The sequence below is a fragment of the Marinobacterium marisflavi genome (genome assembly GCF_982447095.1).
The window spans coordinates 2809687-2867357 of record NZ_OZ457898.1; the positions used below are offsets into that span (position 1 = coordinate 2809687).

The following is a 57671-nucleotide window of genomic DNA, read 5'->3' on the forward strand; positions in this document are numbered from 1 at the left end:
CCATTGACGATGCGCCCAGCTTTTTCTAAACGCACGGTCACTTCACCCTGAGAGTCTGTCCCTTCGGTAACGGCATTCACCGAGTAGATGAGTAGCGATGCACCCGATTTCGCTACCGCTTCAATCGCATTAAAGACGGCATCGACAGGACCACTTCCCTTCGCTTCAGTCTGCAACTCTTGCCCACCCATCTGCAGCACCAACTGCGCATTCGGAGTTTCACCTGTCTGTGACTGGACGCTCAAACTACTCAAATGAAACTGGTCACTCGACGCTTCGGCGCGGGTATTGCTCACGAGCGCCATCAAATCCTCATCGAATATCTCATGTTTTTTGTCGGCCAACTCTTTGAAACGACCGAAGGCGTTGTTGAGCTCCGCATCCGTACTGAAAGTGGTACCCAGCTCTTCTAGGCGCGCACGGAAAGCAGCACGGCCAGAGTGCTTACCCATCACCATCTTGTTGGTATTCCAACCAACAGACTCAGCAGTCATGATCTCGTAAGTTTCACGATGCTTGAGGACACCATCCTGATGGATACCGGACTCGTGCGCAAAGGCATTGGCTCCAACAATCGCTTTGTTGGGCTGCACCGGGAAACCAGTAACACTGGACACCAGCTTCGAGGCTGCGACTATTTGCGTCGTGTCGATATTGGTCTCCACGTTTAACAGATCTTTGCGCGTACGCATGGCCATTACGATCTCTTCGAGCGAAGCGTTACCGGCCCGTTCGCCCAGTCCGTTGACGGTACACTCAACTTGACGCGCTCCTGCGCCAACGGCAGCGAGCGAATTGGCCACCGCCAAGCCTAAGTCGTTGTGACAGTGTACCGAGAAGATCGCCTTGTCCGCATTAGGAATACGTGTGATCAACTCACCGATGTGCGCGCCAAACTCGTGCGGTACGGCGTAACCTACGGTATCAGGTATGTTAATTGTTCGGGCGCCAGCATCGATAGCAGCTTCAATAATACGGCACATAAAATCCATCTCGGAGCGGCTGGCATCCTCGAGTGAGAACTCAACGTCATCGATCAGGTTACGCGCGCGTTTGACCGCATGTACCGCCTGAGCAATAACCTGATCGGGCTCCATCTGCAGCTTGTACTTCATATGGATTGGAGAGGTCGCAATGAACGTGTGAATTCGCCCCTGGGCCGCATTAGCCAGGGCTTCACCGGCACGATCTATATCGGCATCCAGCGCGCGCGATAGAGAACAGACACGACTCTCTTTGATCTGATCGGCAATAGTTTTAACAGCCTCAAAGTCACCCGGACTCGCGATCGCAAAACCTGCCTCAATCACATCGACTCGCATGCGCTCAAGCTGACGCGCGATACGCAGCTTCTCTTCACCCGTCATCGAAGCGCCCGGGCTCTGTTCGCCGTCACGTAGAGTGGTATCGAAGATAATAACGCGATCGTTACTCATGAGGCTCTCCATTGGGATATCTAAGTCTGCAGTCACGCGACTCGCCGTAAACGCAGTGTAATCAGAAAAGTATCGAACTATGATAGCGCTTTGTGACCCAGCGAAGAAAGCTTAAAGGGGCGTTGGATGCCAGCATTTGATTTTGACCGACTGATTGATCGTACACAGAGCTCAAGTGAGAAGTGGCTGAAGTATGCGGGCACCGAGATTCTGCCGCTCTGGGTTGCCGATACCGACTTTCAGTCACCGCCCTGCGTTATTGAAGCCCTTCAGAATCGAATTGACCATGGCGTGTTTGGCTATACCGATACGCCCGCATCGCTGAACCAGGCATTCGTTGAGCGGATGCAACGACTCTACCAGTGGCAACTTCAGTCTGAACAACTAATCTGGCTACCCGGTTTAGTCTGCGGTCTAAATCTGGCTGTTCGCGCCTACTGTGACGCAAACGGGGCAGCAATGAGCGCTACTCCGATCTACCCCCCGTTTAAAAGCGCACCTCGTCTGTCAAATCGCGAAGTGATCAGCCTGCCGATGCGCCAAGCGGGCGAGCATCAAATTATCGATTTCGAGGCGCTGGAGAAAGCCATTGCTAAACAGACTCAGTTACTGCTCTTCTGTAATCCGCACAACCCCGGCGGCGCGGTCTACCGCAGAGCAGAACTTGAGCAACTTGCCGAGATTGTTATTCGTCACGACCTGACCATCTGCAGCGACGAGATTCATTGCGACCTAATCCTAGAACCCGATCTTTGTCACACGCCAATCGCGAGTCTAGGGCCAGAAATCGCCGCACGCACCATTACACTGATGGCGCCCAGCAAAACCTGGAATATCGCGGGCTTAGGCTGTTCAGTCGCTGTGATCGAAAACGACGAGCTACGCAAACGTTTCGCTCGCACCCGCAAAGGGATAGTACCTGGCGTTAATCTGCTAGGGTTCACCGCGGCAGAAGCTGCTTACCGAGACGGTGATGAGTGGAACCGACAGCAGCTTGGCTACCTGCGGGCGAATCGAGACTATCTATTTGACCAGATAAACAGTATTCCCGGGCTCAGCATGCCAGCTAACGAGGCGACCTACCTGGCGTGGATTGATGCGAGCAGCCTGAAACTATCATCGCCGCATAAGTTCTTTGAAGAGGCTGGAGTTGGCCTCTCAGACGGTGCCGATTTTGGTGATGCTCAGTCGGTACGACTCAATTTTGGTTGCCCCAGAAGCCGACTAGAAGAGGCTGTTCGCCGCATGCGTCATGCGGTTGAGACGCTTCAGCTGTAGCGATCAGGCACGTTCAAACGCGAAGGGAATCACCTCTTGGATACTCGAGAGCCCGAGCTTGATCATCAATAGTCGATCAAAGCCAAGTGCCACGCCGGAGCAGTTCGGGAAACCCGCTTCTAATGCCGCCACCAGACGCGTCTCCAGAGGACGTTGCGGCAGCCCTTTCTCGCCTCTGAATTGATCATCGGCCTGCAGCCGATCAGCCTGTTCCTTTGGATCACGTAACTCCTGGTAGCCGTTTGCTAACTCCATACCACCGGCGTAGAGCTCAAACCGTGTAGCTACCAAAGTTCCTTGCTCATCACTCTTCACCTCAGATAAGGCGGCTTGAGAGGCTGGAAAATCATACACCAATACCGGTTCGATCAGCTTCGGTTCAATCAGGTGTGACATCACCAGCTCAAGCCAGGTGTCTTTGCGATCATCGGTGAAGGGCGTATCGAAATGCGGTTCTAGCAGCGTTTTGAGCTCGCTTATACTCGCCGTATGTGGATCTAGACCCACATATCGCAGAAAGAGCTCACGATAACTCAAACGCTCCCAATGCTGTTCGCCGAGTACCTCCGTTACCAATGCTTGCACTTCATCCATCAACTCAGCACTGCTAAATCGGGGGCGATACCACTCCAGCATAGTGAACTCAGGGTTATGTAGGCGCCCTACTTCGCCATTTCGGAACGCCTTACCTAGCTGATAGATCGGACCTGAATCAGCCGCTAACAACCGTTTCATCGCATATTCGGGTGAACTCTGTAAAAAGAGGGATTGAGTTTCACCACCCGGATAGGGGTGATAACTCACCTGAAGTGAATCAATAAAGGGGTCGCTCACCGCCGCATGAGACATACACTGGGTATCCACCTCCATAACCCCACGTGCTGCGAAAAAAGCGCGCACCTGCGCCAGCAGCTTTGCACGTTCGCGTAGCGTTTGAATTTCAGCGGTGGGTTGCCAGTGGTGGTTCATATTATCTCCCGGAACTGAAAAGGGGTCAGACCCTAATTAATTCAAAGAATTAATTAGGGTCTGACCCCTCTTGTGGATCTATGCCTTAAGCGCGGCTTACGTACTCACCGGTACGAGTATCGATACGCAGGACCTCACCTTCGTTGATGAATAGAGGTACTTTGACAACAGCACCGGTGCTCATCTTCGCTGGCTTGGAACCGCCGTTCGCTGTATCGCCCTTCAGTCCCGGATCGGTCTCAACCACTTGCAGCTCTACAAAGTTAGGCGGAGTCACTGCGATCGGGTTATCGTTCCAAAGGGTGATCATCACTTTATCGCCCTCTTTCAGCCATTTGGCGCCCTCAGCAACTGCATTCTGGTCAGCAGCATACTGCTCGAAGCTCTGCGGCTCCATGAAGTGCCACATCTCACCGTCGCTGTAGAGGTACTCCATGTCACGATCCATAACGTCAGCAGTTTCAGCTGATTCGTTCGACTTGAAGGTACGCTCCCAGATACGACCGGTGAGCAGGTTGCGCAGACGCACGCGGGTAAAGGCTTGCCCTTTACCAGGCTTAACAAACTCGACTTCAACCATGTTACAAGGGTCGCCATCGACCATCACTTTCATACCAGTTTTAAACTGGCCGCTTGATACGTTGCCCATCAAATTTATCCACATTGACGTTTAGTTTGACGCGCATTCTACTTGAAAGGAGAATGCCGGCCAAACAGTTAAAGTGTGAATTCGATGCAAGCGCTTAATTTCCCACCCGCCGACTGGCAAATGAGCCTTAAGAACCTGGTAACTGATCCAGCTGAACTGCTTGCACTGCTCAACCTCTCCGCTGAGCATCTTCCAGCTGCTGAGCGCGCCGCCAAGCTTTTTGGACTGCGTGTACCTCGAGAATTCGTCGCACTAATGCAGCCCGGCGACATCCATGACCCACTACTCAAACAGGTACTGCCGATCGACGCTGAGTTCGTTGATAAAGCCGGTTTTATTACCGACCCGTTAGAGGAGTCGGAAGCGCGTCCAGTACCTGGCGTGGTGCATAAGTACAAAGACAGACTTTTGCTGATTCTCAGTGGTGCCTGTGCGATCAACTGCCGCTACTGCTTCCGGCGACATTTCCCCTATGAAGAGAACCGCATAAGTGGCCCTGCTAAAGAGCGAGCGCTGGACTACATTCGCACGCATACTGAACTACGGGAGGTGATTCTCTCAGGCGGCGATCCTTTGGTGAGTTCGGATAAGCGCTTGGAGGATCTAATTAGCGAACTCAGCGCCATTGAACATATCGAGCGGCTGCGAATTCACTCACGTCTGCCGGTTGTGATTCCTAGCCGTGTAACTGAGCGCTTGGTGAGGATATTAAGTAACTCAGGACTTCAAACGGCTCTGGTTCTGCACATTAACCACCCTCAGGAGATAAGCGCAGAGCTAACCGACGCCTGTCTGCGGCTGCGCAACGCCGGCATCACGCTACTGAATCAGGCGGTAATTTTGCGTGGAATTAACGACCAAACTGAGATTCAAGTTGAGCTCAGCCGGACCCTCTATCGAAGCGCGATACTGCCTTACTACCTATTCCTGTTTGATCCGGTCAAAGGCGCCAGCCATTTCGATCTACCAGAACCGCAAGCACAAGCACTCGCCGCTCAAATGCAAGCTCAGTTGCCCGGCTACCTCATGCCTAGGTTGGCAAAGGAGATTCCTGGACAGCCCTCTAAAACGCTGATCCAAGCAAAACCTACTGATTAATTATTAGGCAGCTTGAACTAATTCGGTGTATAACGGTCTTAACCTAAGATTAATAGGGAGTTGTCACCGAGAATGTCCAATAAAAGAACGGTACAGTTAATCTTTGTATCACTGGCAGCGCCACTGCTGCTGGCAGGATGTGTTACCACCAAGGATAAAGTCGCTGAAGCACCCGTACCGCCTCCGATGCCAGAGCAGCGGCTTGTTGTTCACGACCTCACCACAGAGACTGGTAAAAAACAGTTAGTTGCAGCGCAGGTCGACTTCACCAATAAAACCGGGCGTTCGCTCGAGTATGTAATGTTCAAAACCACCGCTTTTGACCGACAAGGGCAGGTTGTTCCGTCTTTCAAAAGCGGCCGCCCCAACGCTTGGTTGCGAATTGCTGGGCCACTACAGCCGGGAAGTCGTACCGGTGCTCAACGCTGGGAGAAAGTCTGGGCTAGCTCGGCGATCAACTGCTTCCGCATCGAAGGGGCCGAGGTTATCTATGAGGACTCCAGCGTCGAATTCTTTCAGCTTGACCAGATCGAATTGGACCTCGCAATGATCCCCCCTGCCCTCTGCCAGGAGGTGGACGGGAGCTTAGCTCTCACCGAGTAACATCAATCCCGACTCATCAGAGTCGGGAATGCCGTTACCGTACCTTTAGCGTCTGATACGCGTGGAGTCCCACGCTTCTCAACCTGATCGATTTGAATGATCGCCTGCAGCGGCACGAAAGAGCGCTCCACCCCCTCAAACTGCTGTTTCAGTTTCTCCTCGGAAGGATCAATCAGCACATCGGTTTTAGAACCAAACACAAACCCTTCAAGCGCGATAAAGCCCCACATATCCGCAGTGTAAACCTGCTCACAGTAGAGTTCGTACACCTTATCCCGATTTACATAGCTGACCCGGTAGAGACGTTTATCTTCGGCCATTTACTTAGCTCCAAAACACTATATTGCTGGGTAGATGGGGGTGCGCATGTAAAAAACAAGCGCTGATCAATTTCTGGTCAGTCTTATATGGCTCAGGTATAATCTCGCGCCCCGGTTTTATGGGGTTTTACCGTTTTAACATGCCCCGCCTCGGCATCCGGCTCAGTAACGATTTAACGAACAGGTGACACATGACTAAAAAGCTCTTTATCAAGACACACGGATGTCAGATGAACGAGTATGACTCTGCCCGTATGGCCGATCTCCTCGGTGATAGCCACCAGTTAGAGTTGACCGAAAACCCGGAAGAGGCAGATGTCTTGCTGCTAAACACCTGTTCAATCCGCGAGAAGGCGCAGGAGAAGGTTTTCCACCAGTTGGGTCGCTGGCGTCTGCTGAAAGAGCAGAAGCCCGGACTGATGATCGGTGTTGGTGGCTGTGTTGCTAGCCAAGAGGGCGAGGCCATACGTGACCGTGCACCCTTCGTTGATATGATCTTCGGCCCGCAGACACTGCACCGCCTTCCTGAGATGATTGAGGATACTAAGGGGGGCAAAGTGGGCATTGTCGATGTCAGCTTCCCGGAAATAGAGAAATTTGATCACCTGCCCGCCCCAAAAGTTGAGGGTGCAGAGGCGTTTGTCTCTGTTATGGAGGGGTGCAGCAAATACTGTACCTTCTGTGTTGTGCCATACACTCGCGGTGAAGAGGTGAGCCGCCCACTCGATGATGTAATCACTGAGTGTATCGAGCTGGCTGAGCAGGGTGTTCGTGAAGTGAATCTGCTGGGTCAAAACGTCAATGCCTACCGTGGTGAGACAGCCGATGGCGACCATGCAGACCTTGCTGAGCTTATTCGCGCCGTGGCACAGATCGATGGAATCGACCGCATACGCTTTACCACCTCACATCCAGTCGAGTTCAGTGACTCGCTGATCGAGGTCTATGACGAAGTGCCCGAACTAGTGAGCCATCTACACCTGCCGGTTCAGAGCGGTTCGGACCGCGTGCTGATGGCGATGAAGCGCGGCCACACCTGCCTAGAGTACAAATCTAAGCTGCGCCGCATCAAAGCGAAGCGTCCGGATATTAGCTTCTCGTCTGACTTCATTATCGGCTTCCCAGGCGAAACCGAAGCGGATTTTGCCGCCACAATGAAACTGATCGAGGATATAGGTTTCGACACCTCATTTAGCTTCATCTACAGTCGCCGCCCCGGCACACCGGCATCGGATCTACCGGATGATGTCACCGAAGAGACCAAGAAACAGCGTCTGCACATTTTGCAGAGCCGCATTACGCAGAACGCGCTGCAGATCAGCCGCCGCATGGTAGGCAGCACACAGCGCATCTTAGTCAACGGTTACTCTAAGAAGGACCCTGGTCAGCTCAGCGGTCGTACTGAAAACAACCGTGTGGTGAACTTCCGTTGTGACAATCCAGATCTAATCGGTCACTTCGCTGATGTGAAGATCGTTGAGGCGCTGCCAAACTCCCTCATCGGTGAGCTAATCAGCTCGGAGCTAGATTGAGTATGAGCGCAGATCGCGGCAACCACCTCATCCGTCTACAGCCCGAGGACGGCGCAGCACTGGCCAATTTTTGCGGCCAATTTGATGAGCACCTCAAACTGATCGAAGAACGCACTGGCGTGCGCGTCAGCAGCCGCGGTTTCACCCTCGAACTCGAAGGCGAGCTCGCGCAATTGCGCCCGGTAACAGAGCTGCTCGAGAAGCTCTACCAGGATGCCATTAATGGTCTACCGCTGTCGCCAGCCGAAGTGCATCTAGGTATTCAACAGACCGGTATTCAGGCCCGCAACGCCCAAGCAGAAGAGTCGGAAGTCAGCATCCGTACTCGCAAGGTGCTGATTCGACCGCGCGGCGAAAATCAACAGGGGTATGTGCGCTCGATCCGCTATCACGATATTAATTTCGGCATTGGACCGGCCGGCACCGGTAAGACGTACCTCGCCGTAGCTTGCGCTGTAGAAGCGCTAGAGCGCGAAGAGGTGAGCCGCATTCTATTGGTGCGTCCGGCAGTCGAAGCGGGAGAAAAGCTTGGTTTTCTGCCTGGCGACCTCAGCCAGAAAGTGGACCCTTACCTGCGCCCGCTCTATGACGCTCTCTACGATATGCTTGGATTTGAGAAGGTCAGCAAACTGATCGAGAAGAACGTCATTGAGATCGCGCCGCTGGCCTACATGCGCGGACGTACACTCAACAACGCCTATGTCATTCTTGATGAGAGTCAGAACACCACGCGTGAGCAGATGAAGATGTTTCTAACGCGTATCGGATTCGGCTCTACTGCTGTCATTACCGGCGACACGACTCAGGTGGATCTACCCAAGGGTATTCGCTCGGGCCTGCTGCATGCGCTTGAGGTGCTCGAGGGTGTAAAAGGTATCGGTTTCACCCATTTCACGGCACGCGACGTCGTGCGCCATCCGATTGTGCAGCACATTGTTCTGGCCTATGAACGCTACGAAGCCAAGCAGGACAAAGCATGAGCCTCTATCTGGAAGTGATTCGCGACGTCGACAATTCGGATCTGCCCGACGATAACGACTTCGAGCGCTGGGCTCAGTTGGCGATTAATGGGCGCAGAGACGGTGGCGAGCTCTGTATTCGTATCGTCACCCCCGAGGAGAGCCAGGAGCTAAACCGCGACTACCGTGGCAAGGATAAGCCTACTAACGTGCTCTCCTTCCCGTTCGAAGCGCCACCAATTGAACTTCCAGACGGTCTGCCGATAGATATTCTGGGCGATCTGGCGATCTGCGCTGAGGTTGTTGCGCGTGAAGCGCAGGAGCAAAACAAGCTATTGGCCCACCATTGGGCCCATATGGTCATACATGGAACCTTGCATCTGCTGGGTTTCGATCATATAAATGATGACGAAGCTGAGATCATGGAGTCTCTAGAGCGTGAACTACTCGCTCAACTCCAGATCCCAGATCCCTATGCTTAATATCTGAGGATTTATGAGCGAAGACCGATCGAGCGGCTCATCCAAGACATTCTTTGGCAAACTTGCCCAAGCATTCTCGGACGAGCCGAAAACCCGCGATGACCTCCTAGAGGTACTTTATGAAGCCGGCGATACCGGCATCCTGGATACCGATGCACTCTCCATTGTTGAGGGCGCGATTCAAGTAACCGATATGCAAGTGCGTGATGTTATGATTCCGCGCTCGCAGATGGTGGTGGTTCAGATGGATCAGCACCCCCGCGAATTTATGCCCACTATCATCTCCAGCGCGCACTCGCGCTTTCCGGTGGTTGGCGAGAACCAGGATGAGGTCGCTGGCATCCTGCTAGCGAAAGATCTGCTCCCCTACGCCCTTGAAGGCAACCTCGACGATTTCGATCTTGGCGCTCATCTGCGTAAACCTACCTTCATCCCAGAGAGCAAACGCCTGAATGTGTTGCTGCGCGAATTCCGTATAAACCGCCATCACATGGCCGTGGTCGTCGATGAGTACGGCGGTGTCGCAGGTTTGGTCACTATCGAGGATGTGCTGGAGCAGATCGTTGGTGAAATTGAGGATGAGCACGACGCTGAAGACGATGATGGCAACATCAAACCGTTCGATGATGACGGCTTTATTGTTAAAGCACTGACAGACATCGAAGACTTCAACGAGTACTTCGATGTCGGCCTACCGGACGATGATTTCGATACCATCGGCGGTCTGGTAACACGTCAATTCGGTCATCTTCCGGCTAAGGGTGAGACGATTGATTACGAAGGATTCAACTTCACTGTACTTGCGGCTGACAACCGCCGCCTTCGTCTGATCCAGGTTCGTCGTAACAAGGACTAGGCGTGCTGCGAGCATCTTCAATTAGCCAGATACTGTTGATGCTCTTGGCCGGTGCGAGTGCCACACTCAGCTTCGCCCCGTTCAACTGGCCCGCGTTCTCGCTGATTTCTGTTATCGCAGCCTATCTGCTACTGCAACGCAGTCGATCGGGCTGGCGCTCAGGCTGGCTCTACGGCTCTGGATTCTTTGGAGCTGGGGTTAGCTGGGTGTATGTGAGCATTCACTATCACGGCGGCATGAACGCTCCGGTGGCAGCGCTGATGACGGCACTCTTCTGTGTCGGTTTGGGTCTGCTTTTCGCTCTGCAGTTCTACCTCTACAAGCGGATATTCAAACACCCCAGCCCCATCGGTTTCGGCGCACTCTGGATCGGATTTGAGTGGCTGCGCAGCTGGCTGTTGACGGGTTTTCCCTGGCTCTACCTCGGATATGGCTGGATTGATACACCCCTGGCGAATCTAGCGCCGCTGGGCGGTATCTGGCTGGTGAGCTCTGCTGTCGTTGTATTGGCGTTACTGGTCGCCTTTGCGATCCAGCATCGCGAATCTAAGACCCTGATTACAGCACTACTGCTCTTTGCTGGCATCAATTTTGTGCCGCCGGCGTCTATCGACCAATCGGGACGCTCAATCAAACTCGCTCTGATACAACCCAATATCAGCCAATCACTTAAGTGGCAGCAGAGCCACTTCGACAGCCACATTAGGCAACTCGGCGAACTCAGCCTTGATGCACCAGACGCCCAGTGGATAATTTGGCCAGAGACTGCCATTCCGCGGCTTATCAACTCAAGCTTTGATGTTCTCAGTCCATGGATCAATGAGCTGGATCGCCGCAACCAAATACTCGTATCGGGTTTCCCTCGCAGAGAGTGGCGTGATGATGCTGAGCGCTGGGTCTACCTCAACTCCATCGGCACACTTACGGGCTTCCCAAGCGTCTACGACAAACAGCGGCTGGTCCCTTTTGGCGAGTACATACCAATGGAGAACTGGCTGCGCGGAGCGATCGAGTTTTTCGACCTGCCGATGTCGAGCTTCTCACTACCCAATAAACAGAGCACGCCTCTGCAGATTGGTGATACGCCGGTCGCTGCATCTGTCTGCTATGAGATCGCTTATCCCGAACTGGTTCGATCAGAGGTCAACGCAGGCACGAGTTTGATGCTAACCGTCTCCAACGATACCTGGTTTGAGGGCTCGCACGGTCCCGCGCAGCACCTGCAGATTGCGCGCATGCGTGCGCTGGAGAATCACCGCTGGTTGATTCGCGCAACGAATAACGGTCACACCGCAGTGATCGACCCCCTGGGCCGGATTGCGGCTCAAGCGCCGGATCGTTCCACTCAGGTGTTACAGACTGAGGTCTGGCCCAACACCGAGAGCACGGTTTATCAACGCTTTGGAAGCTACCCGACTCTGTTGGGCTGGCTAGTACTATTTGTTGTCGCGCTAATCTACTCGCGTCGGCAGCGGTCGTTCAAACACTAAACCGCCACAATCAGCGCAGGGCTCGATACGCCCAGTCTCCTGCAACTGCTGCTGCGCACTACAGTGCAGACAGCGCAGCGTACCCGGCACTGTTACCTCTCCGCTCAAGTACTGCTCCTCACCATGATCGAGCTGCTCTCGCAGTAACTCATAATCGATTCGACTGCGATCGGCGACGGCTAATAAACGCTCAACAACGCTCTGCTCCAGCAGTGCCAAATCGAACTTGAGCCACTGTGCTAGGGTTGCACCCACCTCATGTAGAGTGAATCCGAGCGACTTAAGGTCGCGCCGCAGGTAGGCCGCCAACAGCTGCGCCTCATCTTTGGTCAACTCCTCTGCGGCCTGATCTATCGCGACCGCCTCCTCAATCTGCTGCTCGATAAACTCCCAGGTTTTCACGCCCGAATCATCCAACTTGTGTATCAGATTATCGAGGATGCGGTCGTAGTTTTGCGGGTTAGCATTCGGTTGCTGCGGTGCTTGTTTAGGGTCGTGCTTCGATCCGTGCTCCATTTTCCTCTCTCCTCAGGCCAACTGGGGCCTTTGTGCGACCTGCCAGGCTGTTTGCTCAGTCACAATTATTGTATGCTTAGCAGTATTGACTAAGTTTATGAAACTAACCATTGAGCGGTGTCAGCCTAAGGCCTTTTCTTCAGGAAAACGCCCACGCCAGACACCGTTTTTCTATGCACTGATACAGGCCGATGAACGAAAACTACCAGCCCCAAACGATCGAATCTCAAATCCAGCAGAAATGGGACGATACCAACGCCTTCAAAGTTGAAGAGAATAGCGATAAAGAGAAGTTCTACTGTCTGTCGATGTTCCCTTACCCAAGTGGGCGGCTACACATGGGTCACGTTCGTAACTACACCATCGGCGATGTGATCTCGCGCTATCAGCGCATGCAGGGCAAGAACGTGCTTCAGCCTATGGGTTGGGATGCCTTCGGCCTACCCGCAGAGAACGCTGCACTGAAAAACAATGTGCCGCCAGCCAACTGGACCTACTCCAACATCGACTACATGCGTAATCAGCTCAAACAGATGGGCTTTGGTTACGACTGGTCACGTGAATTAGCGACCTGTCACCCTGAGTACTACCGTTGGGAGCAGTGGTTCTTCACTCGCCTGATGGAGAAGGGTGTCGTCTACAAAAAAGATGCAGAGGTGAACTGGGACCCGGTCGACCAAACTGTTCTAGCAAACGAGCAGGTTATCGATGGTCGTGGATGGCGCTCGGGCGCTTTGGTGGAGCGCAAGAAGATTCCACAGTGGTTCCTAAAGATTACCGACTACGCCGATCAGCTCCTGAATGACCTCGACCAGCTGCGCTGGCCTGAGCAGGTGCGCACTATGCAGCGCAACTGGATCGGTCGCTCCAAGGGTGTCGAGCTGAGCTTTGATGTTGCCGGTTACGGTCCACTAGAGGTCTACACGACTCGCCCGGATACCCTTATGGGTGTCACCTACGTTGCTGTGGCAAGTCAGCATCCTCTGGCGCTCGCTGCTGCTCAGAAAGATGCTGACATCGCGGCCTTCATTGAAGAGTGTCGTCACCAGAAAGTGGCTGAAGCTGAGATGGCGCAGATGGAGAAGAAAGGTATGCCGCTAGGCATCACCGCTATCCATCCGCTGACCGGCGAAGAGGTTCCTGTCTGGACCGCTAACTTCGTACTGATGGATTACGGCTCAGGCGCGGTCATGTCGGTACCGGCACACGACCAGCGCGACTACGAATTTGCAGTTAAGTACAACCTGCCAATCAAACAGGTGGTTAAGCCTCTGGATGAGAAGATCGAGATCGATCTGGGTAAAGAGGCGTTCACTGAGAAAGGCGTACTGGTTAACTCGGGTGATTTTGATGATCTCGAATTCGACCTCGCTTTCAAAGCGATCGCAACCGAGCTTGAGAGCAAAGGTCGAGGCAAGGTGACTATTCAGTTCCGTCTGCGTGACTGGGGCGTTTCGCGCCAGCGCTACTGGGGTGCACCCATCCCAGTTGTGAACTGTAATAGCTGTGGCGCCGTGCCGGTACCTGAAGATCAGTTGCCTGTACTGCTGCCTGAAGAGGTCACCTTTGATGGTGTCGGCTCACCGATCAAGAAGATGGAGAGCTTCATCAAGACCAGCTGCCCGAAGTGTGGCGCTGACGCCGAGCGCGAAACTGACACCTTCGACACCTTTATGGAGTCGAGCTGGTACTTCGCCCGCTACGCCAGCCGCTTCAGCGATAACAAGATGCTCGACCCTAAAGCCGCTAACTACTGGCTGCCAGTGGATCAGTACATCGGCGGTATCGAACATGCGATCCTGCACCTACTCTACTCGCGCTTCTACCACAAACTACTGCGTGACGAAGGTCTGGTTAACTCTGATGAGCCGTTCGCTGGCCTGCTGTGTCAGGGTATGGTTTTGGCAGATAGCTATTACTACGAAGATGCGCAGGGCGGTAAAGTATGGGTATCACCTGCTGAAGTACAGGTCGAAACTGATGACAAAGGCCGCATCACCGCAGCCAAGCATGCCGAGAGCGGGCAGCCATTGATTCACGACGGCATGTCGAAGATGTCGAAGTCGAAGAACAACGGCATCGACCCGCAGGTGATGATCGACAAATACGGTGCTGACACCGTGCGCCTGTTTATGATGTTCGCCGCTCCCCCAGAACAGTCTCTGGAGTGGTCTGACTCAGGTGTCGAGGGTGCTCACCGCTTCCTCAAACGTCTGTGGAAACAAGTGTCTGACCATCTGGCACAAGGCCCTGTGGTTGCGCTGGATAAGAATAGCCTAAGCGATGCCGCTAAGGAGCTGCGCCGCAAGACCCATGAAACAATTCAGAAGGTTAGCGACGACATCGAGCGCCGCCAAACCTTCAACACGGCTATCGCCGCGGTAATGGAGCTATCAAACAGCATTAGTCGCGCAGCCGACACCTCCGAGCAGGGTCGCGCCGTGATTCAGGAAGCACTGGTAGCCGGCGTGCAGCTGCTGTCACCGATCGTGCCTCACGTTGCTGATGTTCTGCTGACTGAACTGACGGGTTCAGCTCAAGCCGACAACTGGCCGAAATTCGACGAGTCTGCGCTAGAGCGCGACAGCGTTGATCTGGTTGTACAGGTAAACGGTAAGCTACGCGCGCGTATCAACGTGTCAGCCGATGCCGACAAAGCTGTGATCGTACAGATGGCGCTGGCTGAGCCGAACGTGCAGAAACATATGGAAGGCAAAGCGGTTCGCAAAGAGATCGTTGTGCCGGGTAAACTGGTTAACCTCGTCGTAGGTTAAGGTTGTAAGGGAATAAGATGAAGCGTCGCGCGACTCTTGTACTGCTCTGTTCGCTGGCACTGAGTGCCTGCGGATTTAAACTCAAAGGCCTCTATGAGGTCCCTGAGGCACTACAACAACTCGTAATGGTCGAGCAGAGCGCGCAGCCCACCGCTCTGGGTCGCGAGCTGGTCAAACAGCTTAGCGGCTCAGGGGTAGTGATTAGCGAATCCGCTCCCTACCGTCTTGAACTTGGCACCGCACGCTACAACAAACGTGCTCTGACGCTTAGCGCTCGCGCTGAAGCCTTGGAGTATGAGTTGAGCGGACGCGTAAGCTTTGCCCTCTATCAGGGTGACAACGAAACCCCTGTGCTCGAGCGTGAAGTTCGCGCTGACCGAAGTTACAGTGAGAACTCCAACACGCTGGCTCTTGAGTCGTTGGAGAGCAGCTATCAAGCAGAGCTGAACCGCGCGCTGGCAGACCAAATCGTACGCCAGTACCTGAGCTACGCGCCGGCTAACTAACGTTAGATGAAGGTCAAAGCGGAGCAACTCGCCAAAACGCTGGAGCGCAGCAATGAGCCGTTGCCGATCTATCTGGTAACCGGTGATGAGGCGCTACTGCACGGCGAAGCCGCTGACCTGATCCGCGCTAAGCTACGCGAGCTCGATTTCTCAGAGCGTGAGCTGATGCATGTCGATGCACAGTTCAACTGGGATCAGGTATTCGAGTCAGCCAATAGCCTCTCGCTGTTTGCCGAACGTAAAATCATTGAGCTGCGCCTCGGCTCGCAAAAAATCCTGAAGGCGACCAGTGATCTGCTGCAACGCTACCTCGACAATCCAGCCCCAGATACAGTCCTGCTAATCCTTGCAGACCGCTTCGATGGCAGCGCTAAAAAGAGCGCCTGGTTTAAAACCATTGAGACCAAGGGGATGATCGTTGAGATCTGGCCGGTTGAAGTAGAGGCACTGCCCGGCTGGTTGACACAGCGCGCAGCCACTATGGGGCTGAGCTTCGAACCGGAAGCACTTCAGAGCCTTGCTGATCGGGTAGAGGGAAACCTACTCGCCGCACAACAAGAGTTACAAAAGCTCACTCTGGTCTACCCCAATCAGCAGCTCACACTCGATCAGGTCGATGCTGCGGTGAGTGACAGTTCACGCTTTGATATTTTCGCTCTCACGGACGCTGCACTGCAGTGCCAGGCTGCACGTTGCCAACATATCGTTCACGCGCTGCGCCAAGAGGGTCTTGAGGCTCCGGTAGTGCTTTGGGCACTCACCCGCGAATTGCGCAGTCTGCATCGGGTTATTGAGGGCATCGCTCAAGGCAAAAATTACGATCAGCTGGCGCAGCGTGAGCGCATCTGGGGTAAGCGCAAAACTCTGGTACGCACAGCCAGTCGCCGTGTGCGTCTGTCCGAACTTGAAGCGATGCTGCGAACAGCGGGTGAGGCGGACGCGGCGATCAAGGGCCAAAACCGAGCAGACCCTTGGCTGCTGATTGCTCAGATCAGCCTGAGATTGGCTGGCGTTAAGCTACCGCTGCTCGCCTCCTGATATCCACTCCTAGGTCTAGGAGCTGGCAAAACCGAGCTGACGCCAGGCCTCATACACCACGATCGCACAGGCATTGGAAAGATTTAGGCTACGAGAGTTCTCTAGCATCGGCAGGGTGATCGGCGTGGTTGAGTCGAGCACCTCCTGCGGAAGGCCTCGCGTTTCTGGACCTAAAAGAATCATATCCCCAACGGCAAACTGGTGATCTGAATAACGCGCATCTGTTTTGGTTGTCATCGACAGAATGCGTTGAGGTTGGAGCGCATCTACACAGGCCTCTAAGCTAGGGTAGACCTTGAGCTCAGCAAATTCATGATAGTCCAGTCCCGCCCGACGCAGACGCTTATCATCCAACTCAAAACCGAGCGGTTCAATTAAGTGCAAACGAAAACCAGTATTGGCGCAGAGACGGATTATATTCCCGGTGTTCGGTGGGATTTCAGGCTGATAAAGGACCACATCTAGCACAGGAGGTTCTACTCTCTATCTATTGGCTAAACAGAGCTTCAACGCGAGCTCAATGATGTTGTCCAGTATACCCTGTTAACTCGCCTCTGAGGCACTATCCTCGGCATCCATACCGAGCTCTTTGATCTTGCGCGTCAGAGTATTTCGACCCCAGCCAAGTAGCTCAGCAGCATCTCGGCGACGCCCACCTGTGTGCTTCAGCGCAGTCTCAATCAGCACCTGCTCGAACTGCGGTACCGCCTCTTTGAGAATACCGCTATTACCGGTAAACAGCTGCTGATCGGCCCAGCCTCTCAGCGCCTGCTCCCAGCTCCCCGTGACAGCCGGTGCCTGAGCATTGGACTCAAGCAGCTCCGGCGGCAAGTCCGACACCAGCACTTCGCGGCCGGAGGCCATGACTGTCAGCCAGCGACAGGTATTCTCCAACTGGCGCACGTTACCCGGCCAGGGCAACTTGGTTAGAAAAGCCTCTGCTTCTGGGCGCAGCGTCTTAGTTTCAACATCCAGCTCACGTGCAGAAGCGGCTAAGAAGTGGCGGGCCAAGCGTGGGATATCCTCACGGCGCTGCGCTAGTGAAGGTATGTGCACACGAATAACATTGAGACGGTGGAACAGATCCTCGCGGAACTTACCCTGCTTTACCAGCTCCTCAAGGTTTTGGTGAGTCGCAGCGATAATTCGTACATCCACCTTCACTGGCGTATGACCACCGACGCGGTAGAACTCACCGTCTGCCAATACGCGCAGCAAGCGCGTCTGAGTCTCGGCCGGCATATCACCGATTTCATCAAGAAAGAGCGTGCCGCCGTCCGCCTGCTCGAAGCGGCCACGACGAGCTGCCTGTGCGCCGGTAAAGGCACCTTTCTCATGTCCAAATAGCTCGGACTCAATCAGGTCACGCGGTATTGCCGCCATATTGAGCGGAATAAACTCATTAGCAGCGCGCGGACTGTGCGTATGCAGAGCATGAGCAACCAGCTCTTTACCCGTACCCGACTCACCATTGATCAAAACGGTAATATTTGAGTGTGACAAACGCCCTATCGCGCGGAAAACCTCCTGCATCGCCGGCGCTTCCCCGATGATTTCGGTGCTGGCTTCCTCCACCGCTACAGGCTGTTTGCCGCGCTGCTCTTCAGCGTGCTCTACAGCCCGTTGCACTAGTGCGACGGCCTCATCTACATCGAAGGGTTTGGGAAGATACTCGAAGGCACCACCCTGATAAGAGGCAACCGCACTATCCAAATCTGAATGGGCGGTCATAATGATGGTCGGTATCTGCGGGAAGAGTTCCTGCAACTGAGATAGCATCTCTAGTCCATCGATACCTGGCATACGGATATCGCTAATGATGACATCAGGCTGCTCCTGCTTTATTCGACGCAGCAGTTCATCACCATTATCAAAGGTGCGAGTATCCATACCTGCGCCAGACAGCGCTCTCTCTAGCACCCAACGAATCGAGCGATCGTCATCCACGATCCAGACACATGCAGCGGCTGACATTTAACTCTCCAACGGAATATAAATTTGAAAACTGGTTCGGCCGGGCTTGGATTTACACTCAATCAGACCCGAGTGCTGGTTAATAATTGATTGGGCGATGGACAGCCCAAGCCCTGTACCCTCAGCACGACCAGTAACCATAGGGAAAAAGACAGTGTCGACGAGCTCAGCAGGAATCCCGGGGCCGTTATCGACAATCTCAACGCAGGCCACCAGACGGTGTTGTTCTGTACCTAGCGTGATGCGACGCAGCGCACGTGTACGCAGCGTAATTCTTGGGTTCTCAATATTGGCAGACTGCAGGGCCTGCAATGCGTTTTTACAGATATTCAGAATTGCCTGAATCAGCTGCTCATAGTCACCATCAAACTCGGGCAGACTGGGGTCGTAGTCACGCACCAGCTCAATTCGGCCTTCAGATTCGACATCAATCAGCGAGCGCACATGCTCGAGTACCGCGTGAATATTAACCTCTGAGATCTGTGGTTTGCGGTACGGGCCCATCATACGATCGACCAGATTGCGAAGACGGTCCGCCTCGTCAATGATGATGCGGGTAAACTCTTTGAGGTCGTCACTGGGTAGTTCGCGCTCTAGAAGTTGCGCTGCGCCACGAATACCGCCCAGAGGATTTTTAATCTCATGCGCCAAACCGCGTATTAATCCGCTGGCGGAAGCGTGGCGATTAAGTAACTCCTCCTCGCGCTCAATTCTGAGCAGGCGATCCCGTGGATGTGCCTCAATTAAGATCAAGCCATCGGGTAGCGGCGAAACACTGTAATCGGTTATCAGCGCCTGCCCTGTGACGGTTAACATTTTTGCTTCGCGCTTGCTGAAGCGGTGACCAGTCTTGGAGACCAGATGCAGTAACTCTAACTCTTCGCGCTCGCCACCGAAAAAGATCTCTGCGCTAAGACCCTGCATACGCTTACGACTAGCATCAAACAGCACCTCGGCAGAGGGGTTAGCAAAGATCACCTGACGCGCGCGATCTAGCACCAAAACGGCGCTTGTAAGATTCTCTACCAGCTGTGAATACTGATTTGGAGTTGTCATAGGGGTTCCATTTTTAACTGAATATCATGGAGCAAAAACTCTGCCAATACGCCACAAACCGCGTAATACTTGGGCTACAGACTTTTCGTCTCTGCTGATCAAAAAATATCATCGCGTGCATGCACCATTATAGTGCACAGCGAAAATAAGGCGAGTGAGGTCGCACCAAAATAGCGCTTCGTTGATTGATACGGAGGTGGGATAGATACAAAAAAGCCCAGCATAAGCTGGGCTTTTCGATTCAGTATTGGTCTTATACTGAGTAGTACAGATCGTACTCTACTGGGTGAGTAGTAGTGCTAACTTTCAGACACTCTTCACGCTTGAGCTCGATGTAAGCGGCCAGCATGTCTTCAGTGAAAACACCACCGCGAGTCAGGAACTCGTGGTCAGCTTCCAGTGCGTCCAGAGCTTCTTCCAGTGAGCCACACACCTGTGGAATCTGAGCTGCTTCTTCAGCAGGCAGGTCGTACAGGTCTTTGTCAGCTGCATCGCCAGGGTGGATCTTGTTCTGGATACCGTCCAGACCAGCCATCATCAGCGCTGCGAAGCACAGGTATGGGTTAGCGATTGGATCAGGGAAGCGAGTCTCGATACGACGGCCTTTAGGACTAGTCACGTATGGAATACGGATAGACGCTGAACGGTTACGTGCAGAGTACGCCAGCATTACTGGAGCTTCGAAGCCTGGTACCAGACGCTTGTATGAGTTAGTACCTGGGTTACACAGAGCGTTCAGTGCTTTAGCGTGCTTAATAATACCACCGATGTAGTACAGAGCTTCTTCGCTCAGACCAGCATAAGCGTCGCCTGCAAAGATGTTCTTGCCATCTTTAGACAGAGACTGGTGTACGTGCATACCAGAACCGTTGTCGCCAACGATTGGCTTAGGCATGAAGGTAGCAGTTTTGCCGTAAGCGTGAGCAACGTTGTGGATTGCATACTTAAGAATCTGAACTTCGTCAGCTTTCTTAACCAGCGTGTTACCCGCAACACCGATCTCACACTGACCAGCAGTAGCAACTTCGTGGTGGTGTACCTCTACGTGCAGACCCATAGCGGTCATGGCATCACACATAGCCGCACGCATATCGTGCAGAGAATCGACTGGTGGTACTGGGAAGTAACCGCCTTTAACACGTGGACGGTGGCCAGTGTTGCCGCCTTCAAACTTGTGGTTAGAAGACCAAGCAGCTTCTTCAGACGATACAGAGTAACCACAGCCTGACATGTCAGCGTGGAAGTGAACTTCGTCGAATACAAAGAACTCTGGCTCAGGACCGAACATAGCGCTGTCAGCGATGCCAGTAGATTTCAGGTACTCTTCTGCGCGCTTAGCAACAGAACGTGGGTCACGCTCGTAGCCCAGGCCAGTAGCCGGCTCAACGATGTCACAACGAACGATAACAGTTGCATCTTCAGAAAACGGATCAACGATAGTCGCTGAGTCGTCTGGAAGAAGGATCATGTCAGAGTCATTAATGCCTTTCCAACCGTTGATGGAAGAGCCATCAAACATTTTACCTTCTTCGAAGAAGTTCTCGCCTACTTCGTGAGTAGGAATAGTTACGTGCTGCTCTTTACCGCGTGAATCAGTAAAACGTAGGTCAACCCACTTAGCACCAGTTTCTTTAATCAGATCCAGAGTCTTGGACATTGGCTCTCTCCATTCCAGGTATTGCCAGACTTATTAGCTTAGTTACGCTCTGCGTGAGCGTGCTGTTTAAAAACGCGCTGGGATATAAGCAAGCAGTATGCCAACCGCCTCAAACAGCTTTAAGATCAACAGTTGGAGCGATTTGCGCCCTCAGAGCGAGCAAAATATTGCACCAATATTGAACACGACAGCTACATTTGCACTATTATAGTGCGGCGCGTATGAGTCGCATTCAGATCTGGTGCAATATCATACTCTCAGTAGAATTTTTTGCACTATTTTCGTGAATCCATATACCTCAATTAACTGGGCATTTAGGTCGCGCCGCGAGGGTTAGGAGCGTATAATTTCGCGCACTTAATATTCAGGAATATCCTCGTGATCGAAAACTTACGCAACATCGCCATCATCGCACACGTCGACCATGGCAAAACCACGCTTGTCGACAAACTTCTGCAGCAGTCAGGCACCCTTGGCCGCCGCGACGAGGGCGCTGAACGTGTCATGGACTCTAACGACCAGGAGAGAGAGCGCGGCATCACCATTCTGGCGAAAAACACAGCCATCACATGGAACGATTACCGCATCAACATCGTTGACACTCCGGGACACGCCGACTTCGGTGGCGAAGTAGAGCGCGTACTGTCGATGGTCGACTCGGTTCTACTGCTTGTAGACGCGGTCGATGGCCCAATGCCGCAGACCCGTTTCGTAACGCAGAAGGCTTTCGCACGAGGCCTCAAGCCAATCGTGGTTATTAATAAAATCGACCGCCCAGGCGCTCGCCCAGACTGGGTTATGGATCAGGTTTTTGATCTGTTCGACAACCTCGGCGCGACTGATGAGCAGCTCGACTTCCCCGTTGTCTATGCCTCCGCAATCAACGGTATCGCTGGCGATGACCACGAAGCGATGGGCGAAGATATGGATGCGTTATTCCAGGCCATCGTAAAATATGTTGAAGCACCGCGTGTTGACGTCGACGGCCCCTTCCAGATGCAGATATCAGCTCTGGACTACAACTCGTTCCTCGGTGTAATCGGTGTCGGCCGTATTACTCGCGGCAAAGTTAAAACCAACACTCCGGTAAAAGTCATCGACAGCCACGCCAAGGTGCGTGCGGGTCGCGTACTGAAAATCATGGGCTACCACGGTCTAGAGCGTGTCGATGTCGACAACGCTCAGGCGGGCGACATCGTCTGTGTAACAGGTTTGGACGAGCTCAACATCTCCGACACCCTCTGTGATCCAGAACTGGTCGAAGCGCTGCCAGCTCTCTCAGTTGACGAGCCAACTGTATCAATGACCTTCCAGGTGAACGACTCGCCATTCGCAGGTCAGGAAGGCAAGTTCGTCACCAGCCGAAACATCAAAGAGCGTCTTGAACGCGAGCTGATACACAACGTTGCGCTGCGCGTTGAAGATGGCGACTCTCCCGAGAAATTCCGTGTTTCCGGTCGTGGCGAGCTGCACCTATCGGTTTTGATCGAGTCAATGCGTCGTGAAGGTTTCGAGCTTGGCGTATCACGTCCAGAGGTAATCCAGAAAGAGGTTGATGGTCAGATTCAGGAACCTTACGAAGTCGTTATGATCGACGTCGAAGAGGAGCACCAGGGCTCTATCATCGAAGAGCTCGGCAAACGTCGCGCTGATATGACCAATATGGAAGTGGATGGTAAAGGCCGTGTGCGCCTGACGTTCATGACTCCGTCACGTGGTCTGATCGGTTTCCGTAGCCAGTTCCTGACAATGACTTCGGGCACCGGCATCATGACTTCAGTCTTTGACCACTACGGTCCGGTTAAAGAGGGTGAAACAGTTACCCGTAACAACGGTGTACTGGTCTCTATGGTTAAGGGCAAGGTGCTCGGCTTTGCACTCTTCAATCTACAGGAGCGTGGCCGCTTGATGATCGGTCCTAACATCGACGTGTACGAAGGCATGATCATCGGTATCCACAGCCGCAATAACGACCTGGTCGTTAACCCAACTAAGGGTAAGCAGCTTACCAACGTTCGCGCATCAGGTACCGATGAGAATATCGTTCTGACACCGCCGATCCGCTTCTCACTGGAGCAGGCGCTGGACTTCATCGAAGATGACGAACTGGTGGAAGTAACACCAGAGAGCATTCGCATCCGCAAGAAACTACTGAAAGAGAACGAGCGCAAGCGCGCCAAGAAGTAACTCTCTCAGAAGTGGAGAAAACGGCGAGCGGCCCTAGCGGCTACTCGCCGTTTTTTTATGCTGAAATGCACTAGCCTGAAGAGTAGACTCAAGTCTGATACTTGCACCAACTCTGTTCGCTAGGATTGCCAATGGCCAACTCTATTTTCTATCGCGTCAGCCCGATCTTCTTCTCGATTATCGGCATGGCGATGAGCCACAATCTCTTCTTCCTGATACTGCCGCTGCAGATGAAGCAGGCAGGGCTGGACTCTTCGCAAGTCGGTTTTGCGATGGGTATGTTCGCGGCAGGCTCAATTGCTGCAGGCCTATTCGGTTCCAAGGTCGTCAATCGAGTCGGCCATATACGAGCCTTTGCCAGCATGGCGGCAACACTCTCAATCGTCTCGATAGCCCACTCGTTCATGGACTCGTTCATACTGATCTCTGCACTGCGAGTGATTGCCGGTTTCTGTTTTATCACTAGCTTTATCACACTAGAGAGCTGGCTAAACGTAATGAGCGACAGCAGTAACCGAGGCAAGCTATTCAGCGTCTACCAGATCTTTTTTGCCCTTGGTTTTGGCTCGGCACCCTTCCTCATGGAGAAAACAGGACAAGGGGATATTCGCCTCTACGGCCTAGTGAGCGCCGTATTGGCAGTCGCGCTGATCATTATGGCTATGAGCCGTATGCCCCAACCTGAATTGCCGGGACGCGCACGGGCCATGGCACTGAAAAAACTATGGAACTACTCACCCTCGGGCACTTTCTCCTGTCTGATTGCAGGTTCAATCGGTTCAGCTAGCGTTTCATTGATAGCACTTTACGCCTATGAGCGCGGCTTCAGCGGCGTGCTTCTATCAGTGATTCTTGGCTCCTACCTGCTTGGTGGCCTACTAACACAGTACCCTACAGGCTGGTTCGCTGACCGCTTCGATAAGCGTACCGTTGGATCCGGCCTGATGCTCGTCGGCGTCTTATCAAATGCCGTGATTATCTTGGACTACTACTCCAACCTACCGACAAGTCTGGTCGTCATTTTCTTCCTGCTATCAGGCGGAGCGGGCGCTGCTATCTTCCCGCTGGCGGTCACGCAGGTGTTCGACCATATCGACACCAAAGAGGCGCTGCCTGCAACAAGCACAATGCAGATTCTACTTGGTGTTGGTGGTGTAGTAGGGCCGATCATTGCCGGTACATTGATGACTGCCTTTACTGAGATCTGGCTCTACTTCTACGTCATCGCCCTGCATATGCTGCTGATGGCATTCCTTCTAGTACGTAAACTCTTTATTCGAACAGAGCGTCTCAAGCCAGCCCAGCCCTACCAGGTCACTACCAACCCAGCCTCGGTTCCGCCGCTGGAAGAGTATGTTGCAGCGGAGATCGCTGAACCGGCACTCAAATTGCTGATTGAAGCCCTAAAACAGGACCCGAAGAATCCTCGAGCACTTATCAAGACGATGTTTGATTCAACCAATCTGCGTGCCAACGAAGTTGCATTGCAGATGGTCCTAAAACTACCTAAGCGCGCGGGCGAACTGATGGAGAGCTTTGTAGCGCTCTATCCGGAAAAACGTTTGGAAGTTGCACGAGCACTGACCGACTTTTTCGACCTGCACAAAACACGCATTAATTATGCGATCGTTGAGGGATTAAAAACCGATGCCAATGAAGATGAGTGTGCAGAGATCGATCGACTGATTGAGATTCGTAAGCAACGGCTCAAAGAGGCAGGACTACCGGTAGAATGAGACCACTATATCCAGAACTAAAACCCAACCAAACTGAGATGCTCAGCGTAGACTCTGAGCACAATTTGCATCTGGAAGAGTCTGGCAATCCAGACGGTATTCCCGTGCTCTTCGTGCATGGCGGTCCCGGTGGCGGCTGCTCGCCGGATCACAGGCGCTTTTTCAGTCCTGAGGCCTACCGCATTATTTTGTTCGATCAGCGCGGTTGCGGTCAATCTACGCCACACGGCTCGCTGAGCAACAACACCACCCAGGCACTCATTGCCGACATGGAGTTAATCCGCGAGCACCTTGGCATAGACACATGGCTACTATTTGGTGGCAGTTGGGGCTCAACGCTCAGTCTAGCCTATGCGCAGACTCATCCAGAGCGGGTGCAGGGGCTGGTGCTACGCGGCATCTTCCTTTGCCGTAAACGCGATATCGATTGGTTCTATCAGGATGGGGCTAGCCATATATTCCCAGACTACTGGCAGGAGTACATCGCTCCAATTGCAGAGGAGCAACGAGATTCCATCTTGCCGGCATACTACGAACTCCTAACCAGCGAAAATGAAATTGCGCGTATGGCCGCTGCCAAGGCTTGGTCTGTTTGGGAGGGTCGCTGTTCGACGCTCCACCCCAACCCTGATCTAGTCGACCATTTTGGTGATCCGCACGTTGCATTGGCAATGGCACGGATCGAGGCGCACTACTTCATTAACAACTCATTCCTTGAGGACAATGCTCTGCTTAAGAGTGCCGATAAATTAAAAGGCATTCCGACCTGGATCGTGCATGGTCGATATGACGTTGTCTGCCCTATCGAACAGGCATATCTCCTTCACCAAGCGATGCCTGAAGCAGAGCTCAACATCATACGTGATGCCGGTCACTCAGCCTTCGAGCCTGGCATCACTGACCGACTGATTCAGATTACTGACCAGTTCGCCAACCTGGAGCGGGATGCATGAAAGGACTGATTCAACGCGTATCCGCTGCAAAAGTTGAGGTAGATGGAGAGACTGTTGGAGAGATCGGAGGCGGTATTCTGCTACTTCTTGGCGTGGAGCGCGAAGATAACGAAGTCAAAGCGGAGAAGCTGCTACATAAAGTGCACAATTACCGCATCTTCGGCGACGATCATGGCAAGATGAACCTAAGTTTGCAGGATATCCAAGGTGAACTACTGGTTGTATCTCAGTTCACACTCGTTGCAGATACTGCAAAAGGGATGCGACCGGGTTTCTCAAAAGGAGCCACCCCAGCTGAGGGCCAACGGCTCTATCAATACTTTGTCAGTAAAGCCAAGGAGACAGGTCTAAACGTCCAGACCGGACGCTTTGGTGCCAACATGCAAGTCAGCCTCACTAACGATGGTCCTGTTACTTTTTGGGCTGAGACCTGATAGATGACCCGACAGCAATTCGGCTTATTGGTACTCCTATCCGTACTCTGGGGTGGATCGTTTCTATTTATCGGCATCGCGGTTGAACAGATAGCTCCGCTACACTTAGTTTTCATGCGTGTAGCGATCGCCGCTGCGGTCATGCTGGTTGTGCTTAGAGTGATGGGTGTTGCGTTGCCCACAAACCTATCGGGCTGGAAGCCCTTTCTGGTTATGGGGGCGCTCAACAACGTTATTCCGTTCACCTTTATCTTCTATGCCCAGACGGAGATATCAGTGAGCCTAGCCTCAATCGTAAATTCCACAACACCGGTCTTTACCTTCCTGATTCTAGCCGCGGCAGGAGCAGAAAAGCTGGTACCGAACAAACTCTTGGGTGCTCTAGTGGGCATTTGCGGCGTAATCATCCTAGTAGATCCAACACACCTAGTTTTCGACTCAGCAACAAAAGGAATTCTCTTTAGTACCAGTGCGGCAATAAGCTACGGTTTCTCTGGGCTCTGGGCCAAACGACACCTTTCCAGCACCCCGCCACTACAGTCTGCAGGTTGCCAGCTCATCTCCTCAACTTTGATACTCGGCTTACTCTTACCCTTTATAGGACCCGCAATACCAGCAGAGCTACCCGATCTCAACGTCATCGCGTCAGTCTTAGCCCTATCCGTCCTCTCTACTGCATGGGCATATGTGATCTTCTTCCGGCTGATCACCGAGACAGGTGCAAGTAACGCTATGCTGGTAACTTTGCTTGTACCTGTATCGGGATCTTTCCTCGGCTGGCTAGTAATGAACGACCAACTGAGCTTGCATCAAATTACCGGTGCGCTGGTGATTGCAGCAGCGTTGGTTGTCATCGATGGTCGCGTTTGGCGGCGAATCAGAGGCTATCAATAGGGTCTATTTAGAGTTTGCTTAGTTCAGGGAGACCCGCTTAAAACCTGGACGGTTTTACATCGCCGAGTGCATGGATGCACGGAAGGCGATGCCGTAGGGAACGCATACGATAGTGGTAGACCTAGAAACGAACTGAACTAGCTTAGCTCTGGGTAACCCAACCGGCAGGCATCCTGAGACCCGCTTAAAGCATCCCTGTATCGCTTCGTGATTTACATCCATGTAAATCAAGAGTCTCAGGACACCTACCGGTTGGGTTTTATAGCTCGGAGCGTAACTTCTGAAGACGAGGAGTATCGGGATAAGGGATCGCGCAGCGATCGGCAATTAAAACCAGGATGGTTTTATGTCGCCGAGCGCATGGATGCGCGAAAGGCGACGCCCTAGCCGTAGAAGCACGTACGGGAAACACTTCTGTAGAAGCTCACTTTAGTGAGCGACAACCCAGCCGTTGGGCGACCAACTCGGTGGTAGTTGGATGTGGAGTTCCTGGGGTTGACCTACTTTAGGTTGCGAACGCTGTTCGCAATCACTTCGTGACGCCGCTGGCGCCTCCCCGCTGCACCTTCGGTGCATGCGTGGTCACATGGACCCGATTGTAGTGAAGAGAGAATCAATGCCCCAAACATTAAAAAACCCCAGCAGGCATGGCCTACTGGGGTTTCTTAATGTTAGGTGCCTGGCAATGACCTACTCTCACATGGGGAAACCCCACACTACCATCGGCGATGACGCGTTTCACTACTGAGTTCGAGATGGGATCAGGTGGTTCCACGGCTCTATTGTTGCCAGGCAAAACTGGTTGCTAGTTTTGCGCTTTCTATGTGCTTCGCTGCTGCTCTGCACTGCTACTAGCGAATTCGGATCTTGTCTGTCTGACCCTATTAAGTCAGATCAGTGAAAAAGTCTGTTTGTCTTTCTGTTGTATTGGTTTGCTACAAGCTACAACCGTAATCAATCTTAAACCACTCAGTTGTTCATCTTGATGCGCCTCTAATCAGCACACCTCAGACAACTTTGGCGTTATATGGTCAAGCCTCACGAGCAATTAGTACTGGTTAGCTCAACGCCTCACAACGCTTACACACCCAGCCTATCAACGTCCTAGTCTTGAACGGCTCTTTAGGGACCTTAAAGGTCCAGTGAGATCTCATCTTGAAGGGGGCTTCCCGCTTAGATGCTTTCAGCGGTTATCCCGTCCGAACGTAGCTACCCGGCAATGCCACTGGCGTGACAACCGGAACACCAGAGGTTCGTTCACTCCGGTCCTCTCGTACTAGGAGCAACTCTTCTCAAATCTCAAACGCCCACGGCAGATAGGGACCGAACTGTCTCACGACGTTCTAAACCCAGCTCGCGTACCACTTTAAATGGCGAACAGCCATACCCTTGGGACCGGCTTCAGCCCCAGGATGTGATGAGCCGACATCGAGGTGCCAAACACCGCCGTCGATGTGAACTCTTGGGCGGTATCAGCCTGTTATCCCCGGAGTACCTTTTATCCGTTGAGCGATGGCCCTTCCATACAGAACCACCGGATCACTAGAACCTACTTTCGTACCTGCTCCACGTGTCTGTGTCGCAGTCAAGCACCCTTATACTCTTGCGCTCATTGGCTGATTTCCGACCAGCCTGAGGGTACCTTCGTGCTCCTCCGTTACTCTTTGGGAGGAGACCGCCCCAGTCAAACTACCCACCACACACTGTCCTCGATCCCGTTCCGGGACCTGAGTTAGAACCTCAACGTTACCAGGCTGGTATTTCAAGATTGGCTCCATGAAGACTGGCGTCTCCACTTCAAAGCCTCCCAGCTATCCTACACAAGTAAGGTCAAAGTTCAGTGTGAAGCTATAGTAAAGGTTCACGGGGTCTTTCCGTCTAGCCGCGGGTACGCTGCATCTTCACAGCGAGTTCAATTTCACTGAGTCTCGGGTGGAGACAGTGTGGCCATCGTTACGCCATTCGTGCAGGTCGGAACTTACCCGACAAGGAATTTCGCTACCTTAGGACCGTTATAGTTACGGCCGCCGTTTACTTGGGCTTCGATCAAGAGCTTCGCCTAAGCTAACCCCATCAATTAACCTTCAAGCACCGGGCAGGCGTCACACCCTATACGTCCACTTTCGTGTTTGCAGAGTGCTGTGTTTTTAATAAACAGTCGCAGCCACCTGGTATCTTCGACCGGCCTCAGCTTAGGGAGCAAGTCCCATCACCAAAACCGGCGCACCTTCTCCCGAAGTTACGGTGCCATTTTGCCTAGTTCCTTCACCCGAGTTCTCTCAAGCGCCTTGGTATTCTCAACCTGACCACCTGTGTCGGTTTGGGGTACGATCCCACATAACCTGAAGCTTAGAAGATTTTCCTGGAAGCCGGGCATCAACTACTTCACTTCATATAGAAGCTCGTCATCAGATCTCAGCCTTAAGAGGAACCGGATTTACCTAGCTCCTCAGCCTACATCCTTAAACGCGGACAACCAACGCCGCGCTAGCCTAGCCTTCTCCGTCTCTCCATCGCAGTTATGCGAGGTGCAGGAATATTAACCTGCTTCCCATCGACTACGCTTTTCAGCCTCGCCTTAGGGGTCGACTCACCCTACCCCGATTAACGTTGGATAGGAACCCTTGGTCTTCCGGCGAGGGAGTTTTTCACTCCCTTTATCGTTACTTATGTCAACATTCGCACTTCTGATACCTCCACGGTGCCTTACAGCTTCCGCTTCAACGGCTTACAGAACGCTCCTCTACCATGCCCTAAGGCATCCGCAGCTTCGGTGTCTAGTTTGAGCCCCGTTATATCTTCCGCGCAGGCCGACTCGACTAGTGAGCTATTACGCTTTCTTTAAAGGGTGGCTGCTTCTAAGCCAACCTCCTAGCTGTCTGAGCCTTCCCACATCGTTTCCCACTTAACTAGAACTTTGGGACCTTAGCTGGCGGTCTGGGTTGTTTCCCTTTTCACGACGGACGTTAGCACCCGCCGTGTGTCTCCCATGATTGCACTCTTGGGTATTCGGAGTTTGCATCGGGTTGGTAAGTCGGGATGACCCCCTAGCCGAAACAGTGCTCTACCCCCCAAGGTGAGACATGAGGCGCTACCTAAATAGCTTTCGAGGAGAACCAGCTATCTCCGGGCTTGATTAGCCTTTCACTCCGATCCACAGGTCATCCGCTAACTTTTCAACGGTAGTCGGTTCGGTCCTCCAGTTGATGTTACTCAACCTTCAACCTGCCCATGGATAGATCGCCCGGTTTCGGGTCTACTCCCAGCAACTATGCGCCCTATTAAGACTCGGTTTCCCTACGCCTCCCCTACTGGTTAAGCTTGCTACTGAAAGTAAGTCGTTGACCCATTATACAAAAGGTACGCAGTCACCGAACTAAGTCGGCTCCCACTGCTTGTACGTACACGGTTTCAGGGTCTATTTCACTCCCCTCACAGGGGTTCTTTTCGCCTTTCCCTCACGGTACTGGTTCACTATCGGTCAGTCAGGAGTATTTAGCCTTGGAGGATGGTCCCCCCATATTCAGACAGGATAACACGTGTCCCGTCCTACTCGATTTCACTGTAAAAGACTTTTCATATACGGGGCTATCACCCACTATGGCCACACTTTCCAGAGTGTTCTATTAAGACTTAAACAGCTTAAGGGCTGGTCCCCGTTCGCTCGCCGCTACTAAGGGAATCTCGGTTGATTTCTTTTCCTCTGGGTACTTAGATGTTTCAGTTCCCCAGGTTCGCCTCTCTAAACCTATATATTCAGTAAAGAGATACCCGCAAGCGGGTGGGTTTCCCCATTCGGACATGTCCGGATCAAAGCTTGTTTACCAGCTCCCCGAACCTTTTCGCAGGTTACAACGTCCTTCATCGCCTCTGACTGCCAAGGCATCCACCGTGCACGCTTATTCACTTGACCATATAACCCGAAGGTGTCTGTTCAACTGAATGGTTCGTAACGATTGATTACGCCGGTTGGCGCTTGTATCAAAACAATACAAGACAATCTTGTGCTAACACCCTACCCGGCTAGAGTAGGTCAATTAGCACGACTTTTTCAGATCCAAATTTTTAAAGAGCGTTTAGCTTGTCTTTTTAGGCTTACTTTTCGTTGCACTTCGCACTCAATCGGTCACGTACTTGGTGTACGCTCCCTCTTTCGTTTGTCGTGCGCCTCAATTAATCCTAAAAATACAGCGCTAAAACCTTGAGAGCATTCGTTAAAAAACTCTAAAAGATAAACATCTTAGGATGCGTATTCTTTAGAGTTCGTTCAGTCACCATTTTGCGCAGATCAAGGCGAAGGGTGAGGAAGCATAGTTAGCTATGCGACGAATCCTTCAACGCAGAGATGCGTGAAATGGTGGAGCTATGCGGGATCGAACCGCAGACCTCCTGCGTGCAAAGCAGGCGCTCTCCCAGCTGAGCTATAGCCCCTCGATAACTGGTCTTTTTGTGCCTCTACTGCGTTGCACTTGTCGCTCTCTCAGTCGTGTACCTGATGTACACTCCTTCGATCGCTCTGGCGTGCGCCTTGTAGAGCCTCAAAAATCCTGCGTTCTCGACCTTTAATTTAAGGTTTCGAACTACGGCGTTATAACCGTATCGCTGTTCGCATAATTTTTCGATTATCGAGGCGGTTTGTGAGGAAGCATAGCCTGCTATGCGACGATCAAACCAACGAAGAGAATCGGAAAATTGGTAGGCCTAAGTGGACTTGAACCACCGACCTCACCCTTATCAGGGGTGCGCTCTAACCAGCTGAGCTATAGGCCTATTATCTCGGCATACACTCGAGCTAATCTTGCTAAAGCTTGCTCGGCTCGAGTTGCTGCGAACAACATTTTGCTCTCTTTACATTCGATCAAGTAATGCGTGTGAACGCTTGCCAGGACTCGGCTATCGTTTAAGGAGGTGATCCAGCCGCTGGTTCCCCAACGGCTACCTTGTTACGACTTCACCCCAGTCATGAACCCCACCGTGGTAACCGCCCTCCCGAAGGTTAAGCTAGCTACTTCTGGTGAAGTCCACTCCCATGGTGTGACGGGCGGTGTGTACAAGGCCCGGGAACGTATTCACCGCGACATGCTGATTCGCGATTACTAGCGATTCCGACTTCATGCAGTCGAGTTGCAGACTGCAATCCGGACTACGACCGGTTTTCTGGGATTAGCTTACTCTCGCAAGTTCGCAGCCCTCTGTACCGGCCATTGTAGCACGTGTGTAGCCCTACTCGTAAGGGCCATGATGACTTGACGTCGTCCCCACCTTCCTCCGGTTTGTCACCGGCAGTCTCCTTAGAGTTCCCACCCGAAGTGCTGGCAAATAAGGACAAGGGTTGCGCTCGTTACGGGACTTAACCCAACATTTCACAACACGAGCTGACGACAGCCATGCAGCACCTGTCTCAGAGTTCCCGAAGGCACCAATCCATCTCTGGAAAGTTCTCTGGATGTCAAGAGTAGGTAAGGTTCTTCGCGTTGCTTCGAATTAAACCACATGCTCCACCGCTTGTGCGGGCCCCCGTCAATTCATTTGAGTTTTAATCTTGCGACCGTACTCCCCAGGCGGTCAACTTATCGCGTTAGCTGCGCCACTAAGTAATCAAGTTACCCAACGGCTAGTTGACATCGTTTACGGCGTGGACTACCAGGGTATCTAATCCTGTTTGCTCCCCACGCTTTCGCACCTCAGTGTCAGTATCAATCCAGGGAGTCGCCTTCGCCACTGGTGTTCCTTCCGATCTCTACGCATTTCACCGCTACACCGGAAATTCCACTCCCCTCTATCGTACTCTAGTTCCGCAGTATCAGGTGCAGTTCCAAGGTTGAGCCCTGGGCTTTCACATCTGACTGACGAAACCACCTACGCGCGCTTTACGCCCAGTAATTCCGATTAACGCTCGGACCCTCCGTATTACCGCGGCTGCTGGCACGGAGTTAGCCGGTCCTTCTTCTGATGTTAACGTCACAGTAAGCAGGTATTAACTACTCACCTTTCCTCACATCTGAAAGTGCTTTACAACCCGAAGGCCTTCTTCACACACGCGGCATGGCTGGATCAGGGTTGCCCCCATTGTCCAATATTCCCCACTGCTGCCTCCCGTAGGAGTCTGGGCCGTGTCTCAGTCCCAGTGTGGCTGATCATCCTCTCAGACCAGCTAAAGATCGTCGCCTTGGTGAGCTCTTACCTCACCAACTAGCTAATCTTACGCAGGCTCATCTAATAGCGAAAGGTCCGAAGATCCCCTCCTTTCTCCCTTAGGACGTATGCGGTATTAGACCAAATTTCTCTGGCTTATCCCCCACTACTAGGTAGATTCCTACGCGTTACTCACCCGTCCGCCGCTCGTCAGCAGATAGCAAGCTATCCCTGTTACCGCTCGACTTGCATGTGTTAGGCCTGCCGCCAGCGTTCAATCTGAGCCATGATCAAACTCTTCAGTTAAAAGTTTTCGATTTCAAACCCGAAGGCCTTCCATCTAAATCTGCTCAAGAAAAACATTACGCTAAATGAATTCACATATAGGTTGCTTGTCTTGATTAAGCTTTGTTGCCTAATCCTGACAAGCGCCCACACGCATTACTTGATCTATTTGTTAAAGAGCGTTGCTTGTGTCCGGTAGACCGCGTTGCCGCTGTCTCCCCAAGCGAGGCGCGTATATTACCGCGCCGGATTTTTAAGTCAAGCGGCGAAAACCACTTTTGTAAAAAAATTCCAAATAAGTTTAGCGGTAGAAGAGATGATGTTTCTTCTTACCCACTTTCACTAGGAAGTAACGATCGTAGCGACCCTGGTCAGCTGCGAAAACAGACGCCGCGTTCATGATGTCGTCATTACCACATGCGCGGTCATTAACTAGAACCGCATTGCGACCCAACGCATCTTTAATCTGCTTTCCTGACGGTGCTAACCCAGCGTCTGACAACAGCGTAGTCATTGGAATCTCAGCGAGGTTCGCCGGCAGCTCGCTTGAAGGTAGGCCATCAAGTTTAAGCTGATCGAAATCTGCCTCACTCAAGCCGCTTAGATCGCCCGAAAAGAGAGATTCAGTAATACGCTGCGCAGCGAGTAGCGCCTCTTCACCGTGAATCAATCGCGTCATCTCTTCAGCAAGAATACGCTGCGCCTGTGGACGACCGCCTGCAGCCTGATCTTCAGCTTCGATCTCTGCGATGTGAGCTACATCTAGGAAGGTGAAATAGCGCAGGAATTTGTAGACATCAGCATCTGCAGTTGCCAACCAGAACTGGTAGAAAGCGTAAGGTGATGTCTTGTTTGCATCTAGCCAAATCGTGCCCGACTCGGTTTTACCAAATTTCGTACCGTCGGCTTTCGTCACCAATGGCAGAGTAATACCAAACACCTGGTTACCATTCATACGACGAGAGAGGTCAATACCGCCGGTGATATTACCCCACTGGTCCGATCCGCCGATTTGGAGAGTACAGGCATGAGACTTATTCAGCTGTTGGAAATCGTATGACTGCAGAATCATGTAGGTAAATTCGGTAAACGAGATACCCGCGCCTTCCCGATCGATACGCTGTTTGACCGACTCTTTAGCAATCATCTGGTTAACCGAGAAGTGCTTACCGACATCCCGCAAAAACGACAGCACATCAACACCGCGTGTCCAATCTAGGTTGTTAACCACTTCTGCAGAGTTAGCGCCGCAGTTAAAGTCTATAAAGCGACTAACCTGTGCTTTGAGTTTTTCTACCCAACCGGCAACGGTATCGTCATCGTTAAGCTTACGCTCCTGCGCCTTAAAGCTTGGGTCGCCAATGAGACCCGTTGCGCCACCCACGAGCGCCAGCGGCTTGTGACCGAACTGCTGAAAACGTCGCAGAGTTAGCAACGGCACAAGGCTACCGATGTGCAGACTGTCCGCGGTCGGGTCAAAACCACAATAGAGGGTTACAGAGTTGTTCCTGAGGTGCTCCTGCAGCTCATCTTCACTACTCATCTGGGAGATCAGGCCGCGTGCCTGCAGCTCATCTATCAGGGAAACCGTATCTGTGGTCATTTTACCTACTCGGATTGTCACAAAAGTTTAGAGGGCGCAGATTTTACTCTTTGCGCTCATAGCTTACAAACCCACAACTTTGCCCTCTCAGATCAAAAAAGATAGGATCTAGCTGTGACAAAATACATATATGAGGGAACTTATATATAATGGGTGGTCTAAGCGATTAGATGCAGTTGACTAATCAGGTATTTACCTTGTCGAAACAGTTATTCAAGAAGGCCAAGAGCTTTCCCAAAGTTCATCTAGCACTGGCAGGTACGCTCACTGCGGTCAGTGTTTTTGTTGCAGCCATGCTCCCATCACAGGATGTCGAGGCCACTCGCAACCAGGTGCAGTTGATAAAACCCGCCGAAACCGCTGCCAGCGTGGCGCCAGCTGCACGCGTTGAATCGGCAGAGGCGATTGCAGAGTTGCCTGCCGTTGAGTTGGAGAAAGACGCGCCGACTACAGAGCTAGCGGCCATACCTGATGCGCCCGTTGAACAAGCGATAAACTGGCAGGAGTTCAAAGTTCGCTCAGGAGACAATCTCACCAAGATCTTTAAACGCGCAGGCCTTAGCGCACGCGACGTTTACCAAGTGAGCCAGAGCGATAAAGAGAAACTACTGACCCGCATCCGCCCCGGCCAAGTACTGGAACTAGCCCTTAAAGAGGGCGAATTAGACCGACTGCGTTTAGTGAAGAGCAAGCTCGAGTCGGTCGAATTTATACACAATGGCGAAGGCTACGATCTGAACACGATCGAGCGCACGCCCGAAATTCGTACTCACTTTGTTAGTGGTGATATCCAAAGTTCACTATATCTGGGTGCGCAGCGTGCAGGACTCAGCGACAGTAAGATCATGGAGTTGGCACAGATCTTTGGCTGGGATATCGACTTCGCGTTGGATATCCGCAAGGGTGATCAATTCCGTGTGCTTTATGAAGAGAAGTACCTCGACGGCAAAAAGATTGGCGAAGGCAACATTCTAGCAGCAGAGTTCACTAACAACGGCGATACCTTTGCTGCCGTTCGCTACACCGACTCTGCAGGTGACACCAATTTCTTTACACCAGACGGTCGCAGTATGCGCAAAGCTTTCCTACGTTCGCCGGTAGACTTCCGCCGCATCAGTTCAGGCTTTAAACCTCAACGTCATCATCCCGTACTCGGCATTAAGCGTCCACACCGTGGTACTGACTATGCAGCAAAAACCGGTACGCCCATCAAAGCCTCTGGTGACGGAAAAGTTATCTGGCGCGGTACAAAGGGCGGATATGGCCGTACTGTCATCTTGCAGCATGGGGGCAATATCACCACCCTCTATCCCCACATGAGCAAGTACCATCCCAAGGTTACATCAGGAACCAGAGTGAAGCAGGGGCAGACGATCGGTTATGTCGGTATGAGTGGAACTGCTACTGGCCCTCACCTCCACTACGAATTCCGCGTCAACGGAGTGCATAAAAACCCGATGACTGTGAAGCTTCCTGTGGCTCAGCCGATTCCCAAGAATGAGCTGGCTCGTTTCAAAGCACAAACATCACAGCTAGTAGCTGAGCTACAGATGAAGGCTATAGAGCAGTTGGCTGAGATCAGCAGCGATAACAGCAACGGCTAATGACCGATCTCTTCATAGGATTAATGTCCGGCACTAGCGTCGATGCACTCGATATCGCGCTGTGCCGCTTTTCCCCTAAACTCGAAATTCTAGCGACAGCCGAGCACCCGTTCCCGCCCAACCTTCGCACACGTATCAATTCCGCTTGTACTGATACGCCGATGCTGCTTGATGATTTACTGCAACTAGATCAGGACTACAGCGGATTCTGTGCTCAAGCCACATGCCACTTTATAAAGACGCATTCCGCTGCTGACCAGATCCGTGCCATTGGCTTCCATGGCCAAACACTGCGTCACAGGCCGGATCTGGGCGCCACATTTCAAATGGCAAACCCAAGCCTACTAGCAGAAAGGACCGGTGTTGATGTCATCGGCGATTTCCGCCGGCGCGATATGGCTGCAGGTGGAGAGGGAGCTCCGCTGGTACCCGCGTTTCATCAATACCTTATCGGAGAGACTCAGCGTCCTGTTGGGCTGCTAAATCTGGGAGGCATAGCAAATCTGAGCCTGTTTGAGACCGATGGCTCGGTGAGCGGCTTCGACACAGGCCCGGCAAATACGCTGATGGACGCATGGGTTGAGAAGAGTTTGGGTACAAGTTTTGACGCGGGTGGTGAGTGGGCTGCATCGGGCTCTGTGAGCGATTCACTATTAACCCGTTTTCTTTCTGAGGGCTATTTCATGCGCTCAGCCCCCAAAAGTACTGGGCGTGAGTTGTTCAATTATGACTGGTTATCGAGGCATTTAAGCAACCACCCAGATCTGCACCCAGCCGATGTGCAACGCACCCTACTTGAGCTCACCGCTCTTACGATCTGTAACTGTTTGAGCTCGCAGCTAAAACGCCTGATTGTCTGCGGTGGGGGGGCGCAGAACACCCTGTTAGTGAAACGGATCTCAGAGCTACTGCCGAGCATAGAAGTGCAACTCAGTGATGAACTCGGCTGGCCATCAAGCCACCTCGAGGCAGTCGCGTTTGCCTGGCTAGCAAAACAGAATATTGAGCGTAAAGCAGGCAACTTACCTGAGGTAACTGGAGCAGCAGGCCCCAGGATACTTGGGGCCCACTATCCAAAGTAGATAATTCAGTTAATCGCTAAATCGCCTGAGCTATCGCCACACCCAACTCAACTGTTGATGCGGTTCCGCCCATATCAGGTGTTCGTGGCCCGGTCTCAAGCACCGTTTCGATCGTCTGCATAAGATGGTCCGCTGCAACCTTTTCACCCAAGTGCTCCAGCATCATGACGCCGCTCCAGATCATACCGACGGGGTTGGCGATCCCTTTACCGTAAATATCTGGTGCGGAGCCGTGAACCGGTTCAAACAGCGATGGGAACTTGCGCTCGGGATTGATGTTCGCAGACGGCGCGATGCCGATAGTGCCGGTACATGCGGGCCCCAGATCCGACAGAATATCGCCAAACAGGTTCGATGCCACCACCACATCAAAGCACTGTGGGTTCATCACGAACTGGGCCGTCAAAATATCGATATGATACTTGTCGGTGCTTACCTCAGGGTACTCCTTCGAAATCTCCTCAACACGCTTGTCCCACCAGGGCATAGAGATAGCGATGCCGTTCGACTTAGTTGCTGATGTAACGTGCTTGCGGTCGCGCTTCATCGCCAAATCAAAAGCGTATTTGAGAATACGATCCGTACCCTTGCGAGTGAATACCGACTCCTGCAGCACCGTCTCATTCTCCGTTCCCTCGGCAATGATACCCCCTACGGCAGAGTACTCTCCCTCTGAGTTTTCACGCACCACATAGAAATCGATATCGCCGACCTTACGATTGGCCAGTGGCGAGGGCACGCCCGGCATCAATTTAACCGGGCGTAAGCAGACATACTGATCATACTGGCGACGGAATTGAATCAGCGAGTCCCACAGAGAGATATGATCTGGCACTTTTTCTGGCCAGCCAACCGCGCCAAAGTAGATCGCATCGTAGTCACCGAGCAACTCTTTCCAGTTCTCGGGCATCATTCGTCCGTGCTCCAGGTAGTAGTCACAGGATGCGAAGTCGAAGTGATCCCACTCGAGCTGAAAACCAAACTTACCGGCAACTGCGTCTAAAGCACGGATACCCTCAGGCATAACTTCTCTGCCGATACCATCACCGGCCAACACCGCGATACGATATGTATTCATTTGTTCACTCTGTAAAGACAAAAATGCCGGCAGAGTGCCGGCATTTAGGAGTTAGATAGAGAAGGAGGATCCGCAGCCACAGGTGGTAGTTGCGTTGGGGTTCCTTACACTGAATTGAGAGCCCTGAAGACCCTCTTTGTAATCAACTTCTGCGCCCGCAAGGTACTGAAACGACATCGGGTCGACAACCAGCGTGACACCCGAATTCTCGACTACGGTGTCATCTTCGGCAACATCTTCGTCGAAGGTAAACCCGTATGAGAAGCCCGCACAACCGCCACCGGTGATGAACACACGCAGTTTCAGATTGTCGTTCTGCTCCTCTTCAAGCAGAGTACGCACTTTGTTTGCAGCAGAGTCGGTGAATGTAAGATCAACAGACACGTTTTATCGCCTCGTTAAATGCTATTGCTCAGAGTTTTACAAAACCTAGTAATTTAGTCAAGAATTACGGCATTAAGCCAACAATTCCCAATCCGGCACGTTCATCCAGACCAAACATAATATTCATTACCTGCACAGCCTGGCCGGACGCTCCCTTCACTAGGTTGTCGATTACCGACAGAACCACGACGGTGTCGTCATCCTGCGGGCGGTGAACCGAGATTCGGCACACATTTGAGCCTTTTACGCTGCGGGTTTCAGGATGGGTTCCTGCCGGCATCACATCAACGAACGGCTCGTTAGCGTAGCGCTCTTCGAACAGTTGCTGCAGTCCTGAATCTACTGGGTCTTTCAACACCGAGTAGAGAGTCGCGTGAATACCACGAATCATCGGCGTCAGATGCGGTACAAAGGTCAACCCAACTGGACGGCCCGCAGCCAGTGTCAGGCCCTGGCGAATCTCAGGCAGATGACGATGACCGGGCACACCGTACGCCTTCATGCTCTCGCTAGACTCACATAACAGAGAGCCAACGCTCGCACCGCGACCTGCACCGCTCACACCTGACTTACAATCTGCAATCAGTCTGCGTTGATCAATCAATCCACGCTCTAGCAGTGGCAGAAAACCTAGCTGCGTTGCGGTTGGATAGCAGCCCGCGCAAGCAACGAGCTGAGCATCTTTGATCTCATCGCGATTCACTTCCGGCAGCCCGTAAACAGCTTTTTCAACCAGATCGGGACAGCTGTGGTCGAGCTTGTACCATTTCTCCCACAGCGGCACATCTTTGATACGGAAATCCGCACCCAAGTCGATAATACGAACACCACGTTCGACCAACGCTGGTGCCATAGACATCGCAACACCGTGTGGAGTCGCAAAGAAGACCACATCACAAGCCGAGAGGGTCTCTACGTCCGGTACGCTAAAAGCAAGATCATAGTGACCACGCAGGTTAGGGAACATATCCGCGACCTTGATCCCCTCTTCGGAACGTGAGGTGATCACTTCGACACGTACTTCTGGATGATTCGCTAGAATTCTAAGCAGCTCTACACCGGTATAACCTGTGCCGCCTACGATACCAACTTTGATCACGTTAAGACTCTCCGGACTGTGAATATTACGGGGGCTGTATAATACGCCTGCTCAGTGTATAACTCCACTTGGACACAAGGTTTACTGAAGGAATTCGCGGCCAATGCAGCCAGCTGACAGTCAGATCCAGCGTTACCAAAAACTTCCAGTACTGAGCTTGATCGGCCTGGCAACCGGTCTGGTCACCGCTCTACTGATCAGCCTTTTCCGTTGGTTAATCGAGCTTCCAGAGCTGGGAGTAAGCATCTCAGGGCTCGCTGATGATCTGACACAACTCTCAGCGATCTGGCGCTTTTTGCTTCCGATGACTGGGGCACTGCTGCTGTGGAGTATTTGGCAGCGTCAGCCGACGGACTTTCGCCGAGTCGGTATTACACATCTACACGAACATCTCTCTTATAAGCACAGCGCTTTGCCGCTTCCCAACCTGATTAACCAATTACTTGGCGCGGCACTCACGCTTGGAACTGGGCATCCTGTCGGCCGAGAGGGCCCTGGCGTACACCTAGGTGCAGCTATTAGCTCACTACTTGGGGAGCGCTTTGAAGTCCCAGCTAGCCAGCAGCGCCTGTTAATCGGATGCGGTTCCGCTGCTGCAATCGCCGCGCTCTTTGGACTCCCCCTAGCCGGCATTCTATTCGCCATGGAAGTGGTGCTACTGGAGTACAGCATTACCGGATTTATCGCTGTCATTGTGGCTGCCGTAGTCGCAGACCAATTAACCGAAACCCTTTTCACGGAATCAGTACACCCGCATCTTTTCGCCGAAACGATCAACTTTTCCCAAGAGATCCCGCTGCTATTGTTACTAACGCTAGCAATTAGCCTGTGCTCGCTCTTCTTCCAAGAACTACAGATCCGCGTGGCGACACGTAGATCACCGCTGTTGGGCCGAATGATGATGGCCGGCGGTCTTGTCGGGGCAGTCGCACTGGTTTTGCCCGAGATACTGATTCCAGTGCACGTCAGCATGCTTGGAGCCATTAACGAGAGTTTTACCTTACAGCAGATGCTTGCACTGCTCGCCTGCTACCTAGTGATCACACCCATTATCCTAGGTCTAGGTGTGCCCGGCGGAGTTATTGGTCCAGCGATGGCGGCTGGAGGCCTTTTAGGCGCAGTTATCGCCAGCGTCTCAGATCAGATGCAGATCACCACCGAGGTGAGCAACTATGCGCTCATCGGTATGGCCGCGATGATGTCCGCAATTATCCATGCGCCGCTGGCCGCACTGGTTGCCGTTTTCGAGTGGAGCAGTAGCAGTCATATTCTGACTGCCGCAATGATGGTGATCGTCGGCAGTGAACTGATGATGCGCTCTGTTTTCAAACGCAAATCGATCTTCGAACGCATGCTGAGTCTGCAGGGAATGAGCCGCAACACCCTCGCGTACCGCCGCATACTGATGAGCATCGGTGTTGATGAGGTGATGAGCCGCAGCTATTCTCTCGTCGGCAGCGAACTGAGCGAATCTGATCAGCAAGAGCTGCTAGTGGAGAACCATTGGCTAATACAGCGCGTAGACGGCAAACTCCAACTCGCCCGCGGGATGAAGCCTCTGGAGCATGAGGGTGACGCGCAGATTGAGCAGGCAGAGATACCGCTGGAAACGCGAACTCATTGGCGATTAATGGCGAACATTCGGGACCGCTCAAATCTGTTGCAGGCATTGGATTTGATGAGCGAAAACGAATCCAGCGCCCTTATCGTCATACAACGGGGGATCCCAGTAGGTGTCCTCACCTATGCTGCGATTCAGGCTAAATTCGCCGCGCATGAGGAGTAGCGTTTGGCAGCCACCCCTTGGCTGTGGATAATTAGCGCAAGTTTCACTTATATATTTAAACGAAAGATTACAGGTATTGTTTAATGTCCAGATCTGAACAGCTTTTCGCTGCCGCTCAACAACATATCCCGGGTGGTGTTAACTCCCCTGTTCGCGCCTTCAAAGGTGTGGGCGGTACGCCTGTATTCGTTAAGCGAGCCGAAGGCGCTTACATTTACGACGAGGATGATAAGCAGTACATCGATTACATCGGCTCCTGGGGTCCGATGCTGTTTGGCCACAACTTTCCACCAGTGATTGAGGCCGTTCGCGAAGCGTTGAACTACGGTATCTCCTTTGGTGCTCCGACTGCGATTGAGACCGAAATGGCCGAGCTCATCTGCCAAACTGTGCCAGCGATGGATCTGGTTCGCATGGTGAGTTCCGGCACTGAAGCCACAATGAGTGCGATCCGCTTGGCGCGCGGTTACACCGGTCGCGACAAAATCGTAAAATTTGAGGGCTGTTACCATGGCCACTCAGACTCTCTGCTTGTTAAAGCGGGCTCCGGCGCACTTACTTTGGGTGAGCCAAACTCTCCGGGTGTACCTGCGGCCCTCGCAGAGCATACGATCACACTGAACTTCAACGATATCGATAGCGTTAAAGAGGCCTTTGCCGAAGTTGGCGAACAGGTTGCCTGTATTATTGTTGAACCAATAGCTGGCAACATGAACTGCATTCCTCCCGTACCCGGTTTCTTGGAGGGGCTGCGCGAAGTCTGCGATCAGTACGGCAGCGTGCTGATCTTTGACGAAGTGATGACCGGCTTCCGCGTAGCACGTGGCGGCGCACAGGAGCTTTACGGCGTCCATGCCGATCTCGTAACCCTCGGCAAGATCATCGGCGGCGGCATGCCGGTAGGAGCCTTTGGTGGTAAACGTGAGATTATGGAGAAAATTGCACCGCTGGGTCCGGTCTACCAAGCCGGAACACTCTCCGGTAACCCGCTAGCGATGCGTGCCGGAATCGCAATGCTTACTGCAATGCAGCGTGAAGGACTGTACGAAGAGCTGAGCGCTAAAACCGAGTACCTCACTGAGGGACTCAAAGCAGTTGCTGCAAAGAACGGCGTACCGGTTTGCACAGCTGCCGTGGGCGGTATGTTTGGCCTCTTCTTCACCGAAGCTGACTCAGTTAATAGCTTCGCTGAGGCGACTGCCTGTGACCTCGAAGCGTTCAAAACCTTCTTCCATCTGATGCTGGATGAAGGTGTTTATCTAGCGCCTTCAGCTTACGAGGCGGGCTTCCTGTCAGCAGCGCACACTGAGGCTGATTTGGATGCGACTATCGCTGCAGCTGATCGTGCCTTTGCTAAGCTCAAAGGCTAATCGTGCTGATTCTTAGCCAGGTGCTGTTTCTGCTGGCCGCTCTCGGTGTTGCTCTTGCCACCAAGGCAAAAGCAAACCGAGAGGATGACCACAACTCTGAGTACTTTGTCATCACGCTGAGCGCACTAGCCGCAGCACTGGCTGTACTAGGGCAGGTGACGCTTGATGCTGAGGGGTCAGACTCTGGCACGCTACTGCGCATACTCAACAACCTGGCGATCTATGCTGGCGCACCGATGCTGGTGACAGCTATTGGGGCAATTGCAAAGAACTATCCGATCAGCCGCCCCGCTTGGGGGCGCTGGCTGCTGGGCCTATTTGCGTTGTTCGAACTCTGCCGTCGAATGGGTTATGGCGAAAGTTACACACTCGTCTTGGGGCTCTGTTGCCTCGCGGGACTGCTAACTAGCCTGATTTGGTTTAGGGTTCGTGCAGTCGTTGCGCCGATGGTAAGTGGGCTAGCCTTTCTGGCAGCCGGATTCGGCGCGCATTATCTTGCAACAGCAGCTATCAGCCTACTGCTGGGTGCGGCAGGCCTTGCACTGCTGGCTCGCAGCCTTAAAAACGTTCCGCTTCAGCCTCGGCCTGAGTAGCGCCAGCAAAGTCTCCTGCCTGGGTGCGAATCAACGCAAGTTCTCGCCAGAGTCTGCGCTTGTAGTCCGGCAGACCCGCAGCGAGCGCGATACCTCGCAGTGCCACCTGCTCTGCTTGCAGATACTCACCCTGCTGACGCTTCACAGCAGCGAGTTGCAGATAAATCTGTGGATCACGCGGAGCAATCCTTAATGCACGCTCGACCTGCGACTCTGCGTTGGCATAATCACCGCGTCCGGCTGCCTGCTGTGCATCACCTAAGAGCGCGACAACTGCAGTGTTCGAACCCTGCTGTACTTGCGGCATCGGTTGTTCAGCCGGTAGTTGCTGCGCAGGTGCTGATTGGGCACTCGTAGTATCGGACGGCGCAAATGACGGTGCATCGTAAACGGGTGTGATTTTAATTCCCTCTACCGGCTCAGCCGGCAGCACTGTCCCCGCCGGTGGCGGTACGACTGGCGCAAGGCTGCGCTCCTCAACAGGAGCAACGTAGGGGTTGGGACCGGCACAACCGGCGAGTACGCTCACTGTAATCAACAGCGAAGAGATCTTGATATTCATGCGCGATATCCTGTCTGATTACGTCCAATTATTCAACGAAACCAGCCTTTAAACCAATCCAATAGATCATCACCGGACTTAGCGGGTCGCTCCGAACGCAACTGACCCGTACAGGTGAGTCGCTGCCGCGGTTCAGTCCCTCGTATAAAGGGTACAGAGCGAGCACCGGAGCACTCTGGATCAGTCAATACACCGCGCTCAGGGTCCACCCAAAAGTACTCAACATTGTCCGGTTTAAGAGTAATGTAGGGATCAGGACGCTCCTGACGCATCAGCTCTGTCCACACCTTCAATGCACCGCCAGAGCCGGTAAATGGCAGACTAGTGTTGTTATCACGCCCTACCCAAACTACCGCTAAGCGGTTGCCGGTAAAACCCGCAAACCAGCTATCACGCTGTTGGTCAGATGTGCCCGTTTTACCCGAAACATTCAGGTTTGCGGGCAAGGTTTGATAGAGCGAGCGCGCTGTTCCCTCACGGGCAACAGCCTGCAGTGCATAGTGCAACAGGTGCACAGAACCCGGATCGCTGATCTGCTCAAGGTTGAAGGGGTAACGTGACAGCTCAGTGTTCTGCGCGTCAGTCACGCGACGTATTGCCCTCAACGGCATTCGAAAACCATTAGCTGCAATCGTTTGGTAGATCTGCGCAACCTCAACAGGCGAAAGCGCAAGAGCTCCAAGGAAGAGCGAGGGATAGGGATCTATCGTCTTCTCAACACCAAGGCGCTGAAGGGTTTCGACCACCCGATCGACACCCAGATCCAACCCTAGATGAGCAGTTGATAAGTTGTACGAGCGGGACAAAGCTTCGAATAGCGGTACCTCACCTTTCGGCTTACCGTCGAAGTTTTGCGGCTCCCAGAACGAGCCGTCCTGCTGCTGTAGCTTCACCGAACGGTCGCTCAGCGGACTGATCAGCGTATAACCTGACTCCAAAGCGCTCAGGTAAAGCCCAGGTTTCACTAGCGAGCCAATTGGCCGATAGGCATCCAAAGCACGATTGAAACCATCGAAGCGCGCATTGCGATCGCCCACTAACGCCAAAACTTCACCCGTTTGTGGGTCGGTCACCACCACACTACCTTGTAGGTCCTGACCTTTTGCACCATGGCGCTTTGCAAGTTTATCCAGCTCACGCTCTAGCGCTGTTGCAGCGTGATGGTGCACTAGCGGATCCAGCGCGGTAAAGATGCGCACGCCCTCAGAGTTGAGGTCCTCTTCGCGATACTCTGTACGTAACTGGCGTTTGACGATATCCAGATAGGCGGGGTAAGCGCCCTTGTGCCGGCTGCCTTTACTAACTACCTCTAGCGGCTGCGCCTGCGCCCAGTTGTAGTCCTGATCAGAGATAAAATTTTGATCGCGAAGCAATTTGAGCACCAGATTACGACGATCTAGCGAACGCTCAGGGTGACGCCGCGGATCATAGTAGGATGGGCCCTTAATCAGTCCCGCCATCAGTGCAATCTGATGTATATCTAGCTCCGCCAACGGACGACCGAAGTAGAACTGTGCACCCTGGCCAAAGCCGTGGATCGCTCGCGCGCCATCCTGCCCCAGATAGACCTCGTTGAGGTAAGCCTCAAGTATCTCTTGTTTGGAGTAGTGCAACTCCAGCAGCATCGCCATCGGCAGCTCTAACAGCTTACGGGCTAAACTACGCTCTGACGTCAGGTAGAAATTCTTGATCAGCTGCTGAGTCAGTGTACTGCCACCCTGCACAAAACGGCCGGCACGAACATTCACCCACATTGCCCTGGCGATACCCTTGAGCGAGATACCGAAGTGATCATAGAAATCGCGGTCTTCTACCGCTACGAGCGCATCGGGCAACAAGGCAGGTACATCTTTGAGCTGAACAAGCTCGCGATCTTCGTTATCGCCGGGATAGATTCCACCGATAAGGATGGGCTCGAGTCTAGCCAAAGCCAGAGAGCCGCTAGCTCTGTCACTGATCGAATTCAGCGTTGAGCCATTGAAACTCAACGCCAGACGACGAGGCGGCTCAGAGCCCTCAGGAAAGTCAAAGCCGCGGGTGTACAGCTCAACTCTGCCACGCCCCCAGACAGCAGAACCAGGCCTGTCAGCCCGCTGCACCAATTTATATCCCAGCCCTTGCAGCTCTGCTTTGAATGCCTCTTGCGAAAGCGTTAGCCCCGGATAAAGCTCAAGTGGACGGGCGTAGACTTTAGCAGGGATAGCCCAGCGCTTGCCTTCAAACTTCTCTTTAAGTTGTGCGTCCAGATAGATCAACCCGGCGCCACCGAGGACTATACCCACAAGACCAAGTTTCAAGAAAAAGAGGAAAATTGCTCTGAACCAACGCGATTTTCGGCTATTTTTCGGCTTTGCAGGTTTTTTTCTCTTTTTCGTCATCTTCTCAGTATAATCTGCAGCCCAGTCACAAGGCGCTGCTGTTTGATGGAATCTACTCTGATTAACAATCTGCTCGATCCGGCCTGCTACCCACATGAGGTCAGCGAGCTGAAACTGATCGAGACACATATCGCCTGGCTGATCACCACCGGTGATTATGTTTACAAAATCAAGAAACCGGTTAACTTTGGCTTTCTCGATTTTACCACGCTAGAGCAGCGTAAGTTCTTCTGCGAGGAGGAACTCAGGCTCAACCAGCGCATGTCGTCGGACCTCTACCTCGAGGTTGTTAGCATCGGTGGCCCTGAAAACTCCCCGCACATAGGCCAAACAGATCACCCGATCGAATACGCCGTGAAGTTGCGACAGTTCGAGGGGGGACAACTGCTCTCAGAACTGCTCACAAAGGATCAGTTCGATCCTAGTTGGCTCGAACAACTGGCAGATAAGATAGCTGATTTTCACGCGCGCGCACCCATAGTTTCACCTGATTCGCGCTGGGGCGAGGCCGATAGCATCAGACAGCTCGCCGAGGATAACTACCAACAGATTAATCGGAGCTTGCTGTCGCCTGCGCAGCAGCAAGAACTTACCCGCCTCGAACAGATCAGTGCTGAGCGCTTCAGTGCGCTTAAGCATCTGCTCAAAGCACGCAAACGAGATGGATTCGTGCGCGAATGCCATGGCGACCTTCACCTGGGCAATATCACTCTGAGCGATGGCCATCTGATCGTTTTCGACTGCATAGAGTTTAATCTGGAATTCCGCTGGATCGATCGCATAGCCGATCTCGCGTTTCTCATGATGGATCTTGAAGCTCGGGGACATCAACGCTGGGCTAATCGCTGCCTCAACCGCTATATAGAGAAGAGCGGCGATTTCAGCGGCTTCCTACTGTTACCGCACTACAAGGCCTTTCGTTCGATGGTTAGAGCCAAGGTTGCCATGCTCGGTGAACAGCCAAACTGGGAGGAGTTCGACCGTTATATAGCTTTGACAACGCGCTACTCGCAGCCGCCTAAACCGCTGCTGATTTTAATGCACGGCTGTAGCGGTACAGGTAAGTCGTACCTAGCAGCGCAGTTGGCGGAGCGCATCAACGCCATAGAGGTGCGTAACGGCATCGAGCGTCAACGTATCTATCGAGAGCTAGCGCTGCGCGGTGATCATATTGAGCTTTACGGTGCCGATATGGATACGCGGACTTATATACGGGTGGAGGAGATTACCGAACTGCTCATGCGCGCTGGCCAAACTGTGATTCTGGACGCGACCTTCCTCAAACAACGCGTGCGCCAGCGCTTCGAAAAGTTGGCTGAGCGTTACGATTATCCATTACGGATCATTCACTGTGAGGCTCCGGAAGAGGTTATCCGTGAGCGACTGGCGAGACGGCTCACCGAGAGCAAACGCTCGAGCGACGCCGACATCTCGATTTATCAGCAGCAACAGGTCCGCAACGAGCCGCTCAGCGAAGCTGAGCAAGCACTGACACTCAACGCTGACACTACTAATCCGCAAGTCGTTGACCTGTTAGTTAGCGAACTCGAACGTCAATCGTTGGTCATTACTGCGTTGAACTGAAGCCGACCATCCGCCTCGACAGAGCGCTGAATCTCTATCTCAAACACCCGGCTCAGTAGGTCTGGTTGCAGCAGGTCGGTGCCGCCTAGCCCCAGCATTTCACCTCGTTCTAGCAAAGCAAACTGATCACCGAACTGCGCAGCGATATTGATATCGTGTAGCACTACCACAAAACAGTGCCCTTCGGTCTCTTTAATACGCAGGATCAGTTGCATCACATCCTGCTGATGGCGTAGGTCCAGCGCAGTCAGCGGTTCGTCCATCAGAATCAGACCGGGTTCCACAGAGCGCTGCATCAAAATCCGCGCGATCTGGGTACGCTGCGCTTCGCCCCGCGACAGGGTTGGGTAACGACGAGCCAGTAAGGCGCTCAAATCCAGTGCATCAACAATTTGGTCAAATCGCGCCTCTGCCTGCTCTGCATCGAGATTCAGTGGATGCAGCCCCATCCGAATAACCTCGTCGACAGTAAAATCGAAGTCGAGAGTTTGTCGTTGGGTTAGAAAGGCGAGGCGCTTTGCCCGCTCATCAACGGCCAAATCCAACAAATCGGTCCCGTTGAATTCAACCTGCAGCGCTGGCTGTTCCAGCAGGCCTGCAATGCAAGTCAGCAGCGTCGATTTGCCGGCACCATTGGAGCCAAGAACAACCGTTAGGCTACTCGGCTGAGCACTAAAACTGCCAAGGTTCAAACGATTGCCAAAATGTAGGTTACGAGCTTTAAGCATTTCCCGCCTCGCGATAACGCAGATGAATCAACAACAAGAAGAAGGGCCCTCCAGCCAGTGCTGTCAGGATACCAACCGGCAACTCCGAAGGTGAGATCAGTGCGCGCGAGAGCGCATCGGCTAACACCATCAACAAGGCACCGACTAGGGCCGACTGGGGCAGCAGTAATCGATTGTCAGGCCCGCTCCACAAGCGCACAAGGTGCGGCACCATAAGACCAACAAACCCGATCAGGCCAGCAAACGCGACCACTACACCCACGCCCACGCTCGCGCAGAGAATCAGTAGCCACCGCAGTGCTCGCACATCCACCCCCAACAACTGAGCCTCCTCGCGACCGAGCAACCACAGGTTCATGGCAGCTGCGCGACCCTGCAACAACCAGAGCGAGACGAGAAGAACAAGCATTAACAGAGCAACCTGCCACCAATTTGCTTCAGAGAAACGCCCCATCATCCAGAAGCTGGCATCTCGCAAAGCCTGAGCATCGGCAATATATTTGAGCGCGCCGATCATGGCCCCGGCAATGGCATTGACCGCTAAGCCGATCAACAACAGAGCGGTCATTGAGATTGCGCGGTACTGCGACGCCATTCGAGTCACTAACAGCGTTGCAAGGACACCACCTGCAAAGCTTATCAGCGGCAGACCCAAGATTGAGAGCAACGCACTCCCGGCTAGCAGGGAGCCACCGAGCACCACAACACTAACCGTTGCCAGTGCAGCTCCAGCTGAAACACCAATGAGCGAAGGGTCGGCTAAGGGGTTGCGAAAGAGTGTCTGTGTGGCGGCACCGGTCAATGCTAATAGCGCTCCGCAAAGCCCAGCTAGAAGAACTCGCGGAAGCCGCAACTGCCAGAGCACAGCGGCGTCAGTCGACCCCGACTCAAAGGCCGCACTGATATCCAATGACACTGGACCAACCCAGAGACCAAGCAGTACTGCCAACACAAGCGCCGGCATGCTGAATACCAGAGCCTTAGGATTAGACACAATAAATCCCTCGGGTTAGGCTTGCTGCAACGCAGTGAACAGCTTGGCGATGAGGCACAGCATGAATCAACCTATATGCGATGTTAGCGATCTGGAGGACCCGGGCGCTCGTGGATACGAATTGGGCGAGCAGGCTATTCTGATTGTTCGGCAAGGGGATCAGGTGCGCGCATTTATCAACGCCTGCCCGCATCGCGGTATCCGCCTTGAGTGGCAGCCTGATCAGTTCTTGGATTACGAAAAGCAGTACATTCAATGCTCTACCCATGGCGCGCTGTTTACCCTCGATGAGGGCAAGTGCATCGTCGGCCCGTGTAACGGCAAGAGCTTGCAAGCGTTCGATTGCCGTATTGAGGAGGGTAAGGTCTGGGTGTCTCACTCAGACTGATCCTCTATAAACTGACCAATACGATTCAGGGCCTCACGAATTCGATCTTGCGAGGTCGTGTAAGCAAAACGCACGTAACGTTCGGCTTGGTTTGTACCGAAATCTGCGCCAGGTGTTGCCACTACTTTTGCTTGTTCCAACAGCGCCCAACACCACGCAAAACTATCATCAGTCAGTTCACTCGCATCGGCGTATACATAGAAAGCGCCTTCAGGCACACGCGGTACCTTAAACCCGAGTTCCAGCAAGCCGGCCAATAGCAGATCGCGACGTGCTTGAAGCTCTAGCCTGCGCTCTTCGAAAAGGGCGAGAGCATCCTTTTCAAACGCAGCAAGCGCTGCGAACTGGGAGAGTGTCGGAGGTGAAATAAAGAGATTCTGCGCCATCTTCTCCATCTCAGCGATCGCCTCTTTCGAGCTGATGACCCACCCCAGACGCCAGCCGGTCATGCCGAAGTACTTTGAGAAGGAGTTGATCACAATCGCATCAGGGTCGATCTGGACTGCCGAAGGCGTCTCTACACCATAGGTCAATCCATGATAGATCTCATCGACCACCAGCACTCCACCCTTGGCTTTAACCACTGCAGCAATTCGTTCTAGTTCCGCGGCATCGAGCATCGCGCCAGTCGGATTTGCTGGGGAGGCAATCAGCACACCCGAGGTTTTCTGATCCCAATTATCTGCCACCATCTCGGCAGTGAGCTGATAATTATGGCGATGATCAACCGCAATCAGCTTGGCACCGGCCTCAACTAAACGCAGAAACTGGCGATTACAGGGGTAGGCAGGATCTGCCATTAGGAAGTTTGTGCCCTGCTCTGCGACCAGTGCGAACGCCAGCATCAGCCCAGCAGAGGCGCCAGCCGTAACCAACACTTGGTCAGCGCTGATAGCCTGTCCGTAGCGCTGCTGATGAAAGTCTGCAATCGCCTCGCGTAGCGGCTGAATACCACCAGCGGCAGTATAGGTCAGCGGCTGAGTGTCGAGCAGCTGTTTAGCGCGTTCAATGACCTGAGGCGCAGCCCCGAAATCGGGTTCGCCAGCACCCAGATGCACTACATCCTGGCCTTGAGCACCCAACTCGCTCGCACGCTTGAGCAAGTCCATTACTTTGAACGACTCAATATCCTGTGCTCTCTGTGTCCAGCCCTGTGCCATCTCTATCCTCCTACTGCTGCGCGCATTATAAACGGCAATTAGACCCGATGCGTACGTTCGATTGCACACTCGGCTTAGGTTCCATTGTAAGTACCTACAATAGGGACTAGCCTAAAGGGAAGGCATCTGATAAGTTCTCCGCCTTCTATTAACTCTTGACAGTTATTAGGTGACGGACAAACCGGACACTTAAAGAGATGAGGCAGTAATTATGCCAACGAACGCCGAAAAGAAATTCTCAACCATTGCGCCGTACGAGATCAAAGACTCAGAAGAGTTTATGAACGAAGCGCAGAAAGATCACTTCCGCGAAATTCTGCTTGAATGGAAGCGCCAACTTATGGAAGAGGTTGATATGACTATCAGCCATCTGAAAGAAGAGGCGACGAACTTCGCAGACCCTAGCGATCGCGCTAGCCAGGAAGAGGAGTTCAGTCTAGAACTTCGTACCCGCGACCGCGAGCGCAAGCTGATCCGCAAGATCGAGAAAGCAATTGAGCGCCTAGAAGAGGACGATTACGGTTACTGCGATGACTGCGGTGTTGAAATCGGCATCCGTCGACTGGAAGCGCGCCCAACAGCCACACAATGTATTGACTGTAAAACGCTTGCTGAGATCAAAGAGAAGCAAGTCGGCGGCTAACTCCTGCTAGGTAGCTTCGGTATCACGAAGCTACCGTCTCTCCTATATGGTATATCGCGGACGTTTCGCACCCTCGCCGACCGGCCCACTCCACGCCGGCTCCATACTTACAGCCGTCGCAAGCTACTTAGATGCCAAGGCCAACGCAGGCAAGTGGCTGGTACGCATTGAAGATCTCGATCCACCACGGATTCAACCTGGAGCTGAAAAAGCCATTTTAGATGCGCTAGAAGCCTATGGCCTGGAGTCAGATGAACCCATTATTCGCCAAAGCGAACGCCTAGAGATCTATCGCGAGTATTTGAACAGCTTGGTCGCAAACGGCCTGGCTTATCACTGCCGTTGCAGTCGTTCCGAACTCAAGGGGCGCAACGCCTTGGCCGAATACGATCGGTTTTGTCTCAGCCATCCTCCGGCCGAGGGCGCTCAGACAGGTATACGCACGCTAGGAGGAACTAGCCCAAGCTTTATCGACAAGGTACAAGGCCTACAAGCCGCTGAAGCCGTCAGCGACTTTATCGTTTTCCGCCGTGACGGTCTGTTTGCTTATCAACTTGCAGTAGTTATTGATGACGAATTGCAGTCGATCAACAGCGTTGTGCGCGGTAAAGATCTACTGAGTGAAACATCGAAACAGCTGGTTCTTCAGCGCAAGTTAAATTTTTCTCAACATAAAAATTACGCTCACTTACCCCTAATTTTGGCAAAAGATGGTCAAAAATTGAGTAAACAGACCTTTGCGCAACCCGTTTCAACCGATCCTGACCAGATTAGAGAAAGCTTAATCAACACCTTTCAGAATCTCGCACTAAACCCACCTAAAGATTTGATATATAACGAAATTATTGAAATATATCAGTGGGGCGTCGAGCACTGGGACTTAGCTAAATTACCGACTGATCTAACGCTATAATCTAATACTCATTAGACTTTGGTGCCAATAGTGCAAAAAAACTAATTTAGATGTTGAAAGATACTCAGGTGTCACATATATTCACTCACCAGAACAACAACAACACGCGGCATTTGCGACACCCAAATAAAAATAACAAGGGTGAGAACAAAGCCAAATTGCTCTGAATAAAAATAACAACAGAGCCTTGACGGTCGTGAAGACTACACCAGTGAAAAAATAATAATAATCACTGCCTGAACGTAGCTTCACGACCCGTCCCCCCAAACCCACCTTGTTACATAGCACCTGCCTTACACGCTCACTAACCCAACATATCCATTCAACTACTCTGCTGGTATGATTGCGTCTCAATTTCGGCAACTACCTAAAAAGATTAAACAGCACTGATGGAAGAGATCCTTCTTTTACTACTTGGCCTTGGCTTTATTGGCGCTTTTTACTGGACAGCTCGCGGCCAGAAACCCGCCCTTGCTGAGTCTGCCACGCAAGCGGCCACAGAGAGTCCACTTTCTGAAGAGGTTCTACCTCTGGGTGAACGCCGAGTTATTCCGGAATCGGTGCATCAGATACCTCGTCATGCTTTGGACGATAACGCCATGCGCGTGGTCTACCGCATTCTCGATGCGGGCTTCGAGGGCTATCTGGTCGGCGGCTGTGTGCGAGACCTTCTAGCCGGCAAGAACCCAAAAGACTTTGACGTTGCGACATCAGCAACCCCGGAGCAGACCGAACCTCTGTTTAACCGAGCTCGTCTTATCGGACGTCGCTTCAAAATTGTCCACGTCCGCTTCGGACGCGAGGTGATAGAAGTAGCTACCTTCCGTGCAGGCCACGATACGGCCGATAGCGCTGATCAGAGTCGGCAGGCAGCCTCCGGTATGCTTCTACGCGACAACGTTTACGGTAACATCGAAGATGACGCGCTGCGCCGCGACTTCTCGATCAACGCGCTCTACTATAATGTCAGCGATCACAGCATTCTCGATTTTGCCAACGGCTACCCTGATCTGCTGGCCAAACGCATCCGCATTATTGGCGATCCGAATGAGCGCTACCGCGAAGATCCAGTACGCATGCTGCGTGCGGCACGCTTTGCCGCAAAACTCGGGTTTGAAATCGAAGAGAGCACAGCAGCACCCATTCACAGCCTTGCGCCATTAATTGGTAAGGTTGCACCGGCACGCATGTTTGATGAAGTCCTCAAGCTGCTGCAAACCGGCCATGGTGTCGCCACGCTACGCCAACTGATCCGCTTCGATATGTTCCAGTACCTGCTACCAGGCACAGACCGTATGCTGGACTCCGAGCTCTATCCAGTAGAGACACTGGTCGATTGCGCCCTACGTAATACTGACCGCCGTCTCAATCAGGGCAAGAATGTAAACCCAGCCTTCCTGTTTGCCGCCATGCTTTGGTACCCCCTAGTAGAGCGCATGGCGAAACTTGAGAAACGCTCTGATCTGCCGCCTCTGCAGCGTCTGCATGAAGCGGCAAACCAAGTATTGGCTGAGCAGATAAAAGCGACCGCTATTCCACGTCGATTCTCGACGATGATTCGAGAAATTTGGGAGCTTCAGCACCGCTTACCGCGTACCGACCGCGCTGAGCAGATCATGGAGAGCCCTCGCTTCCGCGCTGGATACGACCTGCTGATCCTGCGAGAAGAGGCGGGCGACAACCAAAATGGTCTGGGCGCATGGTGGACTGAGTATCAGCGGGGCAACAAGCCACCTGCACCGCGACACGAGCCGCGCGATGAAAAGCGTAAACGCCCACGTCGGCGCCGTCGCCGCTCCTCTACACCGCGTCAAGACGATAACAGCTAATGAGCGTGCACGCTTATGTCGGGCTAGGGAGCAATCTCGAAAACCCGATTCAACAGGTCAGTGACGCCCTTATCGAGCTAAACGAGATTCCACAAACGCGACTGCTGAAACAGTCCCAACTCTACCGTTCAGATCCTGTTGGCCCACCCGGACAACCGGACTATATTAATGCCGTAGCCTTGCTAGAGACGGCGCTCGAGCCATTAGACCTACTGGACGCCCTGCAGAGCATTGAAAACGCTCATCAGCGCAGACGCATCCAACACTGGGGACCTCGGACACTGGATTTAGATCTGCTGCTCTACGCCGATCAGCAGATTGATCTTGAGCGACTTCAGGTGCCTCATCCGCATATGACTGAGCGCGAATTTGTTCTCTACCCACTGGCAGAGATTGCACCAGAGATTGAACTACCCAACGGTATCCCCTTGCAGCAACTGCTAACCAAATGTCCACTGGGCACTTTGGCGCCAGTCGCTTTATAATACTGAGAACTTTGACCCATAGAGATCAAGACGATGAGTAGCGTAAACCTACAAACCCTTATTGAGCATAAGCGCAACAGTCGCAAGTTCGCCATGCTAACGGCTTACGATGCCAGCTTCGCCAATCTGGTAAGCAGCGCTGGAGTAGAGGTCATTCTAGTTGGGGATTCGCTGGGGATGGTTCTGCAAGGCGAGAGCAGCACGCTTCCCGTCACCGTAGCGCATATAGCATACCATACTCAGAGTGTTGCCAAGGGTAACCAAGGGGCGCTGATCATGAGCGATCTGCCCTTCATGAGCTATTCCAACGTCGACCAGGCGCTTGAGAACGCCGCTGAATTGATGCGCGCCGGTGCTCATATGGTTAAGTTGGAGGGTGGACGCGCAATGGCGGAAACTGTCAGCAAACTCACTCAGATGGGTGTACCCGTTTGTGTTCATCTAGGTCTGACCCCTCAGTCAGTCAATGTATTGGGTGGCTACAAAGTTCAGGGACGCGAGCAGACAGCCGCACTACAGATGCTTGAAGATGCACGCATCCTCGAGGAAGCAGGCGCCGCAATACTGCTTCTCGAGTGCGTCCCAACACTGCTCGCCGAAGAGATTACCGAGAATTCTAAAGTGCCCGTTGTTGGTATAGGGGCCGGCCCGCATACAGATGCGCAGGTTCTTGTTCTGCACGACATGCTGGGGATCACCCCGGGCAAGAAGCCCAAGTTTGTGAAAGACTTCATGCAGGGCTCCAGCAGCGTTGTCGAAGCTGTCGAGAACTATGTAAGTGCGGTACGTGACGGCAGCTACCCAGCTCCGGAGCATAGCTTCGAATAGTATGCAGACAGTCACTACCATTGCCGAACTACGTCAAGTCGTCGGCACCGCTCGCAGAGCGGGAAAAAGCATCGGTTTCGTTCCGACCATGGGCAACCTTCACCAGGGTCACCTTAACCTACTGACTACAGCACGTGAGAGAACCGACTTCGTTGTCTCATCCATCTTCGTTAACCCGCTGCAGTTCAATGTTAAAGATGACCTAGAGCGCTACCCACGCACGCTGCAAGAGGATCAGCAGAGCTTAATCGAATATGGTTGCGATCTGCTGTTCGCCCCCTCTGAATCAGAGGTCTACTCAAGCGATCGTGCTAGCCAGACCTTTGTGGAGGTTCCCGGGGTCTCTGAAATGTACTGTGGCGCGAGTCGTCCGGGCCACTTTCGCGGCGTAACCACAATCGTAAATAAGCTGTTCAATCTGGTGCAGCCTGACCTCGCCGTATTTGGGAAGAAAGATTTCCAACAGCTGCATATTATCCGCCGAATGGTGGCTGATCTATCGATGCCGGTTGAGCTAGTAGGCGTTGATACGGCGCGCGAAGAGAGCGGCTTGGCACTCAGCTCGCGAAACGGTTATCTGACCGAGGAAGAGATGAAACGCGCGCCTGCACTCTACGCACAGCTGCGCACGATTCATGACGCTCTAGTAGGCGGTAGTGATGATTTTGACGGCCTGATTAAACAGGCGAATGAGTCGCTCGAGCGTGAAAGCTTCAAACCGGACTACATCCATATTGTGCGTCGCTCTGATCTACAACCCGCG

The 57671-nt window shown here is 52.9% G+C and carries 47 protein-coding genes, 2 tRNA genes and 3 rRNA genes (2 of these 52 only partly in view); 29 read left to right on the forward strand and 23 right to left on the reverse strand.

The window, feature by feature from the left end; translation table 11 throughout:
• Positions 1-1436, reverse strand: the 5' portion of a protein-coding gene (locus AC1WNR_RS13840; RefSeq protein WP_481645078.1) for a 2-isopropylmalate synthase. It extends 103 nt beyond the left edge of the window; the window shows 1436 of its 1539 coding nt (coding positions 1-1436); its start codon is at positions 1434-1436; the stop codon falls past the left edge of the window.
• A gap of 126 nt (positions 1437-1562) precedes the next feature.
• Between AC1WNR_RS13840 and AC1WNR_RS13845 the strand changes: the two genes are divergently transcribed.
• Positions 1563-2714: a MalY/PatB family protein gene (locus AC1WNR_RS13845; protein WP_481645079.1), complete on the forward strand. Its 1152-nt coding sequence runs from the start codon at positions 1563-1565 to the stop codon at positions 2712-2714.
• Positions 2715-2717: 3 nt separating this feature from the next.
• Here AC1WNR_RS13845 and epmA read toward each other — a convergent pair whose 3' ends face one another.
• Positions 2718-3683: an EF-P lysine aminoacylase EpmA gene (epmA, locus tag AC1WNR_RS13850; RefSeq protein ID WP_481645080.1), complete on the reverse strand. Its 966-nt coding sequence runs from the start codon at positions 3681-3683 to the stop codon at positions 2718-2720.
• An 85-nt stretch (positions 3684-3768) separates the two neighbouring features.
• A complete protein-coding gene (gene efp, locus AC1WNR_RS13855; RefSeq protein WP_481645081.1) occupies positions 3769-4332 on the reverse strand; it encodes an elongation factor P in 564 nt (187 codons plus the stop codon).
• Between the two features lie 84 nt (positions 4333-4416).
• Here efp and epmB point away from each other — a divergent pair, with 84 nt between their 5' ends.
• Both epmB and AC1WNR_RS13865 read left to right on the forward strand, forming a co-directional pair.
• Positions 4417-5430 (forward strand): EF-P beta-lysylation protein EpmB, encoded by a 1014-nt coding sequence (epmB, locus tag AC1WNR_RS13860; RefSeq protein ID WP_481645082.1) that lies wholly within the window; start codon positions 4417-4419, stop codon positions 5428-5430.
• A 72-nt stretch (positions 5431-5502) separates the two neighbouring features.
• Entirely contained in the window at positions 5503-6033 is a 531-nt protein-coding gene (locus AC1WNR_RS13865) for a hypothetical protein (protein ID WP_481645083.1), read from the forward strand.
• A 2-nt stretch (positions 6034-6035) separates the two neighbouring features.
• On the opposite strand, the gene AC1WNR_RS13870 is transcribed toward AC1WNR_RS13865, so the two are convergent.
• Complete coding sequence (locus tag AC1WNR_RS13870; RefSeq protein ID WP_481645084.1) at positions 6036-6353, reverse strand: DUF1820 family protein; 318 nt, start codon at positions 6351-6353, stop codon at positions 6036-6038.
• Positions 6354-6544: 191 nt separating this feature from the next.
• Between AC1WNR_RS13870 and miaB the strand changes: the two genes are divergently transcribed.
• From miaB to lnt, 5 genes are read left to right on the forward strand one after another with little or no spacing between them, the layout of a single operon-like run.
• Positions 6545-7885: a tRNA (N6-isopentenyl adenosine(37)-C2)-methylthiotransferase MiaB gene (gene miaB, locus AC1WNR_RS13875; protein ID WP_481645085.1), complete on the forward strand. Its 1341-nt coding sequence runs from the start codon at positions 6545-6547 to the stop codon at positions 7883-7885.
• A 2-nt stretch (positions 7886-7887) separates the two neighbouring features.
• Complete coding sequence (locus AC1WNR_RS13880) at positions 7888-8865, forward strand: PhoH family protein (protein WP_481645086.1); 978 nt, start codon at positions 7888-7890, stop codon at positions 8863-8865.
• Positions 8862-9326, forward strand: coding sequence for an rRNA maturation RNase YbeY (gene ybeY / locus AC1WNR_RS13885; RefSeq protein WP_481645087.1), 465 nt, complete (start codon positions 8862-8864; stop codon positions 9324-9326). The genes AC1WNR_RS13880 and ybeY overlap by 4 nt, the downstream gene beginning before the upstream one ends.
• Before the next feature lie 13 nt (positions 9327-9339).
• A complete protein-coding gene (locus tag AC1WNR_RS13890) occupies positions 9340-10182 on the forward strand; it encodes an HlyC/CorC family transporter (RefSeq protein ID WP_481645088.1) in 843 nt (280 codons plus the stop codon).
• Between the two features lie 2 nt (positions 10183-10184).
• Entirely contained in the window at positions 10185-11672 is a 1488-nt protein-coding gene (lnt, locus tag AC1WNR_RS13895; RefSeq protein WP_481645089.1) for an apolipoprotein N-acyltransferase, read from the forward strand.
• Here lnt and AC1WNR_RS13900 read toward each other — a convergent pair.
• On the reverse strand, positions 11634-12188 hold the full coding sequence (locus AC1WNR_RS13900; RefSeq protein ID WP_481645090.1) for a zinc ribbon-containing protein: 555 nt from the start codon (positions 12186-12188) through the stop codon (positions 11634-11636). The two genes, lnt and AC1WNR_RS13900, sit on opposite strands and share 39 nt — an antisense overlap.
• 191 nt (positions 12189-12379) lie before the next feature.
• Here AC1WNR_RS13900 and leuS point away from each other — a divergent pair, with 191 nt between their 5' ends.
• From leuS to holA, 3 genes are read left to right on the forward strand one after another with little or no spacing between them, the layout of a single operon-like run.
• The gene (gene leuS, locus AC1WNR_RS13905) at positions 12380-14962 is read left to right on the forward strand and encodes a leucine--tRNA ligase (RefSeq protein WP_481645091.1); all 2583 of its coding nucleotides are present in this window, start codon (positions 12380-12382) and stop codon (positions 14960-14962) included.
• 17 nt (positions 14963-14979) lie between these two features.
• Positions 14980-15468 carry an LPS-assembly lipoprotein LptE gene (locus AC1WNR_RS13910; RefSeq protein WP_481645092.1) on the forward strand — a complete coding sequence of 163 codons (489 nt, stop codon included), beginning with the start codon at positions 14980-14982 and terminating at the stop codon, positions 15466-15468.
• A 6-nt stretch (positions 15469-15474) separates the two neighbouring features.
• Positions 15475-16506 carry a DNA polymerase III subunit delta gene (holA, locus tag AC1WNR_RS13915; RefSeq protein ID WP_481645093.1) on the forward strand — a complete coding sequence of 344 codons (1032 nt, stop codon included), beginning with the start codon at positions 15475-15477 and terminating at the stop codon, positions 16504-16506.
• Between the two features lie 15 nt (positions 16507-16521).
• Here holA and trmL read toward each other — a convergent pair whose 3' ends face one another.
• From trmL to glnA, 4 genes are all read right to left on the reverse strand, one after another.
• A complete protein-coding gene (trmL, locus tag AC1WNR_RS13920; protein ID WP_481645094.1) occupies positions 16522-16974 on the reverse strand; it encodes a tRNA (uridine(34)/cytosine(34)/5-carboxymethylaminomethyluridine(34)-2'-O)-methyltransferase TrmL in 453 nt (150 codons plus the stop codon).
• A 75-nt stretch (positions 16975-17049) separates the two neighbouring features.
• Positions 17050-18480 carry a nitrogen regulation protein NR(I) gene (glnG, locus tag AC1WNR_RS13925; RefSeq protein ID WP_481645095.1) on the reverse strand — a complete coding sequence of 477 codons (1431 nt, stop codon included), beginning with the start codon at positions 18478-18480 and terminating at the stop codon, positions 17050-17052.
• On the reverse strand, positions 18481-19536 hold the full coding sequence (gene glnL, locus AC1WNR_RS13930) for a nitrogen regulation protein NR(II) (protein WP_481645096.1): 1056 nt from the start codon (positions 19534-19536) through the stop codon (positions 18481-18483).
• Positions 19537-19789: 253 nt separating this feature from the next.
• On the reverse strand, positions 19790-21193 hold the full coding sequence (gene glnA, locus AC1WNR_RS13935; protein WP_481645097.1) for a glutamate--ammonia ligase: 1404 nt from the start codon (positions 21191-21193) through the stop codon (positions 19790-19792).
• A gap of 378 nt (positions 21194-21571) precedes the next feature.
• Between glnA and typA the strand changes: the two genes are divergently transcribed.
• The 5 genes from typA to AC1WNR_RS13960 all read left to right on the forward strand — a co-directional run bounded on the left by typA (position 21572) and on the right by AC1WNR_RS13960 (position 27397).
• Complete coding sequence (gene typA, locus AC1WNR_RS13940; RefSeq protein ID WP_481645098.1) at positions 21572-23380, forward strand: translational GTPase TypA; 1809 nt, start codon at positions 21572-21574, stop codon at positions 23378-23380.
• 131 nt (positions 23381-23511) lie between these two features.
• Positions 23512-25116 carry an MFS transporter gene (locus AC1WNR_RS13945; RefSeq protein WP_481645099.1) on the forward strand — a complete coding sequence of 535 codons (1605 nt, stop codon included), beginning with the start codon at positions 23512-23514 and terminating at the stop codon, positions 25114-25116.
• Positions 25113-26069 carry a prolyl aminopeptidase gene (pip, locus tag AC1WNR_RS13950; protein ID WP_481645100.1) on the forward strand — a complete coding sequence of 319 codons (957 nt, stop codon included), beginning with the start codon at positions 25113-25115 and terminating at the stop codon, positions 26067-26069. Before AC1WNR_RS13945 ends, pip begins: the two co-directional genes overlap by 4 nt.
• The gene (gene dtd / locus AC1WNR_RS13955; protein WP_481645101.1) at positions 26066-26503 is read left to right on the forward strand and encodes a D-aminoacyl-tRNA deacylase; all 438 of its coding nucleotides are present in this window, start codon (positions 26066-26068) and stop codon (positions 26501-26503) included. Before pip ends, dtd begins: the two co-directional genes overlap by 4 nt.
• A gap of 3 nt (positions 26504-26506) precedes the next feature.
• Positions 26507-27397, forward strand: a complete 891-nt coding sequence (locus AC1WNR_RS13960; RefSeq protein WP_481645102.1) for a DMT family transporter — start codon at positions 26507-26509, stop codon at positions 27395-27397.
• 677 nt (positions 27398-28074) lie between these two features.
• On the opposite strand, the gene rrf is transcribed toward AC1WNR_RS13960, so the two are convergent.
• The 6 genes from rrf to tyrS form a co-directional block, all read right to left on the reverse strand.
• Positions 28075-28190: ribosomal RNA gene (gene rrf, locus AC1WNR_RS13965) — 5S ribosomal RNA — on the reverse strand.
• A 234-nt stretch (positions 28191-28424) separates the two neighbouring features.
• Positions 28425-31310, reverse strand: a 23S ribosomal RNA gene (locus tag AC1WNR_RS13970).
• 442 nt (positions 31311-31752) lie between these two features.
• Positions 31753-31828: transfer RNA gene (locus tag AC1WNR_RS13975), tRNA-Ala, on the reverse strand.
• Positions 31829-32090: 262 nt separating this feature from the next.
• Positions 32091-32167: transfer RNA gene (locus AC1WNR_RS13980), tRNA-Ile, on the reverse strand.
• Positions 32168-32298: 131 nt separating this feature from the next.
• Positions 32299-33838, reverse strand: a 16S ribosomal RNA gene (locus AC1WNR_RS13985).
• The 16S, 23S and 5S rRNA genes sit together here with 2 tRNA genes alongside, the layout of an rRNA operon.
• A 280-nt stretch (positions 33839-34118) precedes the next feature.
• The gene (gene tyrS, locus AC1WNR_RS13990; protein WP_481645103.1) at positions 34119-35420 is read right to left on the reverse strand and encodes a tyrosine--tRNA ligase; all 1302 of its coding nucleotides are present in this window, start codon (positions 35418-35420) and stop codon (positions 34119-34121) included.
• A 170-nt stretch (positions 35421-35590) separates the two neighbouring features.
• On the opposite strand from tyrS, the gene AC1WNR_RS13995 reads away from it, so the two are divergent.
• A complete protein-coding gene (locus AC1WNR_RS13995) occupies positions 35591-37024 on the forward strand; it encodes an OapA family protein (RefSeq protein ID WP_481645104.1) in 1434 nt (477 codons plus the stop codon).
• Positions 37024-38106, forward strand: coding sequence for an anhydro-N-acetylmuramic acid kinase (locus tag AC1WNR_RS14000; RefSeq protein ID WP_481645105.1), 1083 nt, complete (start codon positions 37024-37026; stop codon positions 38104-38106). The genes AC1WNR_RS13995 and AC1WNR_RS14000 overlap by 1 nt, the downstream gene beginning before the upstream one ends.
• A gap of 16 nt (positions 38107-38122) precedes the next feature.
• On the opposite strand, the gene AC1WNR_RS14005 is transcribed toward AC1WNR_RS14000, so the two are convergent.
• The 3 genes from AC1WNR_RS14005 to argC form a co-directional block, all read right to left on the reverse strand.
• On the reverse strand, positions 38123-39184 hold the full coding sequence (locus AC1WNR_RS14005) for a tartrate dehydrogenase (protein WP_481645106.1): 1062 nt from the start codon (positions 39182-39184) through the stop codon (positions 38123-38125).
• Between the two features lie 51 nt (positions 39185-39235).
• Positions 39236-39568: an iron-sulfur cluster insertion protein ErpA gene (erpA, locus tag AC1WNR_RS14010; RefSeq protein ID WP_481645107.1), complete on the reverse strand. Its 333-nt coding sequence runs from the start codon at positions 39566-39568 to the stop codon at positions 39236-39238.
• 64 nt (positions 39569-39632) lie between these two features.
• Complete coding sequence (gene argC / locus AC1WNR_RS14015) at positions 39633-40667, reverse strand: N-acetyl-gamma-glutamyl-phosphate reductase (protein ID WP_481645108.1); 1035 nt, start codon at positions 40665-40667, stop codon at positions 39633-39635.
• Positions 40668-40770: 103 nt separating this feature from the next.
• On the opposite strand from argC, the gene AC1WNR_RS14020 reads away from it, so the two are divergent.
• The 3 genes from AC1WNR_RS14020 to AC1WNR_RS14030 all read left to right on the forward strand — a co-directional run bounded on the left by AC1WNR_RS14020 (position 40771) and on the right by AC1WNR_RS14030 (position 44416).
• Positions 40771-42453 (forward strand): chloride channel protein, encoded by a 1683-nt coding sequence (locus AC1WNR_RS14020; RefSeq protein WP_481645109.1) that lies wholly within the window; start codon positions 40771-40773, stop codon positions 42451-42453.
• An 83-nt stretch (positions 42454-42536) separates the two neighbouring features.
• Entirely contained in the window at positions 42537-43823 is a 1287-nt protein-coding gene (gene hemL, locus AC1WNR_RS14025) for a glutamate-1-semialdehyde 2,1-aminomutase (RefSeq protein ID WP_481645110.1), read from the forward strand.
• A gap of 2 nt (positions 43824-43825) precedes the next feature.
• Entirely contained in the window at positions 43826-44416 is a 591-nt protein-coding gene (locus AC1WNR_RS14030) for a hypothetical protein (RefSeq protein WP_481645111.1), read from the forward strand.
• Here the strand turns inward: AC1WNR_RS14030 and AC1WNR_RS14035 are convergent.
• Together AC1WNR_RS14035 and mrcB are read right to left on the reverse strand one after the other, a co-directional pair.
• The gene (locus AC1WNR_RS14035) at positions 44382-44978 is read right to left on the reverse strand and encodes a hypothetical protein (RefSeq protein WP_481645112.1); all 597 of its coding nucleotides are present in this window, start codon (positions 44976-44978) and stop codon (positions 44382-44384) included. The genes AC1WNR_RS14030 and AC1WNR_RS14035 overlap by 35 nt on opposite strands.
• Before the next feature lie 32 nt (positions 44979-45010).
• A complete protein-coding gene (gene mrcB / locus AC1WNR_RS14040; RefSeq protein WP_481645113.1) occupies positions 45011-47356 on the reverse strand; it encodes a penicillin-binding protein 1B in 2346 nt (781 codons plus the stop codon).
• A 45-nt stretch (positions 47357-47401) separates the two neighbouring features.
• Here mrcB and AC1WNR_RS14045 point away from each other — a divergent pair, with 45 nt between their 5' ends.
• Complete coding sequence (locus tag AC1WNR_RS14045) at positions 47402-48940, forward strand: bifunctional aminoglycoside phosphotransferase/ATP-binding protein (RefSeq protein ID WP_481645114.1); 1539 nt, start codon at positions 47402-47404, stop codon at positions 48938-48940.
• Here AC1WNR_RS14045 and AC1WNR_RS14050 read toward each other — a convergent pair.
• Entirely contained in the window at positions 48910-49668 is a 759-nt protein-coding gene (locus tag AC1WNR_RS14050) for an ABC transporter ATP-binding protein (protein WP_481645115.1), read from the reverse strand. The genes AC1WNR_RS14045 and AC1WNR_RS14050 overlap by 31 nt on opposite strands.
• Positions 49661-50662 (reverse strand): FecCD family ABC transporter permease, encoded by a 1002-nt coding sequence (locus AC1WNR_RS14055; RefSeq protein WP_481645116.1) that lies wholly within the window; start codon positions 50660-50662, stop codon positions 49661-49663. The genes AC1WNR_RS14050 and AC1WNR_RS14055 overlap by 8 nt, the downstream gene beginning before the upstream one ends.
• A 61-nt stretch (positions 50663-50723) precedes the next feature.
• On the opposite strand from AC1WNR_RS14055, the gene AC1WNR_RS14060 reads away from it, so the two are divergent.
• Positions 50724-51050 carry a Rieske (2Fe-2S) protein gene (locus AC1WNR_RS14060; RefSeq protein WP_481645117.1) on the forward strand — a complete coding sequence of 109 codons (327 nt, stop codon included), beginning with the start codon at positions 50724-50726 and terminating at the stop codon, positions 51048-51050.
• Here AC1WNR_RS14060 and AC1WNR_RS14065 read toward each other — a convergent pair.
• Complete coding sequence (locus AC1WNR_RS14065; RefSeq protein WP_481645118.1) at positions 51038-52210, reverse strand: aminotransferase class I/II-fold pyridoxal phosphate-dependent enzyme; 1173 nt, start codon at positions 52208-52210, stop codon at positions 51038-51040. The two genes, AC1WNR_RS14060 and AC1WNR_RS14065, sit on opposite strands and share 13 nt — an antisense overlap.
• A 211-nt stretch (positions 52211-52421) precedes the next feature.
• Here AC1WNR_RS14065 and dksA point away from each other — a divergent pair, with 211 nt between their 5' ends.
• From dksA to panC, 6 genes are all read left to right on the forward strand, one after another.
• Positions 52422-52853: an RNA polymerase-binding protein DksA gene (gene dksA, locus AC1WNR_RS14070; RefSeq protein WP_481645119.1), complete on the forward strand. Its 432-nt coding sequence runs from the start codon at positions 52422-52424 to the stop codon at positions 52851-52853.
• Positions 52854-52899: 46 nt separating this feature from the next.
• Entirely contained in the window at positions 52900-53766 is an 867-nt protein-coding gene (gene gluQRS / locus AC1WNR_RS14075) for a tRNA glutamyl-Q(34) synthetase GluQRS (RefSeq protein WP_481645120.1), read from the forward strand.
• A 389-nt stretch (positions 53767-54155) separates the two neighbouring features.
• Positions 54156-55595 (forward strand): polynucleotide adenylyltransferase PcnB, encoded by a 1440-nt coding sequence (pcnB, locus tag AC1WNR_RS14080; RefSeq protein WP_481645121.1) that lies wholly within the window; start codon positions 54156-54158, stop codon positions 55593-55595.
• Positions 55595-56080 (forward strand): 2-amino-4-hydroxy-6-hydroxymethyldihydropteridine diphosphokinase, encoded by a 486-nt coding sequence (folK, locus tag AC1WNR_RS14085; RefSeq protein WP_481645122.1) that lies wholly within the window; start codon positions 55595-55597, stop codon positions 56078-56080. Before pcnB ends, folK begins: the two co-directional genes overlap by 1 nt.
• 33 nt (positions 56081-56113) lie before the next feature.
• Positions 56114-56908 (forward strand): 3-methyl-2-oxobutanoate hydroxymethyltransferase, encoded by a 795-nt coding sequence (panB, locus tag AC1WNR_RS14090; RefSeq protein WP_481645123.1) that lies wholly within the window; start codon positions 56114-56116, stop codon positions 56906-56908.
• Position 56909: 1 nt separating this feature from the next.
• A protein-coding gene (gene panC / locus AC1WNR_RS14095) for a pantoate--beta-alanine ligase (RefSeq protein WP_481645124.1) crosses the window boundary here: on the forward strand, positions 56910-57671 show its 5' portion. Its footprint extends 87 nt past the window's final position; only the first 762 of its 849 coding nucleotides appear in the window; its start codon is at positions 56910-56912; its stop codon lies off the right edge, out of view.

Coding starts and splice junctions, on each gene's coding strand:
- AC1WNR_RS13845 (WP_481645079.1), top strand. CDS start 1,563: ATGCCAGCATTTGATTTTGACCGACTGATTGATCGTACACAGAGCTCA.
- epmA (WP_481645080.1), bottom strand. CDS start 3,683: ATGAACCACCACTGGCAACCCACCGCTGAAATTCAAACGCTACGCGAA.
- efp (WP_481645081.1), bottom strand. CDS start 4,332: ATGGGCAACGTATCAAGCGGCCAGTTTAAAACTGGTATGAAAGTGATG.
- epmB (WP_481645082.1), top strand. CDS start 4,417: ATGCAAGCGCTTAATTTCCCACCCGCCGACTGGCAAATGAGCCTTAAG.
- AC1WNR_RS13865 (WP_481645083.1), top strand. CDS start 5,503: ATGTCCAATAAAAGAACGGTACAGTTAATCTTTGTATCACTGGCAGCG.
- AC1WNR_RS13870 (WP_481645084.1), bottom strand. CDS start 6,353: ATGGCCGAAGATAAACGTCTCTACCGGGTCAGCTATGTAAATCGGGAT.
- miaB (WP_481645085.1), top strand. CDS start 6,545: ATGACTAAAAAGCTCTTTATCAAGACACACGGATGTCAGATGAACGAG.
- AC1WNR_RS13880 (WP_481645086.1), top strand. CDS start 7,888: ATGAGCGCAGATCGCGGCAACCACCTCATCCGTCTACAGCCCGAGGAC.
- ybeY (WP_481645087.1), top strand. CDS start 8,862: ATGAGCCTCTATCTGGAAGTGATTCGCGACGTCGACAATTCGGATCTG.
- AC1WNR_RS13890 (WP_481645088.1), top strand. CDS start 9,340: ATGAGCGAAGACCGATCGAGCGGCTCATCCAAGACATTCTTTGGCAAA.
- AC1WNR_RS13900 (WP_481645090.1), bottom strand. CDS start 12,188: ATGGAGCACGGATCGAAGCACGACCCTAAACAAGCACCGCAGCAACCG.
- leuS (WP_481645091.1), top strand. CDS start 12,380: ATGAACGAAAACTACCAGCCCCAAACGATCGAATCTCAAATCCAGCAG.
- AC1WNR_RS13910 (WP_481645092.1), top strand. CDS start 14,980: ATGAAGCGTCGCGCGACTCTTGTACTGCTCTGTTCGCTGGCACTGAGT.
- holA (WP_481645093.1), top strand. CDS start 15,475: ATGAAGGTCAAAGCGGAGCAACTCGCCAAAACGCTGGAGCGCAGCAAT.
- glnG (WP_481645095.1), bottom strand. CDS start 18,480: ATGTCAGCCGCTGCATGTGTCTGGATCGTGGATGACGATCGCTCGATT.
- glnL (WP_481645096.1), bottom strand. CDS start 19,536: ATGACAACTCCAAATCAGTATTCACAGCTGGTAGAGAATCTTACAAGC.
- glnA (WP_481645097.1), bottom strand. CDS start 21,193: ATGTCCAAGACTCTGGATCTGATTAAAGAAACTGGTGCTAAGTGGGTT.
- AC1WNR_RS13945 (WP_481645099.1), top strand. CDS start 23,512: ATGGCCAACTCTATTTTCTATCGCGTCAGCCCGATCTTCTTCTCGATT.
- pip (WP_481645100.1), top strand. CDS start 25,113: ATGAGACCACTATATCCAGAACTAAAACCCAACCAAACTGAGATGCTC.
- dtd (WP_481645101.1), top strand. CDS start 26,066: ATGAAAGGACTGATTCAACGCGTATCCGCTGCAAAAGTTGAGGTAGAT.
- AC1WNR_RS13960 (WP_481645102.1), top strand. CDS start 26,507: ATGACCCGACAGCAATTCGGCTTATTGGTACTCCTATCCGTACTCTGG.
- tyrS (WP_481645103.1), bottom strand. CDS start 35,420: ATGACCACAGATACGGTTTCCCTGATAGATGAGCTGCAGGCACGCGGC.
- AC1WNR_RS13995 (WP_481645104.1), top strand. CDS start 35,591: ATGCAGTTGACTAATCAGGTATTTACCTTGTCGAAACAGTTATTCAAG.
- AC1WNR_RS14000 (WP_481645105.1), top strand. CDS start 37,024: ATGACCGATCTCTTCATAGGATTAATGTCCGGCACTAGCGTCGATGCA.
- AC1WNR_RS14005 (WP_481645106.1), bottom strand. CDS start 39,184: ATGAATACATATCGTATCGCGGTGTTGGCCGGTGATGGTATCGGCAGA.
- AC1WNR_RS14020 (WP_481645109.1), top strand. CDS start 40,771: ATGCAGCCAGCTGACAGTCAGATCCAGCGTTACCAAAAACTTCCAGTA.
- hemL (WP_481645110.1), top strand. CDS start 42,537: ATGTCCAGATCTGAACAGCTTTTCGCTGCCGCTCAACAACATATCCCG.
- AC1WNR_RS14035 (WP_481645112.1), bottom strand. CDS start 44,978: ATGAATATCAAGATCTCTTCGCTGTTGATTACAGTGAGCGTACTCGCC.
- mrcB (WP_481645113.1), bottom strand. CDS start 47,356: ATGACGAAAAAGAGAAAAAAACCTGCAAAGCCGAAAAATAGCCGAAAA.
- AC1WNR_RS14045 (WP_481645114.1), top strand. CDS start 47,402: ATGGAATCTACTCTGATTAACAATCTGCTCGATCCGGCCTGCTACCCA.
- AC1WNR_RS14050 (WP_481645115.1), bottom strand. CDS start 49,668: ATGCTTAAAGCTCGTAACCTACATTTTGGCAATCGTTTGAACCTTGGC.
- AC1WNR_RS14060 (WP_481645117.1), top strand. CDS start 50,724: ATGAATCAACCTATATGCGATGTTAGCGATCTGGAGGACCCGGGCGCT.
- AC1WNR_RS14065 (WP_481645118.1), bottom strand. CDS start 52,210: ATGGCACAGGGCTGGACACAGAGAGCACAGGATATTGAGTCGTTCAAA.
- dksA (WP_481645119.1), top strand. CDS start 52,422: ATGCCAACGAACGCCGAAAAGAAATTCTCAACCATTGCGCCGTACGAG.
- gluQRS (WP_481645120.1), top strand. CDS start 52,900: ATGGTATATCGCGGACGTTTCGCACCCTCGCCGACCGGCCCACTCCAC.
- pcnB (WP_481645121.1), top strand. CDS start 54,156: ATGGAAGAGATCCTTCTTTTACTACTTGGCCTTGGCTTTATTGGCGCT.
- folK (WP_481645122.1), top strand. CDS start 55,595: ATGAGCGTGCACGCTTATGTCGGGCTAGGGAGCAATCTCGAAAACCCG.
- panB (WP_481645123.1), top strand. CDS start 56,114: ATGAGTAGCGTAAACCTACAAACCCTTATTGAGCATAAGCGCAACAGT.